48 protein-coding genes, 5 tRNA genes and 2 other RNA genes (1 of these 55 running past the window's edge) are annotated in these 57,671 nt (G+C 54.3%); 42 read left to right on the forward strand and 13 right to left on the reverse strand.

Annotated features, from left to right (window positions below; genetic code table 11):
* The first annotated feature begins 50 nt into the window (after positions 1–50).
* Positions 51–126: transfer RNA gene (locus tag GEAM_RS18930), tRNA-Trp, on the forward strand.
* Positions 127–576: 450 nt separating this feature from the next.
* Here the strand turns inward: GEAM_RS18930 and hdfR are convergent.
* A complete protein-coding gene (gene hdfR, locus GEAM_RS18935) occupies positions 577–1,404 on the reverse strand; it encodes an HTH-type transcriptional regulator HdfR (protein ID WP_034794703.1) in 828 nt (275 codons plus the stop codon).
* A 118-nt stretch (positions 1,405–1,522) separates the two neighbouring features.
* Here hdfR and GEAM_RS18940 point away from each other — a divergent pair, with 118 nt between their 5' ends.
* Complete coding sequence (locus GEAM_RS18940) at positions 1,523–1,861, forward strand: MaoP family protein (protein ID WP_034794706.1); 339 nt, start codon at positions 1,523–1,525, stop codon at positions 1,859–1,861.
* A 25-nt stretch (positions 1,862–1,886) separates the two neighbouring features.
* On the opposite strand, the gene GEAM_RS18945 is transcribed toward GEAM_RS18940, so the two are convergent.
* Complete coding sequence (locus GEAM_RS18945; protein ID WP_034794708.1) at positions 1,887–3,428, reverse strand: YifB family Mg chelatase-like AAA ATPase; 1,542 nt, start codon at positions 3,426–3,428, stop codon at positions 1,887–1,889.
* A 365-nt stretch (positions 3,429–3,793) separates the two neighbouring features.
* On the opposite strand from GEAM_RS18945, the gene GEAM_RS18950 reads away from it, so the two are divergent.
* The 7 genes from GEAM_RS18950 (at position 3,794) to ilvA (ending at position 11,774) form a co-directional block, all read left to right on the forward strand.
* Positions 3,794–5,032: an MFS transporter gene (locus GEAM_RS18950; protein WP_034794710.1), complete on the forward strand. Its 1,239-nt coding sequence runs from the start codon at positions 3,794–3,796 to the stop codon at positions 5,030–5,032.
* 131 nt (positions 5,033–5,163) lie between these two features.
* The gene (gene ilvL, locus GEAM_RS22860) at positions 5,164–5,265 is read left to right on the forward strand and encodes an ilv operon leader peptide (protein ID WP_015699153.1); all 102 of its coding nucleotides are present in this window, start codon (positions 5,164–5,166) and stop codon (positions 5,263–5,265) included.
* A 137-nt stretch (positions 5,266–5,402) separates the two neighbouring features.
* Positions 5,403–7,049, forward strand: a complete 1,647-nt coding sequence (gene ilvG / locus GEAM_RS18955) for an acetolactate synthase 2 catalytic subunit (RefSeq protein ID WP_034794712.1) — start codon at positions 5,403–5,405, stop codon at positions 7,047–7,049.
* Positions 7,046–7,309 (forward strand): acetolactate synthase 2 small subunit, encoded by a 264-nt coding sequence (ilvM, locus tag GEAM_RS18960; protein WP_034794713.1) that lies wholly within the window; start codon positions 7,046–7,048, stop codon positions 7,307–7,309. The genes ilvG and ilvM overlap by 4 nt, the downstream gene beginning before the upstream one ends.
* Positions 7,310–7,325: 16 nt before the next feature.
* Positions 7,326–8,255 (forward strand): branched-chain amino acid transaminase, encoded by a 930-nt coding sequence (locus GEAM_RS18965; protein ID WP_034794715.1) that lies wholly within the window; start codon positions 7,326–7,328, stop codon positions 8,253–8,255.
* 118 nt (positions 8,256–8,373) lie between these two features.
* A complete protein-coding gene (gene ilvD, locus GEAM_RS18970; RefSeq protein ID WP_034794717.1) occupies positions 8,374–10,224 on the forward strand; it encodes a dihydroxy-acid dehydratase in 1,851 nt (616 codons plus the stop codon).
* A 5-nt stretch (positions 10,225–10,229) separates the two neighbouring features.
* Positions 10,230–11,774 carry a threonine ammonia-lyase, biosynthetic gene (gene ilvA / locus GEAM_RS18975; protein ID WP_034794720.1) on the forward strand — a complete coding sequence of 515 codons (1,545 nt, stop codon included), beginning with the start codon at positions 10,230–10,232 and terminating at the stop codon, positions 11,772–11,774.
* Between the two features lie 59 nt (positions 11,775–11,833).
* Here the strand turns inward: ilvA and ilvY are convergent, their stop codons facing one another.
* A complete protein-coding gene (gene ilvY, locus GEAM_RS18980) occupies positions 11,834–12,715 on the reverse strand; it encodes an HTH-type transcriptional activator IlvY (RefSeq protein WP_034794964.1) in 882 nt (293 codons plus the stop codon).
* 172 nt (positions 12,716–12,887) lie between these two features.
* Between ilvY and ilvC the strand changes: the two genes are divergently transcribed.
* On the forward strand, positions 12,888–14,363 hold the full coding sequence (ilvC, locus tag GEAM_RS18985) for a ketol-acid reductoisomerase (RefSeq protein ID WP_034794722.1): 1,476 nt from the start codon (positions 12,888–12,890) through the stop codon (positions 14,361–14,363).
* Positions 14,364–14,603: 240 nt separating this feature from the next.
* Here ilvC and ppiC read toward each other — a convergent pair whose 3' ends face one another.
* Positions 14,604–14,885, reverse strand: coding sequence for a peptidylprolyl isomerase PpiC (gene ppiC, locus GEAM_RS18990; RefSeq protein WP_034794724.1), 282 nt, complete (start codon positions 14,883–14,885; stop codon positions 14,604–14,606).
* 174 nt (positions 14,886–15,059) lie between these two features.
* Here ppiC and rep point away from each other — a divergent pair, with 174 nt between their 5' ends.
* Positions 15,060–17,078 (forward strand): DNA helicase Rep, encoded by a 2,019-nt coding sequence (gene rep / locus GEAM_RS18995; RefSeq protein WP_034794727.1) that lies wholly within the window; start codon positions 15,060–15,062, stop codon positions 17,076–17,078.
* A gap of 73 nt (positions 17,079–17,151) precedes the next feature.
* On the opposite strand, the gene gppA is transcribed toward rep, so the two are convergent.
* Together gppA and rhlB are read right to left on the reverse strand one after the other, a co-directional pair.
* The gene (gene gppA, locus GEAM_RS19000) at positions 17,152–18,657 is read right to left on the reverse strand and encodes a guanosine-5'-triphosphate,3'-diphosphate diphosphatase (RefSeq protein WP_034794730.1); all 1,506 of its coding nucleotides are present in this window, start codon (positions 18,655–18,657) and stop codon (positions 17,152–17,154) included.
* A gap of 6 nt (positions 18,658–18,663) precedes the next feature.
* Positions 18,664–19,962, reverse strand: a complete 1,299-nt coding sequence (gene rhlB, locus GEAM_RS19005) for an ATP-dependent RNA helicase RhlB (protein WP_034794733.1) — start codon at positions 19,960–19,962, stop codon at positions 18,664–18,666.
* 118 nt (positions 19,963–20,080) lie between these two features.
* Between rhlB and trxA the strand changes: the two genes are divergently transcribed.
* The 19 genes from trxA to GEAM_RS22870 all read left to right on the forward strand — a co-directional run bounded on the left by trxA (position 20,081) and on the right by GEAM_RS22870 (position 35,904).
* Positions 20,081–20,407 carry a thioredoxin TrxA gene (gene trxA, locus GEAM_RS19010; RefSeq protein WP_034794736.1) on the forward strand — a complete coding sequence of 109 codons (327 nt, stop codon included), beginning with the start codon at positions 20,081–20,083 and terminating at the stop codon, positions 20,405–20,407.
* Positions 20,408–20,824: 417 nt separating this feature from the next.
* A complete protein-coding gene (rho, locus tag GEAM_RS19015; RefSeq protein ID WP_034794739.1) occupies positions 20,825–22,084 on the forward strand; it encodes a transcription termination factor Rho in 1,260 nt (419 codons plus the stop codon).
* Positions 22,085–22,365: 281 nt separating this feature from the next.
* Positions 22,366–23,445, forward strand: coding sequence for a UDP-N-acetylglucosamine--undecaprenyl-phosphate N-acetylglucosaminephosphotransferase (gene wecA / locus GEAM_RS19020; protein WP_100935205.1), 1,080 nt, complete (start codon positions 22,366–22,368; stop codon positions 23,443–23,445).
* Positions 23,446–23,485: 40 nt separating this feature from the next.
* The gene (wzzE, locus tag GEAM_RS19025) at positions 23,486–24,544 is read left to right on the forward strand and encodes an ECA polysaccharide chain length modulation protein (RefSeq protein ID WP_128124604.1); all 1,059 of its coding nucleotides are present in this window, start codon (positions 23,486–23,488) and stop codon (positions 24,542–24,544) included.
* Between the two features lie 75 nt (positions 24,545–24,619).
* The gene (wecB, locus tag GEAM_RS19030; protein WP_034794749.1) at positions 24,620–25,750 is read left to right on the forward strand and encodes a non-hydrolyzing UDP-N-acetylglucosamine 2-epimerase; all 1,131 of its coding nucleotides are present in this window, start codon (positions 24,620–24,622) and stop codon (positions 25,748–25,750) included.
* Positions 25,747–27,009 carry a UDP-N-acetyl-D-mannosamine dehydrogenase gene (gene wecC / locus GEAM_RS19035; protein ID WP_034794752.1) on the forward strand — a complete coding sequence of 421 codons (1,263 nt, stop codon included), beginning with the start codon at positions 25,747–25,749 and terminating at the stop codon, positions 27,007–27,009. Before wecB ends, wecC begins: the two co-directional genes overlap by 4 nt.
* Positions 27,010–27,030: 21 nt before the next feature.
* Positions 27,031–27,729, forward strand: coding sequence for a dTDP-4-amino-4,6-dideoxy-D-galactose acyltransferase (rffC, locus tag GEAM_RS19040; RefSeq protein ID WP_034794755.1), 699 nt, complete (start codon positions 27,031–27,033; stop codon positions 27,727–27,729).
* A 4-nt stretch (positions 27,730–27,733) separates the two neighbouring features.
* The gene (rffA, locus tag GEAM_RS19045) at positions 27,734–28,864 is read left to right on the forward strand and encodes a dTDP-4-amino-4,6-dideoxygalactose transaminase (RefSeq protein WP_034794758.1); all 1,131 of its coding nucleotides are present in this window, start codon (positions 27,734–27,736) and stop codon (positions 28,862–28,864) included.
* A gap of 1 nt (position 28,865) precedes the next feature.
* The gene (gene wzxE, locus GEAM_RS19050) at positions 28,866–30,116 is read left to right on the forward strand and encodes a lipid III flippase WzxE (protein ID WP_034794760.1); all 1,251 of its coding nucleotides are present in this window, start codon (positions 28,866–28,868) and stop codon (positions 30,114–30,116) included.
* Positions 30,113–31,201 (forward strand): TDP-N-acetylfucosamine:lipid II N-acetylfucosaminyltransferase, encoded by a 1,089-nt coding sequence (locus GEAM_RS19055; protein WP_034794763.1) that lies wholly within the window; start codon positions 30,113–30,115, stop codon positions 31,199–31,201. Before wzxE ends, GEAM_RS19055 begins: the two co-directional genes overlap by 4 nt.
* Entirely contained in the window at positions 31,198–32,580 is a 1,383-nt protein-coding gene (wzyE, locus tag GEAM_RS19060; RefSeq protein WP_034794765.1) for an ECA oligosaccharide polymerase, read from the forward strand. The genes GEAM_RS19055 and wzyE overlap by 4 nt, the downstream gene beginning before the upstream one ends.
* Positions 32,577–33,317, forward strand: a complete 741-nt coding sequence (wecG, locus tag GEAM_RS19065) for a lipopolysaccharide N-acetylmannosaminouronosyltransferase (RefSeq protein WP_034794768.1) — start codon at positions 32,577–32,579, stop codon at positions 33,315–33,317. Before wzyE ends, wecG begins: the two co-directional genes overlap by 4 nt.
* A gap of 247 nt (positions 33,318–33,564) precedes the next feature.
* Complete coding sequence (gene thrP / locus GEAM_RS19070) at positions 33,565–34,959, forward strand: bifunctional threonine/serine APC transporter ThrP (protein WP_034794770.1); 1,395 nt, start codon at positions 33,565–33,567, stop codon at positions 34,957–34,959.
* Between the two features lie 143 nt (positions 34,960–35,102).
* A tRNA-Arg gene (locus tag GEAM_RS19075) sits at positions 35,103–35,179 on the forward strand.
* 71 nt (positions 35,180–35,250) lie between these two features.
* A tRNA-His gene (locus GEAM_RS19080) sits at positions 35,251–35,326 on the forward strand.
* Positions 35,327–35,357: 31 nt separating this feature from the next.
* A tRNA-Leu gene (locus GEAM_RS19085) sits at positions 35,358–35,443 on the forward strand.
* 59 nt (positions 35,444–35,502) lie between these two features.
* Positions 35,503–35,579: transfer RNA gene (locus tag GEAM_RS19090), tRNA-Pro, on the forward strand.
* A 33-nt stretch (positions 35,580–35,612) separates the two neighbouring features.
* Positions 35,613–35,741: non-coding RNA, RtT sRNA (locus tag GEAM_RS22865), on the forward strand.
* A gap of 34 nt (positions 35,742–35,775) precedes the next feature.
* Positions 35,776–35,904: non-coding RNA, RtT sRNA (locus GEAM_RS22870), on the forward strand.
* 722 nt (positions 35,905–36,626) lie between these two features.
* Here the strand turns inward: GEAM_RS22870 and hemY are convergent.
* The 4 genes from hemY to hemC are packed head-to-tail and all read right to left on the reverse strand — an operon-like array spanning position 36,627 to position 40,709.
* Positions 36,627–37,823: a protoheme IX biogenesis protein HemY gene (gene hemY / locus GEAM_RS19095; RefSeq protein WP_034794773.1), complete on the reverse strand. Its 1,197-nt coding sequence runs from the start codon at positions 37,821–37,823 to the stop codon at positions 36,627–36,629.
* Between the two features lie 3 nt (positions 37,824–37,826).
* Positions 37,827–39,008, reverse strand: coding sequence for a uroporphyrinogen-III C-methyltransferase (gene hemX / locus GEAM_RS19100; protein WP_034794775.1), 1,182 nt, complete (start codon positions 39,006–39,008; stop codon positions 37,827–37,829).
* A gap of 22 nt (positions 39,009–39,030) precedes the next feature.
* The gene (hemD, locus tag GEAM_RS19105) at positions 39,031–39,771 is read right to left on the reverse strand and encodes a uroporphyrinogen-III synthase (RefSeq protein WP_034794778.1); all 741 of its coding nucleotides are present in this window, start codon (positions 39,769–39,771) and stop codon (positions 39,031–39,033) included.
* Complete coding sequence (gene hemC, locus GEAM_RS19110) at positions 39,768–40,709, reverse strand: hydroxymethylbilane synthase (RefSeq protein WP_034794781.1); 942 nt, start codon at positions 40,707–40,709, stop codon at positions 39,768–39,770. The genes hemD and hemC overlap by 4 nt, the downstream gene beginning before the upstream one ends.
* A 374-nt stretch (positions 40,710–41,083) precedes the next feature.
* On the opposite strand from hemC, the gene GEAM_RS19115 reads away from it, so the two are divergent.
* From GEAM_RS19115 to uvrD, 7 genes are all read left to right on the forward strand, one after another.
* The gene (locus GEAM_RS19115; RefSeq protein ID WP_034794784.1) at positions 41,084–43,642 is read left to right on the forward strand and encodes a class I adenylate cyclase; all 2,559 of its coding nucleotides are present in this window, start codon (positions 41,084–41,086) and stop codon (positions 43,640–43,642) included.
* Between the two features lie 136 nt (positions 43,643–43,778).
* Positions 43,779–43,982 carry an LPS translocon maturation chaperone LptM gene (gene lptM, locus GEAM_RS19120; protein WP_034794786.1) on the forward strand — a complete coding sequence of 68 codons (204 nt, stop codon included), beginning with the start codon at positions 43,779–43,781 and terminating at the stop codon, positions 43,980–43,982.
* 102 nt (positions 43,983–44,084) lie between these two features.
* Positions 44,085–44,909, forward strand: coding sequence for a diaminopimelate epimerase (gene dapF / locus GEAM_RS19125; RefSeq protein WP_034794790.1), 825 nt, complete (start codon positions 44,085–44,087; stop codon positions 44,907–44,909).
* Entirely contained in the window at positions 44,906–45,610 is a 705-nt protein-coding gene (locus GEAM_RS19130; protein ID WP_034794793.1) for a DUF484 domain-containing protein, read from the forward strand. Before dapF ends, GEAM_RS19130 begins: the two co-directional genes overlap by 4 nt.
* On the forward strand, positions 45,607–46,521 hold the full coding sequence (gene xerC / locus GEAM_RS19135) for a tyrosine recombinase XerC (RefSeq protein WP_034794797.1): 915 nt from the start codon (positions 45,607–45,609) through the stop codon (positions 46,519–46,521). Before GEAM_RS19130 ends, xerC begins: the two co-directional genes overlap by 4 nt.
* The gene (gene yigB / locus GEAM_RS19140) at positions 46,521–47,237 is read left to right on the forward strand and encodes a 5-amino-6-(5-phospho-D-ribitylamino)uracil phosphatase YigB (RefSeq protein ID WP_034794800.1); all 717 of its coding nucleotides are present in this window, start codon (positions 46,521–46,523) and stop codon (positions 47,235–47,237) included. Before xerC ends, yigB begins: the two co-directional genes overlap by 1 nt.
* A gap of 79 nt (positions 47,238–47,316) precedes the next feature.
* Positions 47,317–49,479: a DNA helicase II gene (uvrD, locus tag GEAM_RS19145; protein WP_034794802.1), complete on the forward strand. Its 2,163-nt coding sequence runs from the start codon at positions 47,317–47,319 to the stop codon at positions 49,477–49,479.
* A gap of 200 nt (positions 49,480–49,679) precedes the next feature.
* Here uvrD and GEAM_RS19150 read toward each other — a convergent pair whose 3' ends face one another.
* The gene (locus tag GEAM_RS19150; protein ID WP_034794804.1) at positions 49,680–50,156 is read right to left on the reverse strand and encodes a WbuC family cupin fold metalloprotein; all 477 of its coding nucleotides are present in this window, start codon (positions 50,154–50,156) and stop codon (positions 49,680–49,682) included.
* Between the two features lie 429 nt (positions 50,157–50,585).
* On the opposite strand from GEAM_RS19150, the gene corA reads away from it, so the two are divergent.
* Both corA and GEAM_RS19160 read left to right on the forward strand, forming a co-directional pair.
* Positions 50,586–51,542, forward strand: a complete 957-nt coding sequence (gene corA, locus GEAM_RS19155) for a magnesium/cobalt transporter CorA (RefSeq protein ID WP_034794805.1) — start codon at positions 50,586–50,588, stop codon at positions 51,540–51,542.
* 144 nt (positions 51,543–51,686) lie between these two features.
* Entirely contained in the window at positions 51,687–52,748 is a 1,062-nt protein-coding gene (locus tag GEAM_RS19160) for an AbrB family transcriptional regulator (RefSeq protein ID WP_034794966.1), read from the forward strand.
* On the opposite strand, the gene rarD is transcribed toward GEAM_RS19160, so the two are convergent.
* Both rarD and GEAM_RS19170 read right to left on the reverse strand, forming a co-directional pair.
* Positions 52,737–53,624 carry an EamA family transporter RarD gene (gene rarD, locus GEAM_RS19165; protein ID WP_034794807.1) on the reverse strand — a complete coding sequence of 296 codons (888 nt, stop codon included), beginning with the start codon at positions 53,622–53,624 and terminating at the stop codon, positions 52,737–52,739. The two genes, GEAM_RS19160 and rarD, sit on opposite strands and share 12 nt — an antisense overlap.
* 81 nt (positions 53,625–53,705) lie before the next feature.
* Positions 53,706–54,185: a thioesterase family protein gene (locus tag GEAM_RS19170; RefSeq protein ID WP_034794809.1), complete on the reverse strand. Its 480-nt coding sequence runs from the start codon at positions 54,183–54,185 to the stop codon at positions 53,706–53,708.
* 247 nt (positions 54,186–54,432) lie between these two features.
* Here GEAM_RS19170 and pldA point away from each other — a divergent pair, with 247 nt between their 5' ends.
* The 3 genes from pldA to rhtC all read left to right on the forward strand — a co-directional run.
* Complete coding sequence (gene pldA / locus GEAM_RS19175) at positions 54,433–55,311, forward strand: phospholipase A (RefSeq protein ID WP_034794811.1); 879 nt, start codon at positions 54,433–54,435, stop codon at positions 55,309–55,311.
* Between the two features lie 128 nt (positions 55,312–55,439).
* A complete protein-coding gene (recQ, locus tag GEAM_RS19180; RefSeq protein WP_034794813.1) occupies positions 55,440–57,272 on the forward strand; it encodes an ATP-dependent DNA helicase RecQ in 1,833 nt (610 codons plus the stop codon).
* 37 nt (positions 57,273–57,309) lie between these two features.
* Positions 57,310–57,671, forward strand: partial view of a threonine export protein RhtC gene (gene rhtC, locus GEAM_RS19185; protein WP_034794816.1) — the 5' portion only. Its footprint extends 268 nt past the window's final position; 362 of the gene's 630 nt are visible here — the first part of the coding sequence; its start codon is at positions 57,310–57,312; its stop codon lies off the right edge, out of view.

Below are 57,671 nucleotides of genomic sequence, written 5' to 3' on the forward strand. Positions count from 1 at the left end.
ATTTAAATTATGCCTGCTAACTTTAGCAGGCATAATGTTAAGCAGAATCTAGGGGCGTAGCTCAGTTGGTAGAGCACCGGTCTCCAAAACCGGGTGTCGCGAGTTCGAGTCTCTCCGCCCCTGCCATATAAAGGCCCTTTGCGAAAGCGAAGGGCTTTTTTTTGCTTTAAAATCCTGCCACACCTGCCACACCTGCCACACCTGCCACACCTGCCACACCTGCCACACCTGCCACACCTGCCACACCTGCCACACCTGCCGCTATCCACTTGTAATCACTTCAAATGCTGCTCGTAAAATAGCCACAACACATCGGCGAAAAGAGCTTTTTCATCATTTATCTTTCAGTTTATGGTACGAATGTCGGCATTTTTTGGATAGAAAACCCTCAGATAGGATCAATTTCTGGATCTTCCGAGCGGGATATTTGAGCGATTTTGAAGGGATAGAAGAGTTGCGGAGCGAAGGAGTTAAAGGCGCGTTATTGCTTTCTATTGCGCCAATTATGCTGGATAAAGTGACTAAAATGCATGCATGAAAGGTTCTTTTGAGATCTTTAGCTGTGGCGTTAGCCCATTACAAATAAGTCACCAGAGGCGTTTTAAGTAACTGACGAATCAGCACCTGCTGATCGCTGCTCTGGAGCCACACGGCGTACAGAGGGCGAATAACAGGAGGAATTTCATGGTAAGGCGACAGCTGAGGATACTCTTTTGCCCAGTGTGTCGGCAGATAGGCGCAGCCTCCGGTCGTTTCCAATAGCTGGCGAGTCAGATGTGCTGAGGTGGTTGTCAGAACAGGTTCCTGCTCATTGGTCTGCATTTTGCTTTCTTGCTGGGTGAAATCTGCACCCCACTCCAAACGGACATACGGCGCATGTTCGGCCTTATCATGCTTGGCTGAAGCGAAAAGACGTAACGAGAAATTACCTAGCAGCTGGCTGGAAAGCTCATCCATCTTGGGGGGTTCTGTTGTGATGAGGAGATCTAGCTGTCTTTCATGCAGTTGCTTAACCAGCGAGTGTCGAAGTGCCACGCGCGCTTCGAGGCGCAATGCTTCACGCTGAGTGTAAAGAGATTGCAACCAAGGGGTTAGATAGGCTTCCCAGAGCGAAGCCGTGGCCCCGATAGACAATTCTGTGTGCTGTAGAGAGCGTACAACCTCTTTTTTAGCCATTTGCCAGGTCGACATGAGGTTTTCAGCGTAGGGAAGCAAACGCTCGCCAGCGGGCGTTAAGCGAATGTTATTGCGGTGGCGGGTGAATAAATTTGCCCCAAGCTGGGTCTCCAGTTGGCGGATGCGAAAACTGACTGCTGATTGCGTCAAATAGAGTGATTCAGCGGCTCTACCAAAGTGGCGCGTTCTACTAACCTCCAAAAAGGTTTTCAGTAATTCCGTATCCAAAACTATCTCCAATATTTTTTGTCGTTAAGATTTAAATGTTTTGTTTTACACATTGTCAAGCCTATCTAATACTCCGCGCCATAACAGCACGACCATGAGAGAATTAGGAGCGTGTCAGATGGCGGAAAGCTTCATCACGACAAATCGTTTTTTTGACAATAAACACTACCCTCGCGGGTTCTCCCGGCATGGCGATTTCACCATTAAAGAAGCGCAAATGCTAGAACGTTACGGCTTTGCTTTCAATGAGCTGGACTTGGGGAAACGCGAACCTGCAACCGAGGAAGAAAAGCTCTTTCTTGAGGTCTGCCGCGGCAGCCGTGATCCGGCAACCGAAGCGGAAAAAGTGTGGAATAAATACATTACCCGCACACGTCGCCCGAAGAAATTCCACACGTTGTCTGGCGGTAAGCCGCAAGCTGACGCCGTGGAAGATTACACGGAAAGCGATGATTAATGAAACGGGGCCTAGCCCCGTTTTTTTATGCCAGGCTTTTGTGTAACTTCAGCAGCAATCTATCCATACATCTGTAGCTTAGCGCTTCAGAGATATGAGCTTTCTCAATCATAGACTGATTATTGAGATCGGCTATTGTTCTCGCAACTTTAAGAATGCGATGCCACGCTCGAACCGATAATCCCAGCTTGTGCAGCACCCCCTCCAGAAATTCAGCATCCTCCTTTTTAAGCTCGCAAAATTTTTCGACTTCACTGCTGCTCATATGCGCATTAATTTTCCCTGACCGGGCTAATTGGCGCTCGCGAGCCCTCATCACTCGCTCGCGTACCTGCGCACTGCTCTCTCTGGCGCGAGAGCCGAGCTTCTGGCTTTGCAAACTCAGCACGCCCGGTGGCAGGAGAGGCACTTCAATCGATAAATCAAAACGGTCGAGAAAGGGACCTGAGAGCCTGCTGAGATAGCGAAGGACCTGCTGGGGAGGAGTACGGTTGTGTACGCCTTGGTAATGTCCTGTAGGGCTGGGATTCATGGCGGCGATGAGTTGCGTTCTGGCGGGGTAGCGCACCTTGGCGCGGGCGCGTGAGATGGTGATTTCGCCTGACTCCATGGGCTGGCGCAAGGCATCGAGCACTTTGCGTTCGAACTCCGGCAGCTCGTCAAGAAACAGCACGCCGTTGTGTGCCAGAGAAATTTCGCCGGGACGTGGCAAAGAGCCGCCGCCGACTAAGGCGCTCATGGAGGTGCTGTGGTGAGGGGCGCGGAAAGGGCGGCTGCGTGAGAAATTTCCATTCTCTTCGGGGTTGTAGACCAGACTGGCTATCGCCGCCGTCTCAAGGGTTTCTTGATCGGTTAACGGAGGCAGCAACGCTGGCAGGCGGCTGGCAAGCATGGTTTTGCCGGTACCCGGGGGGCCAATCAGCAAGAGGTTATGCCCACCGGCGGCGGCCACTTCCAGCGCTCGTTTAGACTGCTCTTGCCCAATGATGTCAGCAATGTCGGGCTGGTTGGCGTAGATATCCGGCGGATCGACGCGTTCGACGTCATGTAAATCCTCTTCCCCCTGCAAAAAAGCACAGACTTGCAGAAGATGGTCGGCGACCTTGGCGATACCTGTCTCAAGCAGTGACATTTCTTGCCGATTGTCTTGCGGGAGGATTAAGCGTCGCCCCTCTTTTTGAGCTTCCAATGCCGCGGGAATAGCGCCATTTACGCCACGTAACGCGCCAGAAAGCCCTAACTCCCCTAGAAACTCGTAATCACCCAGCTTATCCCCAGAAAGCTGCTCAGAAGCCACCAGAATCGCTAGCGCGATGGACAAGTCGTAACGGCCACCCTCTTTGGGCAGGTCAGCGGGAGCCAGATTGACGGTGATGCGTTTGGCGGGAAAGGTGAAACCGCAGTTGAGTATGGCGCTACGTACCCGATCCCGTGCCTCTTTCACCGTGGTTTCTGGTAAGCCAACCAGCGCCAGAGCGGGCAAGCCATTGCTGATATGAACTTCGACAGCAACCCCCGGAGCCTGCACGCCAAGTGAGGCTCTGGTGTGAACAACCGCTAATGCCATCGGCATCTCCTTGCGACTACGCCCAATTTGAGGCCGCAGTATGTCGCAATCCGCAGTCAGAACATCCGTCTATTGGCGGCTATCCAGCACGTCTCGAAATCATAATTATGCAGTGACAATTTTTGCAGGGATGGGTGCGAGGGAAATCGCATATTGAGCAATAGCTGTTAACACTTTGCGGTATCTGGAAACAAATTAGCAAACTAATAATCTTGCTGCTTTTTGAATCAGAGTGTTTAATTTATTTGGATATTAACAATAAATAAACATTTTATTTTCTTGTTTAACATTGCTCCAGCCTCATTGGTTTGTTCCGGATACAGCAATGAGCGCACCCTACACTTTTCCGGGATAGGAAACACACCATGTTCGGTTGGACCTCCAGACAGCGTAATGTCGCTATTGCCAGCTTTTTAAGTTGGACGCTCGACGCGTTCGATTTCTTCATCCTCGTCTTCTTACTCAGCGACATTGCTACTGCCTTTAGCGTAGATATCAAGGAAGTGACGCTTGCCATCTTGCTGACCCTCGCGGTGAGGCCAATTGGGGCATTGCTGTTTGGGCGTGCTGCGGAGAAATATGGTCGTAAGCCGATATTGATGATCAATATCGCCTTCTTCTCGGTGTTTGAACTTTGCACAGCGGCGGCCCCTTCGCTGACCGTTTTCTTAGTATTAAGAGTGATTTACGGCGTGGCGATGGGCGGTGTGTGGGGCGTTGCTTCTTCACTGGCGATGGAAACTATTCCAGACCGTTCTCGCGGATTTATGTCCGGCGTGTTCCAGGCGGGTTATCCGTTTGGTTATCTGCTGGCCGCGGTGGTGTACGGGCTGTTCTCCAATATGGTTGGCTGGAGAGGCATGTTCGTGATTGGCGCAGTGCCGATTTTCCTGCTGCCATTCATCTGGTTCAAAGTTCAAGAATCACCGGTATGGCTGGCTGCCAGAGAGCGCAAAGAGAGCACCGCGCTGATGCCAGTGCTGAAATCTCACTGGAAGTTGTGCGTTTATCTGGTGGTGCTGATGGCGGCTTTCAACTTCTTCAGCCACGGTACTCAAGATCTCTATCCGTCCTTCCTGAAAATTCAGCACGGGTTTGATGCCCATACGGTCAGCTTGATTGCGATTGGCTACACCATCGCTTCTATCATCGGCGGCATCTTCTTTGGCTCACTTTCCGAAAAAATTGGACGTAAAAAAGCCATTATTATCGCGGCCTTACTGTCACTTCCGGTGATCCCGCTGTGGGCCTTCTCAAGTGGCGTATGGACCATTGGTTTAGGCGCTTTCTTGATGCAGTTGATGGTGCAGGGCGCGTGGGGCGTGGTGCCGAGCTACCTTACCGAACTGGTGCCTGCTAACACCCGTGCGGTCTTGCCGGGGTTTGTTTACCAGCTGGGTAACCTTTTGGCGTCGGTCAATGCCACCTTGCAAGCCTACATTGCCGAAAGCAACGATCATAATTACGGTTTAGCGATGGCCGTTGTGGCTGGAACCGTGGCAATTGTCATTGCGGTGTTGGTTTCCTTCGGGCGCGATACGCGCGGAAAAGTGCTCTCAGGTGAAATAAAATCATCTGGGGCGAAAGTTCATACGAATGCCTGATTTGATTAACTATTTTTGAGTTAATGGTAAGCAGGCTAAAGGTAATAACCTAAGAAAAGTGTTGTCATATCACACCTGACTGTGATAACTCTGTAGGCAATCGTTCGTAAGAAGAATTTAAGAAACCAAAAATGAAAGCCCTTCTCCTAGTAGTTAGCCTAGTCGTGATTAGCGTGGTGGTGATTATTATCCCACCGTGCGGGGCTGCACTTGGACGAAGAAAGGCTTATTAAACAAGCCTGAACCTGAAAAGAACCCCGCACCGAAAGGTCCGGGGTTTTTTTTTGGCCAGAGCAAAATTGAGGCGAGAATAGAAAATGAGCAACAGCATAAAATTCTGCGCAGAACCTAAAAAGGCAGGAGAATAACGATGACCGGAGCACAGTGGGTAGTACAAGCATTGCGCGCACAGGGGGTCGATATGGTTTTCGGCTACCCAGGCGGAGCAATTATGCCGGTATACGATGCATTGTATGACGGCGGCGTCGAACACCTACTGTGCCGACACGAGCAGGGCGCTGCGATGGCCGCCATTGGCTACGCACGTTCCACCGGGAAAGTCGGCGTGTGCATCGCCACTTCCGGGCCTGGCGCAACGAATTTAATCACCGGTCTGGCTGACGCGCTGATGGATTCCGTTCCTCTGGTGGCGATCACCGGTCAGGTTGGCTCTGCGTTAATCGGGACTGATGCTTTCCAAGAAATCGATGTTTTGGGTCTGTCTCTCGCCTGCACCAAACACAGCTTTTTAGTTGAATCGCTGGACGCTCTGCCGGAAATCATGGCTGACGCTTTTGCTATCGCAACCAGCGGCCGTCCGGGACCTGTACTGATTGATATTCCTAAGGATATTCAGCTGGCGATGGGCGAATTACCGCCGCACTTGATGCCGGTTGAAGAGCAGTTCGCACACCCCATTGCCGAACTGCAACAAGCCTACGACATGATTGCCACCGCGCAGAAGCCGATGATGTACGTTGGCGGCGGCGTGGGTATCGCTCAGGCCGTTCCGGCGCTGCGTGATTTCATCGCGACCACCGGCATACCCTCCGTCGCCACGCTGAAAGGCTTGGGCGCGCCAGATGCTAACGACCCGTGCTATCTGGGCATGTTAGGCATGCACGGCAGCAAAGCCGCGAACTTGGCAGTCCAAGAGTGTGACTTGCTGATCGCCGTCGGTGCTCGTTTCGACGACCGCGTGACCGGCAAATTAAACACCTTCGCGCCACACGCCGCCGTTATCCATATGGACATCGACCCAGCCGAAATGAACAAGCTGCGTCAGGCTCACGTGGCCTTGCAGGGGGATTTAAAAACCTTGCTGCCCGCGCTGAAGCAGCCGCTGTCTATCAATAACTGGCGTGACCACACAATGACGCTGAAAGCACAGAGCGAGCCTCGCTACGATCATCCGGGCGAAGCTATCTTTGCCCCGCTGTTGCTCAAGCAGATCTCCGAGCGCAAAGCGGCAGAAACCGTTGTCACCACCGACGTAGGCCAGCACCAGATGTGGGCCGCCCAGCACATGCAGTTCAGCCGTCCGGAAAACTTCATTACTTCCAGCGGTTTGGGCACCATGGGCTTTGGTATCCCAGCGGCGGTTGGCGCACAGGTTGCTCGCCCGGACGACATGGTTATCTGCGTTTCTGGCGACGGTTCCTTCATGATGAACGTTCAGGAGCTGGGCACCATCAAGCGAAAACAGCTGCCGTTAAAAATCCTGCTGTTGGATAACCAGCGTTTAGGCATGGTTCGACAGTGGCAGGAGCTGTTCTTTGATGGACGTTATAGCGAAACCAACCTCTCCGATAACCCCGATTTTATTACGCTGGCCAGCGCGTTCGATATCCCAGGCCAACGTATCAGCCGTAAAGATCAAGTCGACGCCGCCCTGGACGCTTTCTTCAACAGTGAAGGTCCTTATTTGCTTCAGGTTTCCATCGACGAAAGCCAGAACGTCTGGCCACTGGTGCCGCCAGGCGCAGGCAACGAAAATATGTTGGAGAAAATGTCATGATGCAGCATAACGTCTCAATTCAAGCTCGCTTCCGCCCTGAAATGTTAGAACGGGTTTTACGCGTTGTCCGCCACCGTGGTTTTCAGGTGTGCGCGATGAATATGACTCCTATGATAAATGCGGAAAACATAAATATTGAATTGACCGTTGCCAGCCAGCGGTCTGTAGATTTACTGTCTTCACAGTTACGCAAATTGATGGATGTCGCCTGCGTCGAGATCCAACAGCACACATCACAACAAATACGCGCCAACGCGTAAGTTAAGGAAAGAGAGAATGACGAAGAAAGCTGATTTCATTTGGTTCAATGGCGAGATGGTTCCTTGGGCGGAAGCGAAAGTACACGTAATGTCACACGCACTGCATTACGGCACTTCAGTCTTTGAGGGCGTTCGTTGCTACGACTCCCACAAAGGCCCAGTGGTGTTCCGTCACCGTGAACACATGCAGCGCCTGCGTGACTCAGCCAAAATCTATCGTATGCCAGTCAGCCAGAGCGTTGATGAGTTGATGGAAGCTTGCCGCGAAACCCTGCGCACCAACAAGCTGGTGAGCGCATACATCCGTCCGCTGGTGTTTATCGGCGATGTCGGTATGGGCGTTAACCCACCAGATGGTTACAAAACTGATGTGATCATCGCCGCGTTCCCTTGGGGCGCCTATCTGGGTGAAGAAGCGCTGGAGCAAGGTATCGATGCGATGGTTTCTTCATGGAACCGCGTAGCAGCTAACACCATCCCAACTGCCGCGAAAGCCGGCGGTAACTATCTTTCTTCCCTGCTGGTCGGTAGCGAAGCTCGCCGCCACGGCTATCAGGAAGGCATCGCGCTGGATGTTCACGGTTATGTTTCCGAAGGCGCGGGCGAAAACCTGTTTGAAGTTAAAGACGGCATTATCTTCACGCCACCATTCACCTCTTCTGCACTGCCGGGTATCACCCGCGACGCCATCATCAAACTGGCGAAAGACATGGGTCTGGAAGTGCGTGAACAAGTGCTGTCTCGTGAATCTCTGTATCTGGCTGACGAAGTCTTCATGTCAGGCACCGCGGCTGAAATCACCCCGGTTCGCAGCGTTGATGGTATCCAAGTGGGTATCGGCAAGCGTGGTCCAGTGACTAAAAAAATCCAGGATGCATTCTTCGGCCTGTTCACCGGCAAAACCGAAGACAAATGGGGCTGGTTGGATCCAATCAACCCACAATAATTTTACCCGCAATCGCGTTGCCACACTGATGCAACTCGAAGGATTTAGGGTAAATAAGAAATACGGCAGGTGGCGAACACGTCACCTGCACATTGACTTGATTTGGAGTGAATAGAGCATGCCTAAGTACCGTTCCGCTACCACCACTCATGGCCGTAACATGGCTGGCGCCCGCGCTTTATGGCGTGCCACCGGCATGACCGATGACGATTTCGGTAAGCCAATTATTGCCGTTGTAAACTCCTTTACCCAGTTCGTACCGGGCCACGTGCACCTGCGCGACTTGGGTAAACTGGTTGCCGAACAAATCGAAGCCTCCGGCGGTGTTGCTAAAGAGTTCAACACTATCGCCGTCGATGACGGTATTGCCATGGGTCATGGCGGCATGCTGTATTCACTGCCTTCGCGCGAGTTGATTGCCGACTCGGTGGAGTACATGGTTAACGCGCACTGCGCCGATGCTATGGTGTGTATTTCCAACTGCGACAAAATCACGCCGGGAATGCTGATGGCGTCTCTGCGCCTGAATATCCCAGTTATCTTTGTTTCCGGCGGCCCGATGGAAGCCGGTAAAACCAAACTGTCTGACAAAATCATCAAGCTCGACTTGGTTGACGCCATGATTCAGGGCGCGAACCCGAACGTCAGCGATGCCGACAGCGAGCAGATCGAACGTTCTGCCTGCCCGACCTGTGGTTCTTGCTCAGGTATGTTCACCGCCAACTCCATGAACTGCCTGACCGAAGCCTTGGGCCTGTCCCAGCCGGGTAACGGTTCACTGTTGGCGACCCACGCTGACCGCAAAGAGCTGTTCCTGACGGCCGGTCAACGCATCGTTGAGTTGACCAAACGTTATTACGAAAAAGACGATGCCACTGCCTTGCCGCGCAGCATCGCCAGCAAAGCCGCATTCGAAAACGCCATGACGCTGGACATCGCCATGGGCGGCTCGACCAACACCGTTCTGCACCTGTTGGCTGCGGCGCAGGAAGGCGAGATTGAGTTCGACATGACCGACATTGACCGCCTGTCCCGCAAAGTTCCACACCTTTGCAAAGTTGCCCCAAGCACCCAGAAATACCATATGGAAGACGTTCACCGCGCCGGTGGCGTGTTGGCTATTCTCGGCGAACTGGACCGCGCAGGTCTGTTGCATCGCGATGTTAAAAACATCCTCGGCCTGTCGCTGACTGAGACGTTGAATAAGTACGACATCATGCTGACCAAAGACGAAGCGGTGAAAAAAATGTTCCGCGCAGGCCCGGCCGGTATTCGTACCACGCAGGCGTTCTCGCAGGATTGCCGTTGGGACACGCTGGATGATGACCGCGCAGAAGGCTGTATCCGTTCTCTGGAACACGCGTTCAGCAAAGACGGCGGTCTGGCCGTGCTTTACGGCAACTTGGCCGAAGCGGGCAGTATCGTTAAGACGGCGGGCGTGGATAAATCCAACCTGACCTTCCGTGGCCCGGCAAAAGTATATGAAAGCCAAGACAGCGCGGTTGAAGCGATTCTCGGCGGCAAAGTGGTGTCCGGCGACGTGGTAGTTATTCGCTACGAAGGGCCGAAAGGCGGGCCGGGCATGCAAGAGATGCTCTACCCAACTACTTACCTGAAATCCATGGGGCTGGGTAAAGAGTGTGCGCTGATCACCGACGGCCGTTTCTCCGGCGGTACTTCAGGTCTGTCCATCGGCCACGTTTCTCCAGAAGCGGGCAGCGGCGGCCTGATTGCTTTGGTGAAAGATGGCGACATGATTGATATCGACATTCCAAATCGTAGCATGGTGCTGGATGTTCCAGCGGCCGAACTGGCTGCGCGCCATGAAGCTGAACTGGCCCGTGGCGATCAGGCGTGGACTCCTCACGGCCGTGAGCGCGTGGTCTCCTTCGCGCTGCGCGCTTATGCCAGCTTGGCAACCAGCGCCGACAAAGGCGCAGTGCGTGACAAGAGTAAGCTGGGAGGCTAACGGTCATGGCGGTATCACAACCCCTATCCGACCAGCCGGGAGGCGCGGAGTATCTCCGCGCCGTACTGCGCGCGCCGGTTTACGAAGTGGCGCAAGTTACGCCACTTCAGGCGATGGAGAAAATCTCTTCCCGCCTGAATAACACCATTTTAGTGAAACGCGAAGATCGCCAGCCCGTGCACAGTTTCAAGCTGCGCGGCGCCTATTCGATGATAGCGAGTCTGACTGAAGAGCAGGCCGCTCGCGGCGTGGTCACGGCATCGGCCGGTAACCACGCGCAGGGCGTGGCGCTTTCAGCCAGCAAAAAAGGCATTAAATCCCTCATCGTTATGCCAGTGGCGACCGCCGACATCAAAGTGGATGCCGTGCGTAATTTTGGCGGCGAAGTGCTGTTGCACGGGGCTAATTTTGATGAAGCGAAAGCCAAAGCTGTCGAGCTTTCCCAGCAGCAGGGCATGACTTTCGTCCCGCCATTCGACCATCCGGCAGTTATCGCCGGGCAAGGCACCTTGGCGATGGAGCTGCTCCAGCAAGATGCTCACCTCGATAGAGTTTTTGTGCCAGTCGGCGGTGGCGGTTTGGCCGCAGGCGTGGCGGTGCTGATTAAACAGCTGATGCCGCAAATTCAGGTGATTGGTGTCGAAGCCGAAGACTCTGCCTGCCTGCGCGCCGCGCTGGATGCGGGCGAGCCGGTGGACTTGGCACGCGTCGGGCTGTTTGCTGAGGGCGTGGCCGTTAAGCGCATCGGCAATGAAACCTTCCGCCTGTGTCGCGAGTACTTGGACGACGTGATCACTGTCGACAGCGACGCGATTTGCGCCGCGGTAAAAGACTTATTCGAAGACGTCCGCGCCATTGCCGAGCCTTCGGGCGCGCTGGCCTTGGCCGGGCTGAAGAAGTACGTCCAGCAACATAATATTCAGGGCGAGCGTCTGGCACACATCCTCTCTGGCGCCAACGTGAACTTCCACGGTTTGCGTTATGTTTCAGAGCGTTGTGAGCTTGGCGAGCAGCGTGAAGCCTTGTTGGCCGTGACCATTCCTGAGCAAAAGGGCAGCTTCCTAAAGTTCTGCCAACTGCTCGGCGGGCGCTCGGTCACCGAGTTCAACTATCGCTACGCCGACGACAAAGATGCCTGCATCTTTGTGGGTGTTCGCTTAACGCGCGGGAATGTCGAACGCAAAGAGATCATCGACGAGCTGCACCACGGCGGGTATCAGGTGGTGGATCTTTCCGATGATGAAATGGCGAAATTGCACGTCCGCTACATGGTTGGCGGCCGCCCAAGCAAGCCTCTGCGCGAAAGGCTCTACAGCTTCGAGTTCCCGGAATCGCCGGGCGCGTTGCTCAAGTTCCTGCAAACCTTAGGCACGCACTGGAATATTTCTCTGTTCCACTATCGCAGCCATGGCACTGATTTTGGTCGCGTTTTGGCGGCTTTCGAGCTGACCGAGCAAGAGCCGGAGTTTGAAAAAAATCTTTCCGCGCTGGGCTACGACTGCCACAACGAAAGTGAAAACCCAGCTTTCCGTTTCTTCTTGGCGGGCTAGAAAAATTCAAAGGGCCTGTTGGCCCTTTTTATTGGTCTTTTTTCTGTCATAAAACGGTTTTATAACAGTTGCCAGAAGGCGTCGATGAGCGGCTCCTTAAGACGTTTCTTCTGTACGCACACGCCCAGCTCTAAAGGTGAGCCAAGCGTCACGTTTTCAAGAACGGTAATACGATTTCGCACCGGTTCGGGGCTATTCTCCAGCACCACGTCAGGCAGCAGGGCAATGCCGCAGCCGAGAGCCACCATCGAGACGATGGCTTCGTGGCCGGACACCGTGGCGTAAATCTGTGGGTTAATCAGGCGATTGCGTTTAAACCAAATGTCGATTCGCTTACGCGCCGGGCCGTGCTCCGGCAGGATAAACGGAATTTGCGACCAGTCCGGATGAGGCTCGCTGGTTTGGCTTCGCACCGCGCAGGGGAGTGACGGGGCGATGAGGATCATCGGGATTTCGCCAATTTGGGTGAAATCGACGCTGGAAGGCAGGTTTTCTGGATGCCCAGCGATACCCAAATCGGCTTCGGCGGACTGAACTTTCTCGACTGCGTCTGCGGCGTCGCCGGTGGTGAGTTTGATTTCAACCAACGGATGCTGCGCGCGGAATCGGTCGAGGATCGGCGGCAAATGACTATATGCCGCGGTCACGGAACAAAACAGCCGTAACTCGCCACTCAACGAGGGCCCGTGTTGGCCGAGGGAGTGACGCAGCTGTTGGTACTGCAACAAGGTTTGCTGCGCAAAGTTGCGAAGCTGTTCTCCCGCGCTGGTCAATTGTACCGTGCGGTTATCGCGCTGAAACAGCGGCTGGCCAAGCTCTTCTTCCAGACGCTGAATCTGGCGGGAAAGGGTCGACGGGCTGACATGCATCGCCTTGGACGAGCGCCCAAAGTGGCGGCTTTCGGCCAGATGTAAAAAGAGTTTGAGATCGCGAAGATCCATGCGCGGTTTCCCCAATTTGAGTAGGAACAGCATGTTGCATTTTCTGCAACGTCATCTTCTCAATATATCAATTTAAGCAACACAATACATAACATATAGTAATTTCATCGCGTTCACCGAAACCGGTGAACCACACATAACAACATCCTCAGAGAGAGAACGGAGTATTACGATGGCTAACTATTTCAACACCTTGAACCTGCGCCAGCAGTTAGAACAATTGGGCAAATGCCGCTTCATGGGCCGCGACGAATTCGCTGACGAAGCGAGCTACCTGAAAGGTAAAAAAGTCGTGATTGTTGGTTGTGGCGCGCAGGGCCTTAACCAAGGTTTGAACATGCGTGACTCCGGTCTGGACGTTTCCTACACCTTGCGTGCAGAAGCTATCGCAGAAAAACGTGCATCATGGCGTAAAGCGACTGAAAACGGCTTCAAAGTAGGGACCTACGAAGAGCTGATCCCACAGGCTGATCTGGTTGTTAACCTGACGCCAGACAAACAGCACAGCGCTGTTGTTAAAGCCGTTCAGCCTCTGATGAAAGATGGCGCGACTCTGGGTTACTCCCACGGCTTCAACATCGTTGAAGTGGGTGAGCAAATTCGTAAAGACATCACCGTGGTGATGGTGGCTCCAAAATGCCCGGGTACCGAAGTGCGTGAAGAGTACAAACGCGGTTTCGGTGTTCCAACTCTGATCGCCGTTCACCCAGAAAACGACCCGAAAGGCGAGGGTATGGCTATCGCGAAAGCATGGGCTGCGGCAACTGGCGGTCACCGCGCGGGCGTTCTGCAATCTTCTTTCGTTGCAGAAGTTAAATCTGACCTGATGGGCGAACAAACCATCCTTTGCGGCATGTTGCAGGCGGGTTCTCTGCTGTGCTTCGACAAATTAGTCGCTGACGGCGTTGATGAAGCTTACGCAGAAAAACTGCTGCAATTCGGCTGGGAAACTGTGACCGAAGCCCTGAAGCAAGGCGGTATTACGCTGATGATGGACCGTCTGTCCAACCCGGCTAAACTGCGTGCTTACGCGCTGTCTGAGCAGCTGAAAGGCATCATGGCTCCACTGTTCCAGAAACATATGGATGACATCATCTCCGGCGAATTCTCTAGCGGCATGATGGCTGACTGGGCTAACGACGATAAGAAATTACTGACTTGGCGCGAAGAGACTGGCGCAACTGCATTCGAAAACGCACCACAGTTCGAAGGCAAAATCGCTGAGCAAGAGTACTTCGACAACGGCGTTCTGATGATCGCGATGGTTAAAGCAGGCGTTGAACTGGCATTCGAAACCATGGTTGCTGCTGGTATCATCGAAGAGTCTGCTTACTACGAATCTCTGCACGAGCTGCCGCTGATTGCTAACACCATCGCGCGTAAACGTCTGTATGAAATGAACGTGGTTATCTCTGACACCGCAGAATACGGCAACTACCTGTTCGCTAACGCTGCAGTGCCATTGCTGAAAGAGTTCATGACGACGCTGCAAGCTGGCGATCTGGGTAAATCTGTTGCAGGCACCAACGTTGATAACGCGCAGCTGCGTGATGTTAACGAAGCCATTCGCAACCACCCGATCGAGTCTGTAGGCCATAAGCTGCGTGGGTATATGACGGATATGAAGCGTATCGCCGTCGCAAGCTAATCCCCTTCGTACTTCGAACTACAGATGCGTTGGCTGCACTTGGTCACCCGAATCACTTACTTGAGTAAGCTCATCGGGATTCCCTCACTTGCCGCCTTCCTGTAGCTCGAATTACTCGGGTCTTCAGGCTGCCCAAAACTCGAATGATTTTGGATATCCCAGCATTAGAGTGGGTACTGCATTAAAAAAGGGCACTGCATGGAAATGCGGTGCCCTTTCTTTTGGTACGTTATCGCCGACTTAGTTGCGATAAAGCACTTTAATGATGTGGTAGCCGAACTGGGTGTGCAGCGGGCCTTGTGGCTCGATCAGCGGGGCAGAAAACACCACTTTATCGAAAGCTGGGACCATTGCGCCCTGTTTGAACTCGCCTAAGTGGCCGCCTTTTTTGCCTGACGGGCAAGTAGAGTGTTTCTTAGCCAGCTTCTCGAAATCGCCACCGTTTTTCAACTGGGCCAGGATTTCTTGTGCTTGAGCTTCTTCCTTCACGAGGATATGCATTGCTGCGGCAGTTTTCGCCATGATAAGACCTTTTTACGAGAGAGTTTCCAGAGGCGTAATGTAACACCTGCAAGCGCCCAAGTGGAATCCAGCCTGTGTTCCATAGATGTAAATTGGGCGCTAAAGCCAGTCAATCTCAGCTTCCCTTTCTGCTACAATCGCCCTCCTTGTCCATCAAGTGAGCAAAAACAGGTCATGCGATTAAACCCTAGTCAACAAAACGCCGTCGAATTCGTAACCGGACCTTGCTTGGTTCTGGCCGGCGCTGGTTCCGGTAAAACCAGGGTGATCACCAATAAAATCGCACACTTGATCCGTCAATGTGGGTATCAGGCTCGTCACATTGCCGCCGTGACATTTACCAATAAAGCCGCGCGTGAGATGAAAGAGCGTGTGGCGCAAACGCTGGGTCGTAAAGAAGCACGCGGGCTGATGATTTCAACCTTCCACACCTTGGGTCTGGAGATCATCAAAAAGGAGTATGCCGCGCTGGGCATGAAGTCCAATTTCTCGCTGTTCGATGATCAGGACCAGCTGGCGCTGCTCAAAGAGCTGAGTGAGAAGTGGCTTGAGCAAGACAAAACGCTGCTGCAACAGCTGATCTCGACGATCTCCAACTGGAAGAACGATCTGGTTGATCCGGCGCGCGCCGCCGATCTGGCACGATCGGAGCGCGATAAGATCTTCGCGCTCTGCTACAGCCTTTATCATGACCACATGCGCGCCTGTAACATTCTCGATTTTGATGATTTGATTTTGCTGCCGACCCTGCTGCTGCAACGCAATGAAGAGGTACGCGAACGCTGGCAGAACAAGCTGCGCTACCTGCTGGTGGATGAATATCAGGACACCAACACCAGCCAGTACATGATGGTGAAATTGCTGGTGGGCAGCCGTGCTCGATTCACCGTGGTAGGGGACGACGACCAGTCGATTTACTCTTGGCGCGGTGCGCGTCCGCAGAATCTGGTGCTGCTCAAAGAGGATTTCCCGGCGCTGCAAGTCATTAAGCTGGAGCAAAACTATCGCTCGTCGCAGCGCATTCTGAAAGCCGCCAACATCCTGATTGCCAATAACCCGCACGTTTTCGAGAAGCGTCTGTTCTCCGAGCTGGGCTATGGCGAAGCGCTGAAAGTCATTACTGCCAATAACGAAGATCACGAGGCGGAAAGAGTGGTGGGGGAGCTGATTGCTCATCACTTCATGAACAAGACTGACTATGGTGACTACGCCATTTTGTACCGTGGTAACCACCAGTCGCGGCTGTTTGAAAAGATGCTGATGCAAAACCGCATTCCTTATCGCATCTCCGGCGGCACGTCGTTCTTCTCGCGTCCTGAAATTAAAGACCTGCTGGCTTATTTACGGGTGCTGACCAACCCTGACGACGACAGCGCCTTCTTGCGCATTGTAAATACGCCGCGCCGTGAGATTGGTGCTGCGACATTGCAGAAGCTGGGTGAGTGGGCAAATCAGCGCAACAAGGGCCTGTTTAAAGCCAGCTTCGACATGGGGCTGAGCCAGTATCTTACTGGCCGCGGGCTGGAATCATTGCAACGTTTCACCCATTGGATGGGGACCATCGCCGAACGCGTTGAGAGAGAGCCGGTGGCCGCCGTGCGCGACTTAATCCACGGCGTGGATTATGAAAGCTGGTTGTTTGAAACCTCGCCTAGCCCGAAGGCCGCCGAAATGCGCATGAAAAACGTTAACCAGCTGTTTAGCTGGATGACGGAAATGCTCGAAGGCACCGATCTCGACGAACCTATGACCCTGACTCAGGTGGTGACGCGCTTTACCTTGCGAGACATGATGGAGCGTGGCGAAAGTGATGAAGAGCTGGATCAGGTTCAACTGATGACCCTGCATGCTTCGAAAGGTCTGGAATTCCCCTACGTCTTTTTAGTTGGGATGGAAGAAGGGCTGCTGCCTCACCAGAGCAGCATCGATGAAGACAACGTGGATGAAGAGCGCCGCCTTGCTTATGTGGGGATCACCCGTGCGCAGAAAGAGCTGATCTTCACTTTGTGCCGCGAACGCCGTCAGTACGGCGAGCTGATCCGCCCCGAGCCGAGCCGTTTCCTGTTGGAGCTTCCACAGGATGATCTTGAGTGGGAAACCGAGCGTAAAGTGGTCAGCGCGCAGGAGCGGATGGTCAAAGGACAGAGCCATCTGGAGAAAATTCGCGCTCAGTTGGCAAACGCCAAGAAATAGCCGCGCGCAGCCAATGCAGCAACAAAAAAGGCGACCTAGGGTCGCCTTTACTACTTAAGTCACTTAAAGCCAATCAAACCGCGGGTTTACCGCTCTCTTCGATGAACAACGGCCAATGGGCGTAGCTCTGCCAATGGCTCTCCTGCTCTAACTCTTCTGCCCGCAGTGGATGCTGCTCCAGCCAACCGTGAGGGACAATGACGTTCAAATCGTCCTCGTTGGCGCGCAGGCGCACGGCGGGAAGGGTGTCATCACGACGGCGGCTGGCAAAGATGATCGCCAGTCGCAAGATGCGGCATAAACGCTGGGCCTGACGCGGTGGCACGGCGTTTTGCTGGCTGAGCAGAGGCAAATCTAACGCCTGACTCTGGTTCTGCAACAGGGTTGCCAGCAGCTTTTTCTGGGCCGGAGTAAAGCCCGGTAAATCCAAATGGCGAATCAAATACGCGGCATGATGCGGAGCTTGCCTGAAGTCGACGCTGAGGCCAATTTCATGGATCAGGCAGGCGCTGTTCAGCAGCTCTCGTGCGCGGGCATCAAGCTGCCAGCCACTGGCGACTTGCAGCGAGAAGTTTTCGGCCAGCTGCGCCACGCGGTTAGCCTGTTCGCTGTCTAGCAGATAGCGACGCTGGAGGTTGCGTAGGGTGCGCTGGCGAATATCTTGCTCGATAGGCAAGTGCAGCATGCCATAAACCAAACCTTCGCGCAGCGCGCCGCCAGCGAGGGTCATGGTTTCGATATTTAGGGCTTTGAAGATGGCGATAAGAATCGACAGGCCGCTTGGGAAGACCAGAGCACGTTCCAGCGTTAAGCCTTCAATCTCGAGTTCTTCAAGCTTGCCGCAGTGAATCGCGCGCTGTTTCAGCTGTTGCAGCTTGGCGAGGGTGATGCGCTCATCCATGCCCTGAGCCACCATGATTTCCTGCAACGCCTGAACGGTGCCTGACGCGCCAACACAAATCTGCCAGCCGTTGGCCAAGAGCCGAGGTGCAACCGGGGTTATCATGTCGAGCGCGGCTTGTTCCGCTTTCTCGAAATTCTCTTTACCCAGGTTACGGTCGCCGAAGTAGCGTTCAAGCCAAGTGACGCAGCCCATCGATAAGCTGATGAGTGCCGTGGCCTGTGCGCCCGTTCCGGTGACTAATTCCGTGCTGCCGCCGCCGATATCAACCACTAAACGCTGGTCGGGACCGCCGGTAGTGTGTGCTACGCCGTGATAAATCAGGCGTGCTTCTTCTTCACCTGCAATAACCTGTACCGGGCAACCGAGAATTTCCTGCGCTTTTTGCAGGAACTCATCCGCGTTGCTCGCCAAACGCAAGGTCGCCGTGGCAACCACGCGAATCTGATCGCGTGGGATATCCTGAAGGCGTTCTGAAAACAGCTTCAGGCATTGCCAGCCGCGCTGCATCGCTTCTTGAGACAGCAGATTGTCTTTATCAAGACCGGCGGCCAGACGGACTTTGCGTTTTATCTTCGCCAGCGTCTGAATGCTGCCTGCCACCTCACGGACAACCAGCATGTGAAAGCTGTTCGAGCCTAAATCGATTGCGGCATATAATGAGGTGGAGCTCAGCATAGTAAATCAGCCCGTGCGTTTACGGTTATTATTGCGAGGCGCGCTGCTGCGGCGTGATGAAGAGTTGCTGTTGCGACGCTGACCGTTGTTTCCAGTACGGGAACGGGCCAAACGTTTTGGTGCAGGCAAGTCAGTCAACAGGGCATCGCTATTGTATTTGCTGACCGGAATACTGTGTCCGGTGTAAGTTTCAATCGCGGTCAGGTTCAGCGCATATTCTTCGCACGCCAGACTGATGGAGTGACCACTTAAGCCAGCACGGCCGGTACGGCCAATACGGTGAACGTAGTCTTCGCAGTCGTCAGGCAAGTCGTAGTTGAATACGTGCGTAACCGCTGGGATGTGCAAACCGCGCGCAGCAACGTCGGTGGCGACCAGAATATCCAGCGTACCCGCTGTGAAATCTTCCAATACGCGCAGGCGTTTCTTCTGCGGCACATCACCTGTCAACAAACCTACGCGATGACCATCGGCAGCCAGATGGCCCCAGACGTCTTCACAGCGATGCTTGGTGTTGGCGAAGATGATGCAGCGATCTGGCCATTCTTCTTCAATCAGCGTCTGCAGCAGGCGCATTTTTTCTTCATTTGAAGGGTAGAACAGCTCTTCTTGAATACGGTGACCCGTCTTCTGCTCCGGTTCGATTTCAATCGACTCGGCGTTATTCATATTTTCGAACGCCAGCTCTTTCACACGATAGGAAAGGGTTGCTGAGAACAGCATGTTAAGGCGTTGGTTAGCCGGCGGCATGCGGCGGAACAACCAGCGAATGTCTTTGATAAAGCCCAGATCGAACATACGGTCAGCTTCATCGAGAACTACCACCTGAATGGCGCTTAAGTCGATGTAGTTTTGCTTGGCGTAATCAATCAAGCGGCCGGTGGTGCCGATGAGGATATCAACGCCACTTTCCAATACTTTTAATTGTTTGTCGTAACCGTCGCCGCCATAGGCTAGCCCCAGTTTCAAACCGGTGGACTCGGAAAGCGCTTCGGCGTCCGAGTGAATTTGCACTGCTAATTCGCGGGTCGGTGCCATGATTAAGGCACGTGGCTGATTGGTCTGACGACCTTCAGCAGCCGGGTTAGAAAGCAGATAATGGAAAGTAGACGCTAGAAAAGCCAGCGTCTTGCCGGTACCGGTTTGCGCCTGACCTGCAACATCACGCCCAGCGAGCGTGATTGGCAATGCCAATGCCTGAATAGGAGTACAGTAATGAAAGCCTTTCTTTTCAAGGGCTTCAACTGCAAGCGGGTGCAGGGCGAAGTCGGAAAACTTCTGTTCGGTCAAGTGTGTTTTGCTCATAGTGTGGTAGAATATCAGCTAACTATTGCTTTACGAAAGCGTATCCGGTGAAATAAAGTCAACCTAATGTTGGTTAATGCTACATCAACAAGGTAAAGATAATCCTTTGGAGTAGAACATGAGCGATAAAATTATTCACCTGACCGATGACAGTTTCGACAATGATGTATTGAAGGCCGCGGCGCCGGTTCTGGTCGACTTCTGGGCTGAATGGTGTGGTCCTTGTAAAATGATCGCTCCGATTCTGGATGAGATTGCCACTGAGTTCGAAGGCAAACTGACCATCGCGAAGCTGAATATCGATGAAAACCCAGGTACAGCACCTAAATACGGCATCCGTGGTATTCCTACGCTGCTGTTATTTAAAGACGGTGAAGTCGCTGCAACTAAGGTTGGCGCACTGTCTAAAAGTCAGTTGAAAGAATTCCTGACTGCAAATCTGTAATCGGTCGGGATGACCCACTCCAGGTGTTTAGCGGGCTGACGTGTTTTTCATATTGTCCGCTAGACGCCTGTCAATAAGCGTGTTAAGTTTACTCTCACTGCAAATAGAGCTTACCTGTAGTTTGATTCTAACGTTTTACTCTGTGTCAAAAACATCTGCCTAGACCTATAAAGTCGCTTTGATAAAAATAACTTTAATCGGCACTGTGCTTTGACAATCTAACGGTTTTGACAAAATCGGCTTTAAGACACCTTCAAATATCAGTCTGCCCATCTAGAATAGCCCGCGTGCGACTGCCTGTGGCCTATATTCAGAAACTGCTAATTGAGTGTCCTACACAAACAGGCATGGATGACCCTGCCATACCCATTCACGACAGATGTTCGAGACATACCCCGAGTTTAAGAACCCACCATTATGAATCTTACCGAATTAAAGAACACGCCGGTCTCTGACCTGATTGCACTCGGCGAAAATATGGGGCTGGAAAACCAAGCCCGTATGCGCAAGCAAGACATTATATTTTCAATCCTGAAGCAACATGCGAAAAGCGGAGAAGACATCTTCGGTGATGGCGTACTGGAGATATTGCAGGATGGATTTGGTTTCCTCCGCTCTGGAGACAGTTCCTACCTCGCCGGTCCCGACGACATCTACGTTTCTCCTAGCCAAATTCGCCGCTTCAACCTCCGTACTGGAGACACTATTTCCGGTAAAATTCGTCCCCCTAAAGAAGGCGAACGTTATTTTGCCCTGTTGAAAGTTAACGAAGTTAACTACGACAAACCAGAAAATGCCCGCAGTAAAATTCTTTTCGAAAACTTAACCCCGTTACATGCAAACTCCCGTTTGCGTATGGAACGCGGCAACGGCTCCACCGAAGATTTAACCGCTCGCGTACTCGACTTAGCTTCCCCAATTGGCCGTGGCCAGCGTGGCCTGATCGTTGCACCGCCGAAAGCCGGTAAAACGATGTTGCTGCAAAATATCGCCACCAGCATTGCTTACAACCATCCTGATTGCGTACTGATGGTGCTGCTGATTGACGAACGTCCGGAAGAAGTCACAGAGATGCAGCGTCTGGTTAAAGGCGAAGTGATCGCTTCAACCTTCGATGAGCCAGCATCTCGCCACGTGCAAGTGGCAGAAATGGTAATCGAGAAGGCTAAGCGTCTGGTTGAGCACAAGAAAGACGTTATCATCTTGCTCGACTCCATCACGCGTTTGGCTCGTGCCTACAACACCGTGGTTCCAGCTTCAGGTAAAGTGCTGACCGGTGGTGTGGACGCCAACGCCTTGCACCGTCCAAAACGCTTCTTCGGTGCAGCGCGTAACGTGGAAGAGGGCGGCAGCCTGACCATCATCGCTACCGCGTTGGTTGATACCGGTTCTAAGATGGATGAAGTTATCTACGAAGAATTTAAAGGTACCGGCAACATGGAACTGCATCTCGCGCGTAAAATCGCTGAGAAACGCGTCTTCCCGGCTATCGATTACAACCGTTCTGGTACCCGTAAAGAAGAGTTACTTACCTCTTCTGAAGAGCTGCAAAAAATGTGGATCCTGCGCAAAATCATCCATCCAATGGGTGAAATCGATGCAATGGAGTTCCTCATCAACAAGCTTGCGATGACCAAAACCAATGATGATTTCTTCGACATGATGAAACGTTCATAAACTGACGTCAGTTTGTTGTAAAAGTCGCCTAACGCCACGCTAATCCGTGGCGTTTTTTGTTTATGGCGGCTACGATATGGCAACTTGTAAGAAAGGAAACATTTAGGATAAGCGCCGATAGGCTTTCCGCGGCTCTTTCTCTATCCTGCCTGACGATTAGGAAAAGACATATTTATCGGTTTTTACACCATAACTGTCACCATAGGATATGACCCTAAGGCTATGAGGTTTTATGACGTTGGCCATGAGCAGCCTTATCTTTTTGCAGAGATCTGTTTACTGTGAACATACTCAATATGAGTACTGAACTCTTCATTATCTTCTTATTTTCTTTTGCCTTTTTATTTGTGGCTCGCAAAGTTGCCAAGAAAGTCGGCTTAGTTGATAAACCTAATTACCGTAAACAACACCAAGGGTTAGTTCCTCTGGTGGGCGGGATCTCTGTATTTGCTGGGATCTGTTTCACTTTCCTGATCACTGATTACCCCATTGCTCATAGCTCGCTCTATCTTGGATGCGCGGGATTGCTGGTATTTGTCGGTGCATTGGATGACCGCTTTGATATCAGTATTAAAATTCGGGCGTTAGTTCAGGCATTGGTCGCGATAGTGATGATGTACTTCGCTGGGCTGATCCTGAAAGATTTAGGCCATATCATTGGGCCTTGGGCGATGGTTCTGGGGCCGTTTGGCTACCCTATTACGCTATTTGCGGTCTGGGCGGCGATCAACGCATTCAACATGGTCGATGGCATTGACGGGCTGCTCGGCGGGCTATCGAGCGTCACCTTCGGCGCGATGGGCATAGTCATGTACATGAGCGGCCATATGGAGCTGGCTCTGTGGTGCTTCTCCATGATTGCTGCAACATTGCCCTATATATTGCTTAATCTCGGTGTGTTTGGCCCAAGATATAAAGTATTTATGGGCGATGCAGGCAGCACCTTGATTGGCTTTACCGCCATTTGGATTTTGCTGCAAAGCACTCAGGGCGTTGCTGCGCCAATGACTCCGGTGACGGCGCTGTGGATTATCGCAATCCCATTAATGGATATGATTGCCATCATGTATCGCCGCCTGCGCAAAGGCATGAGCCCTTTCTCCCCAGACAGGCAGCATATTCACCACCTTATAATGCGCGCAGGATTTAGCCCTCGGCAGGCATTTGTTTTAATCACTCTGGCAGCAGCAGTGTTGGCGGCGATAGGCGTCATTGGCGAGCACCTTGGGTTTGTACCTGAATGGTTAATGTTGATACTGTTCCTGCTGGCATTTTTATTCTACGGCTACTGCATTAAACGCGCGTGGCGCGTAGCTCGCCTGTTGAAGCGGATGAAAAGACGTCTTCGCCACGCACAGTGATGCCATCCATTAGTCATTATTTAGAGGTTTGAAAGCTTTGATGAAAGCAGAGACGAAGGTTACCGAGGTTCAATCCATCGATAATGAGCTGGATATTCGCGGCTTATGTTGTGCGCTTTGGGGCGGAAAGTTTTGGATCTTAGGTATTGCGCTGCTGTTTGCACTCATTGCGTTGGGTTCCTCCTATTTAATGAAACAGGAGTGGAGCTCGACGGCGATCACTGACCGCCCAACGGTGAATAACCTCTCTTCTTATTTCTCTCAGGCGCAGTTTTTACGCAATCTCGACACGCGCAATGCCGTTGCGCCTTTGGGTACCCAGCCTTCGATTTCTGACGATGCTTACAGCGAGTTCGTCATGCAGTTGGCTTCTTACGACACCCGCCGCGATTTCTGGCTGCACAGCCCTTATTATCAGCAGCGTAAAGAGGGCGATGCCCACGCCGATGCCGCCCTGCTAGATGACATGATCAATGACATCCAGTTCACGGCAAGAGATGCAGTGAAAGTGCCAAACGACAGTGTGAAGCTGACCGCTGAAACCTCAGCTGATGCCAATAAGCTGCTGCGTGAATATGTTAATTTCGCCAGCAAGCGCGCGGCGCAACATCTGTTTGACGAGCTGCAAGGCGCATGGGCGGCCCGCACTCAATCGATGAAAGCACAGGTTAAGCGTCAGGAAGCCGTCGCGCAGTCTATTTTCCAGCGCCAAACCAATAATGCCGAGCAAGCACTGAAGATAGCCCAGCAACAGAACATTAATAGCAGTCGTACAGATACTCCGGCCGAGCAGTTGCCGAATTCCGACATGTTCCTGTTAGGCGTGCCAACGCTCAAGGCGCGCGCTGAATTATTGCAAGCCTCGGGACCAAGCTATGACCTCGACTATGACCAGAACCGAGCCATGCTTGCGACCTTAAATGTTGGGCCTACTTTGACTGCCCATTTCCAGACTTACCGCTACCTGCGTACCCCTGAAGAGCCGGTGAAACGCGACAGTCCGCGTCGAGCTTTCCTGATGATCATGTGGGGTGCCGTTGGGGCATTGGTAGGTGCTGGCATTGCACTGGCGAAACGCCGGAGCCGCACAGCCGCGTAACTCATTTAATAAAGACGATATTTGCGTCTGGCCGGTAGGAACGCACACGGCCTAACCGAAAAAGAGAGACTCATTGTGAAAGTGTTGACCATCTTCGGCACACGACCAGAGGCCATCAAAATGGCCCCTTTACTGCACGCATTGGCTCAGGATGATGCCTTTGAGTCAAAAGTCTGCGTTACGGCGCAGCATCGCGAAATGCTCGATCAAGTGTTGCACTTGTTCGGCATCGTGCCTGATTACGATCTCAATATAATGCAGCCAGGCCAAGACCTGACGGAAATCACCAGTCGCATTCTTAAAGGCTTAAAGCCCGTTCTGCAAGACTTTAAGCCGGATATCGTCTTGGTTCATGGCGATACCACTACCACGTTCTCGGCCAGTCTGGCCGCGTTTTACCAGCAGATCCCGGTGGGTCATGTGGAAGCCGGTCTGCGCACCGGAGACCTCTCTTCACCGTGGCCAGAAGAGGCGAATCGCCGTCTGACGGCCCATCTGGCGAAGTGGCATTTCGCCCCGACGGAGACCTCCCGCGCTAATCTGCTGCGTGAATCTATTGATGCTGACGACATCTTCGTCACCGGCAATACGGTTATCGACGCTTTGCTGTGGGTACGTGACCGCGTGCAGGGCGACGCGGCGCTGATTGAGCAACTGGCGGCCCGCTACCCGTTTATTGATGAGAATAAGAAGCTTATCTTAGTCACCGGCCATCGCCGGGAGAGCTTTGGCGGCGGCTTTGAGCGGATTTGCAACGCATTGGCCGACATCGCGCTGAAGCACCCTGAGGTGCAGATTGTCTATCCGGTACACCTCAATCCGAATGTGAGTGAGCCGGTTAATCGCATCCTGCATGACATCGATAATGTCATCCTGATTGAGCCTCAAGACTACCTGCCGTTCGTCTATTTGATGGATAAGTCCTACCTGATCCTCACCGATTCTGGCGGTATTCAGGAAGAGGCGCCGTCGCTGGGCAAACCCGTGTTAGTCATGCGCGAAACCACTGAACGGCCGGAGGCCGTCAGCGCCGGCACGGTCAAACTCGTCGGTACCGAGACGGAAAAAGTGATCGAAGAGGTGACCCGCCTGCTCAACGACGAAAATGCCTACCAAAGCATGAGCCGGGCACACAATCCTTACGGCGACGGCGAGGCTTGCCGTCGTATTCTTGACGCACTGAAGAATCATCGAGTATCACCATGAGCTTCCATACGATTTCTGTCATTGGGCTGGGTTACATCGGCCTGCCGACCGCCGCGGCCTTCGCTTCGCGCCAGAAAAAAGTCATTGGCGTAGACATCAACCAGCACGCCGTCGATACCATTAATCGTGGTGGCATCCACATCGTCGAGCCTGACCTCGACGCGTTGGTTAAGCAAGCCGTTGACGAGGGCTTCCTTGAAGCATCGATCCGCCCTTATCCTGCCGACGCATTTTTGATTGCCGTGCCAACGCCGTTTAAAGGCGAGCATCAGCCGGATTTGAAATATGTTGAAGCCGCCGCACGCTCCATTGCGCCAGTGCTGAAAAAGGGTGATTTGGTTATCCTCGAGTCAACATCTCCGGTGGGCACCACCGAGCAGATGGCCGAGTGGCTGGCAGAGTGCCGCCCTGATTTGACTTTCCCACAGCAAGAGAGCGATCGCGCGGATATCAATATCGCCTACTGCCCAGAGCGTGTTCTGCCCGGTCAGGTGATGGTTGAGCTCATTAAAAACGACCGCGTTATCGGCGGAATGACAGCCGTTTGCTCCCAGCGCGCCTGCGATTTGTACAATATTTTCCTGCAGGGCGAGTGCGTGGTGACTAATTCGCGCACCGCTGAGATGTGCAAGCTGACTGAAAACAGCTTCCGTGACGTCAATATCGCTTTCGCCAATGAGCTGTCGCTGATTTGCGATGCGCAGGGCATTAACGTTTGGGAGCTTATCGCGCTGGCCAATCGCCATCCGCGCGTCAATATTTTGCAGCCCGGTCCGGGCGTCGGCGGCCACTGTATCGCGGTTGACCCGTGGTTTATCGTGGCGCAGAACCCCGAGCAGTCGAAGCTTATCCGCACCGCGCGCGAAGTTAACGACGGCAAACCGCACTGGGTGGTCGACCGAGTAAAATCCCAGTTTGCCGACTGCCTGACCGCCACTGGCAAACGGGCGTCTGAAATCAAAATTGCCTGCTTCGGTTTGGCCTTCAAACCTAACATTGATGACCTGCGCGAAAGCCCGGCGGTGGAAGTCAGCAAGCTGATTGCCGACTGGCACTCGGGTGAGACCTGGGCCGTCGAGCCTCACGTGCATCAGCTTCCCGCGTCGCTTAGCGACAAAGTCACGCTGCACTCGCTGGAAGATGCGCTGGAGCATGCCGATCTGCTGGTGATGCTGGTGGATCATAAAATCTTTAAAGCGATCCCCGCCGATCAGGTTAAACAGTCATGGATTGTTGATACCAAAGGCGTTTGGCGCTGATCTTTATGGCTGGAGGTATGCATGAGTCTTTGTGGAACGCTCGAATTTCTTGAATGGGAAAGTGAGTTTTTCCATCTGCGAACGGCAAAGTTTCACGCTGACTCTGGCTCGCCTCCTGTTGAGGCTACTGATTTAGCTGGCTTTCAGCTGGTGCAGGCCAAGGTCGACGCGCAGGACGTGGTTCTGCTGAGCGCGCTTCAGGCCGCCGGTTTCCAGTTTGCCGAAGGGGAGATTAACGTGCGCATCTCACTCAGCAGCAAACTCGCCTTGGTCGGCGCTGCCAGCCCCGCTGGTGAATCCGACATCCCGCACGTCGCCGCCGCCGCCTCGGCCGCTTTCGCGCTCAGCCGTTTCCGCGCCCCTTGGTATCAAGCTGGGGATAGCGCGCGTTTCTACGCTCTGTGGGCTGAGAAAGCCGTGCGAGGCACTTTTGATGATCAGTGTTTGCTGATTAAAAACGCGCAGGGTGACTTACAAGGCTTTGTCTCACTGCGTGAACTCGGGCCGGGCGAGGCGCGAATTGGCCTGCTGGCGGTGCTGCCCGAGTGGCAATCCTGCGGCATTGGCAAGCAGTTGATGGCCGCCGCCAAGCAGTGGTGTGTGGCGAAGGGTTTGTCGCATTTGCATGTCGCGACTCAAACGGGCAACGTCGCGGCCCTTAATCTCTATCTCGCCAGCGGGGGGAAAATCACTCGCTCGGCATATTGGCTTTACAGGTGAAAATATGATCCCTTTTAACGCACCTCCGGTATTCGGTACCGAGATGGATCACATGCGCGCAGCGATGAGCAGCGGGAAAATGTGTGGCGACGGCGGCTTTGGCCTGCGCTGCCAGCAGTGGTTTGAGCAGCGTTTTGGCAGCGCCAAAGTCCTGCTGACCCCGTCATGTACCGCGTCGCTTGAGATGGCGGCGCTGCTGCTGGATATCAAAGAAGGCGACGAAGTGATCATGCCGAGCTTCACCTTCGTCTCCACGGCCAATGCCTTTGTGCTGCGCGGCGCGAAAATCGTCTTTGTGGATGTGCGCCCAGACACCATGAACATTGATGAAACGCTGATTGAAGCCGCGATCACCGAGAAGACCCGCGTCATCGTGCCGGTGCATTACGCGGGCGTGGCCTGCGAGATGGACACCATCATGCAGCTGGCCGAGAAATATAACCTGTTCGTGGTGGAAGATGCCGCGCAGGGCGTGATGTCGACCTATAAAGGCAAGGCGCTGGGCGCTATCGGCCATATTGGCTGTTTCAGTTTCCATGAAACCAAAAACTACACGGCGGGCGGCGAGGGCGGCGCGACCCTGATCAATGATAAAGCGCTGATTGAACGCGCTGAGATAATCCGCGAGAAAGGCACCAACCGCAGCCAGTTCTTCCGTGGCCAAGTGGACAAATACACTTGGCGCGATATCGGCTCCAGCTATCTGATGTCTGACCTACAGGCCGCATACCTGTGGGCACAGTTGGAAGCCGCCGAGCCGATTAACCAGCGCCGTCTGGCCCTGTGGGATAACTACCACCGCGCCTTGCAGCCGCTGGCGCAGGCTGGGCGCATTACGCTTCCGACTATCCCTGAGGGCTGTGTGCACAATGCCCACATGTTCTATCTGCGCCTGAACGATATCACCGACCGCGACGCCTTTATCGCCCACATGAAAGCGGCCGATATTTTGACCGTGTTCCACTACATCCCGCTGCACACCAGCCCTGCCGGGCTGAGCTTCGGCCGATTCAGTGACGAAGATCGTTTTACGACGCCAGAAAGCGAGCGTCTGGTGCGTCTGCCGTTGTTCTATAACATGACCGACGAAACGCAGCAGACCGTGATCGCCGCCATGCTGAAATACTTCGCCTGATATGTCTCTGGCAAAAGCATCGGTGTGGACGGCTGGCTCGACGCTGATAAAAATCGCGGCGGGCCTGCTGGTGGTCAAGCTGCTGGCAGTGGCCTTTGGCCCGAGCGGCGTGGGGCAGGCGGGGAATTTCCGCCAGATGGTGACGGTGCTCGGCGTGCTGTCCGGGGCCGGGATTTTCAACGGCGTCACCAAGTATGTCGCAGAGCATCATCATGACCCCGCACGCTTAAAGGCAGTGCTGGGCACGGCGTCCAGCCTGATCCTGTTTTTCTCCACCGCGCTGGCATTAGTGTTCCTGCTGGCCGCCGGGCCGATAAGTATTGGGCTTTTTGGTCACGACAGGTATCAGTCGGTAGTGCGCGCCGTGGCCTTTATTCAGATGGGCATCGCCTATGCCAACTATTTTCAAGCCATCCTCAAAGGTTACCGGGACGCGCGGGGCAATGCGCTGGCGGTGATTGGCGGCAGTCTGATTGGCCTGCTGGCCTATTTACTCTGTTTCAAGCTCGGCGGCTATGAAGGTGCGTTGGCCGGGTTGGCGTTGGTGCCGGCTCTGGTGGTACTGCCTGCTGGCGCAATGCTCTGGCGGCGTAAGCCTTTTCCTCTGCACTTCCTGCGTCTGGGTTTTGATCGCGCGATAGCCAGCCATCTGGGCAAATTCACCCTGATGGCCCTCATCACCTCGGTGACCCTGCCGGTGGCTTATGTGATGATGCGAAACCTGCTGGCGAAGTATTACAGCTGGGACGCCGTGGGGATCTGGCAGGGCGTGAGCAGCATTTCTGATGCCTATTTGCAGTTCATCACCGCCTCTTTTAGCGTCTACTTGTTGCCGACGCTGTCGCGGTTGACCGATAAACAGGCCATTTCACGCGAGATAGTGAAGTCGCTGAAGTTTGTGATTCCCGCCGTGGCCTGCGCCAGCTTTGTGGTTTGGCTGCTGCGTGACTTCGCGATTTGGCTGCTGTTCTCGCACCAGTTCACCGCCATGCGCGACCTGTTTGCCTGGCAGTTGGTCGGCGATGTGCTCAAAGTCGGCTCCTATGTGTTTGGCTATCTGGTGATTGCCAAAGCCTCTTTGCGCTTTTATATATTGACCGAGATTAGCCAGTTCGCGCTATTGACGGCTTTCTCCCACTGGCTTATCCCGTTGAAGGGTTCTCTTGGCGCTGCGCAGGCCTACATGGCGACTTACATCGTCTATTTCACCCTGTGTAGCATCGTTTTTGTTATTTATCGTAGACGAGCATGACGACGCTGATTCACGTTTTGGGATCTGATATCCCGCACCATAATCTTACCGTTTTGCGCTTCTTCAATGATGTGCTGGCGGAGCAATTGCCGCCGGAGCAGGTCCGCCGTTTTATGGTGGCAGCTGCCGATAAGTCAGCTTTTAGCGCATTTACCCGGCTGAATATTGAAGTCTATCAAGACAAGAAAACGCTGGCGCAGGCGGTTATTGCGCAGGCTCAGGCCAATCGCCAGCAGAAGTTCTTCCTGCACGGGCAGTTCAACCCGACCCTGTGGCTCGCATTGCTCAGTGGCAAGATTAAAGCGCGTCAGGCGTGCTGGCATATCTGGGGCGCGGATTTGTACGAAGCCTCGGGCAGCCTGAAATTCCGCCTGTTCTACCTGCTGCGCCGTCTGGCTCAGGGGCGGATTGGCCACGTGTTTGGCACTCGCGGCGACCTGAATCACTATCACCAGCGGCATCCGCGCGTGGCGTCATCTCTGCTCTATTTCCCGACGCGCATGGACCCCGCGCTGACCCAGTCAGCCGAACAGCCAGCCCCCGCCGGGCCAATGGCCGTGCTGGTGGGCAACTCTGGGGATCGCAGTAATCGCCACATTGAAGCACTGAATTCGCTGCACCAGCAGTTTGGCGCAGAAATTAAGGTGATTATCCCCATGGGCTATCCGGCGGATAATCAGCAGTACATTGAACAGGTTAGAGCCGCCGCGCTGGGCTTATTCCCGGCAGAGAATGTCGAATTGCTGACAGATGCCATGCCCTTTGATGCCTATCTCAATCTGCTGCGTCGCTGCTCGCTGGGTTATTTCATTTTCGACCGCCAGCAGGCGATTGGTACTCTTTGCCTGCTGATTCAGTTCGGCGTGCCTTTTGTAGTCAGCCGCAAAAACCCGTTCTGGCAGGATCTGGCGGAGCAACACCTGCCGGTACTGTTTTACGGCGATGCCTTGGATAGCGCCACGGTGGCCGAAGCTCGCCGCCAGTTACTCAGCGCCGACCTGCAGAATATCGACTTCTTCAACCCGAACTACATTGCGGGCTGGCAGCAGGCGATTGAGCTGGTGACCGGCGGAGCAGCATCATGACGCTGACCCAGTTTGGCGGCCTGAGTCTGGTCTACGCGCTCTCTCTGATTTTTATTCTGACGCTGACTTATAAAGAGTTTCGCCGCGTCAGATTTAACTTCAACGTCTTCTTTTCCATGCTCTATTTGCTGACATTCTATTTCGGCTTCCCGCTGACCTGCCTGTTGGTGTTCCGATTTGATGTCAAAGTGGTGCCGGTCGAAAATCTGCTGCAAGCCATGCTGGCGGCGACCTGCTTCTACGGCATTTACTACGTGTGCTACAAAACGCGCCTCAGGGCGAAGTCTGACAAGCCCCGCGTGCCAATTTTCACCATGAATCGGGTGGAAACCCACCTGACGTGGATGTTGCTGGCGCTGGTGGCTATCGTAACGGTGTCTATCTTCTTCCTGCACAACGGTTTTCTGCTGTTTAAGCTCAAGTCTTACAGCCAGATTTTCTCCAGCGAAGTGTCGGGCGTGGCGTTGAAACGCTTCTTCTACTTCTTTATTCCCGCCATGCTGGTGGTCTATTTCCTGCGCCAAAACAGCCGCAGTTGGCTGTTCTTCTTGGTCAGCACCGTGGCCTTTGGGCTGCTCACCTATGTGATTGTTGGCGGCACGCGTGCCAATATTATTATTGCCTTCGCCTTATTCTTGTTTATCGGCATTGTGCGCGGCTGGATCTCTCTGTGGATGCTGGCAACGGCGGGCGTGATGGCGGTGGTCGGCATGTTCTGGCTGGCGCTAAAGCGTTATGGCATGAATGTGAATGGCCCCGAGGCGTTTTACACCTTCCTCTATCTGACCCGCGACACCTTCTCTCCGTGGGAAAACCTCGGGCTGCTGCTGCAAAACTACGACAAAATTAGTTTTCAGGGGTTAGCGCCTATTGTGCGCGACTTTTACGTGTTCATCCCAAGCTGGCTGTGGCCCGAGCGTCCGGCAGTGGTGCTTAACTCGGCCAACTACTTCACTTGGGACGTGCTGAACAACCACTCTGGCTTGGCGATTTCACCGACCTTAATTGGTTCGCTGGTGGTGATGGGCGGCGTGTGGTTTATCCCGCTCGGCGCGGTGGTGGTGGGCTTAATTATCAAATGGTTTGACTGGCTCTATGAGCTGGGCAAAGCCGAGGCCAACCCCTATAAAGCCGCCATTTTGCAAAGCTTTTGTTTCGGTGCGGTATTCAATATGATCGTGCTGGCGCGCGAAGGGGTCGACTCCTTCTTCTCCCGCGTGGTGTTTTTCTGCCTAATTTTTGGCTTGTGTCTGGTGGTCGCAAAATTACTCTACTGGATGTTTGATGCCATCGGGCTTATTCGCCCGCGCCGCGTGCTCGACCACGTTTCAACCAAAGGGAACCCCACGACGCCCGCGTCGTCGCAGGAATATCAATGATTTCAAATAACAACATCCCCACGTATTCCATTCGCGGCATAAATTTATGCGGCTTTAACGATATGGACCACTTTATCAATTACCTGTTTGAGGGCCCGCAGCTTAAAACTGGCTCTCTGGTGGCGATTAATGCCGAAAAAGTGCTGACCATGGAAAGCCAGCCCGCCATTGCCGAGCTGATTGGTCAGGCGAAATACAAATATGCCGACGGCATCAGCATTGTGCGTTCCATTCGCCGTAAATACCCCGAAGCCAAGGTTTCGCGCATCGCGGGGGCCGATCTGTGGGAAGGGCTGATGCAGCGCGCAGGGCAGGAGGGGACGCCGGTATTTTTGATTGGCGGTAAACCCGAGATACTGGAGCAGACCAAGGCAAAACTGCGGGCGCAGTGGAACGTCAACATTGTTGGCAGTCAGGATGGCTACTTCACGCCGCAGCAGCGCGACTCGCTGTTTGAGCAGGTAAAAGCGTCGCAGGCGGCGATTGTTACCGTGGCGATGGGGTCGCCAAAGCAAGAGATCTTGATGCGCGACTGCCAGTTGGTTCACCCTCAGGCGCTATATATGGGGATTGGCGGCACTTACGATGTGTTCACCGGGCATGTGAAGCGCGCGCCAAAAATCTGGCAAAAGCTTGGCCTCGAGTGGCTTTATCGCCTGATTCGCCAGCCAAGTCGACTGGGCCGCCAGCTCAAACTGCTGAAATATTTGCGTTACCACTACACCAACCAGCTCTAATTTCCGCTTTGCGTCGCGAGGTTTTCACCTTCGCGGCGCGCCATCTCTCGTTTTTCGTGCCTATTTGCTGCTTATTGCAGCGCCTGCTGTCAACCGGGGCGCAGCTTCTCTATTCGTGGTTTGCAACTGATCACAAAATGCGAAACCATACTGCCCGTTTTAACTCCCGAGCGGGAAAACCAGACTATAAAAATAACATTCCGGAGAATCCGGAAGGCAAACACAATAACGATAACATTGAGGATTTATGGCAAGTAACGAGGAAAAAGGTGGTCTACACCGAGGGCTAGAAGCCCGTCATATAGAGCTGATTGCCTTGGGCGGGACAATCGGCGTGGGTCTGTTCATGGGGGCGGCAAGTACGCTGAAATGGGCCGGGCCTTCGGTTTTACTGGCTTATATTCTGGCCGGGGTGTTCGTGTTCTTCATCATGCGCGCCATGGGCGAAATGCTGCATCTCGAGCCGGTCGCCGGTTCCTTTGCGGTTTATGCGCATAAGTATCTCGGGCCTTACTATGGCTACCTGACCGCGTGGAGCTACTGGTTCATGTGGATAGCCGTGGGTATCTCGGAGATCACGGCGATTGGTGTCTATGCGCAATACTGGTTCCCGGACTTGCCTCAGTGGATACCAGCGATTGCTGCCGTGGCTATTGTTGCTGCGGCCAATCTAGCGGCGGTGAAGCTTTACGGCGAGTTTGAGTTCTGGTTCGCGCTGATCAAAATCACCACCATCATTGTGATGATCGTGGTGGGGCTGGCGGTGATTTTCTTTGGCTTCGGCAACCACGGTCAGCCTATTGGCTTTGGCAACCTGACGGCGCACGGCGGCTTCTTTGCCGGTGGCTGGAAAGGCTTCCTGTTCGCCCTCTGTATCGTGGTGGCGTCCTATCAGGGCGTCGAGTTGGTGGGTATCACCGCCGGTGAAGCCAAGAACCCGCAGGTGACGCTAAAGCGCGCTATCAATAACATCCTGTGGCGTATCCTGATTTTCTACGTCGGCGCGATCTTCGTCATCATCACTATCTTCCCGTGGAATGAGATGGGCACTCACGGCAGCCCGTTCGTGCTGACCTTCGCCAAAATCGGTATCACGGCGGCGGCGGGGATTATTAACTTTGTGGTGCTGACGGCGGCGCTGTCGGGCTGTAACAGCGGCATGTACAGCTGCGGTCGCATGCTCTACGCGCTGTCGCAGAATCGCCAAGTCCCGGCATTCTTAGGCAAAGTGTCGAAAAGCGGCGTGCCGGTGTACGGCATCACCGTGTCTATCGCGGTATTGGTGGTGGGTTCATGCCTGAACTACGTCATCCCGAACCCGGAGAAGGTGTTCGTGTATGTCTACAGCGCCAGCGTGCTGCCGGGCATGGTGCCGTGGTTTGTGGTGTTGGTCAGCCAGCTGCGTTTTCGCGAGGCGCATAAAGAGAAGCTGAAAGACCATCCGTTTAAATCGGTGCTGTTCCCTTACGTCAACTATCTGACGCTGGCATTCTTGGCCTGCGTGCTGGTCGGAATGGCGATAAACCCTGATACGCGCGTATCTTTGCTGGTAGGCGGTATTTTCATCGCGGCGATCAGCTTGATATACTTTGGGCTGGGGATGCACAAGCGGGCATCTCTGACCACTGAAAGCGTAAAATAACGTCGTAAGTCATGGGTGGGGAAGGTAAGACGCCTACTTTTAATGCGTATTGGACAAAGAGCAATCAAACGCAACTTTTCCAATAAAAAGCACTAGACAGGGTGGCATTAAAACCGTAGTATCCCCACCCGCAACGGCGCTAAGCGCCCGTAGCTCAGCTGGATAGAGCGCTGCCCTCCGGAGGCAGAGGTCTCAGGTTCGAATCCTGTCGGGCGCACCATTAAGTTTGCGCTAGAGTTGCGGTGGTACTGTTTGAGGTTAAACAGTTCACGTGTGGAAGAGTTTGAAATGGTGGCTATAGCTCAGTTGGTAGAGCCCTGGATTGTGATTCCAGTTGTCGTGGGTTCGAGTCCCATTAGCCACCCCAAATTTTTTAAATGATTTTGTGAATGTGACATGCGATGGTGGCGGAATTGGTAGACGCGCTAGCTTCAGGTGTTAGTGTCCTTAGGATGTGAGGGTTCGAGTCCCTCCCTTCGCACCACACACAAAATGCATTTAAATGATGCTGTTAGCATTAAAAAGTAGTAAGATGCACGACATCGGCGAGTAGCGCAGCTTGGTAGCGCAACTGGTTTGGGACCAGTGGGTCGGAGGTTCGAATCCTCTCTCGCCGACCAATTTAAGAAACCTGCTTTTAAAGCAGGTTTTTTTTCGTCTGAAGTTTATGAGGATAAGAACCTCCGAAGGAGGTTTGAGCCGAGCGAAGCGAGACCACGTTGCTTTAGCAACGGCCCGCAGGGCAAGCATCGAAGATGCGCGTAATCCTCTCTCGCCGACCAATTTAAGAAACCTGCTTTCAAAAGCAGGTTTTTTTTCGTCTGAAGTTTATGAGGATGAGAACCTCCGAAGGAGGTTTGAGCCGAGCGCAGCGAGACCACGTTGCTTTAGCAACGGCCCGCAGGGCAAGCATCGCAGATGCGCGTAATCCTCTCTCGCCGACCAATTTAAGAAACCTGCTTTTTAAAGCAGGTTTTTTTTCGTCTGGAGTTTATGTATTTGCCTCTTTGCCCCTCTTTCTAACCCCTGTCGCCGCTAGACAACATCACCCTTTCTCTCTGTCGCTATCCGGTGACACTTAATCTATTGAAATACTTTAATTTATATCCCGACTGAGAAGGGTGTCGTTTGCCAGCAACACTTATTTCATTTAAGTCGGGGATTGGCTTAGGGGGAAGTTCAGCGCGCAAAGGCGTGAGAAAATTCATCTCTTATAAATTCATTTAAAATCAAAAAGATAAATATATATTGAGTCAATTGGAGATGATTTTTAGAATTGTGGCACGCTATCTGCAATAATTACTGCGTAGATGCTCATTCCACCTCCTATGTTTGCCTTAGGGCTTCATAAAACTGGGAATGACGCAGAGCCACTTTATAGTGCCTATTGTCTATCTGACCGATAAGCGCCTCTCATCAGGCATTTATCAACCAGCAGGCAAATCGTTGAGTGAGGCACTCCCCTGTTGTCTTAGACCTGATTGTTTTATGCACTTGCCACTCGGCAAGTGTTTTTTTTTGCCTAAATCCCCGTCATCCTTCAAGCCGCAGATGCGTTGGCTGCATTCCCTTACCCGAATCACTGGTAACTTATATCTTGTTGATAGCAACAAAAAAGGCCCCCGAAGGAGCCTTTTTGAGATACGTATTTCTAGCAGATTGAAGCTTTACTGCTCTTGCGAGTTGTTCAGTGTCAGCATCAAGCCTTTGTGGCGCATTTCTGCGGCCTCTGCTGGTTTGTGGAGCTTATCCAGAGCATCCGCCAGCCATGCGTAGTCGTAGGCGTCCGGGCGCTGTTTGAGTGCTTCACGGAAGGATTCCGCAGCCTGCGCCCACTCGCCGTGTTTCATCAATAATTGCCCCAGCGTGCTGCTCAGCAGCGCGGTAGAGCCATTTTGCTTGATGATTTGGCGCAGCGCCTTCTCCAACTGCTCCGGATTGCCTGAACGCAGTTTCGGCATCATGGCGACCAGACGTTCATCATATTGGCGCTTGATGCCATCCAGAATCACTTCCTGCGCGAGGTCCTGATCGTTGCATTCAATCAGATGCGCAGCCATGGCGACCTGCAAAGCAACTTCGTGGCGAGTTTTACGATTCTGGTCTTTCCACCAGCGTTTCAGCCCGTCACTGCCTTCTTCAGCCATGATTTGATTCATCAAGCCGATATAGGCCTGCTCTTGCAGCACGCGCAGCTCTTCGTCGTCATGCACGCCCGCTTTTGCCATCGACGGCAAAATCTCCAGCAATGAGGCGTAGGCCCCGGTGCGCAGATAGGCTTGCTCGGCCAGACGCAGAATCTCCGGGTGGCGCGGTGACTGGCCAATCAGGCGATCAACACCGTGGCGCGCCGCGTGGATCTCTCCCTGCGCCAGTTGAATGCGCACGCGGGTGATGTCCACCGGCATCTGGTCGATATCGGCGATTTCAGCCGCGCGTTCCAGATACTGATTAGTGCGAATGTCATCGCCACGCTGCTGCGCTGCTTCTGCCGCCAGCAGGTAGTTCACCACCGGCTGATCGGCATGGTCCGCATTGCGCGCCAGCAGTTTCTCCATCTGACGATGGTCGCCTTCCGCCAGTTTTAACATGGCAGCCTGCGTCTGCTTACGCGCCTTAGAGCTTTTACGCCCGGCGAACCAGCCGCGGGTGCGCGCGCCGGTGCGGAACACGCGGCGCAGGATCCATTCAATGAAGAACAGAACCAGCATCAGCACCACGAACATGATAACCAAGCCGGTAACGCTGGTTTCAACGTTGTAGTTGTCAGTCTGGATCAGCACATAACCCTGATGCCCTGCGAGCATCGGGCCGACCACAATCCCGGCGATGATAATGAGGAATAACACTAAGACCTTTAGCATGCGTTATCCCCCCTGAGTAGAGGCTGCGGGCTGCTGAAGCAGATTACGCACCCGAGTTTGCATCAGTTTTTCCAGCATCGGCTGGCTTTTCAGCTGCTCCGGGACATCCATCGAAATAGACTGCTGGCTCAGGTTATCCACATCTTCAAGGAAAGCTTTGGTCGCTGGGTCGCTGGTATCGAAGTAGGCACGAACCCAGGTGGAAACAGATTCAAGAGACTGTTTGTAGATCTCATCCTGATGGCGCGGCACGGCCTGTGCGGCAATCAGCAGCTTGGAGCGAATGTTCTCACGCAGATAGACATCTTGATTCGGCGCCAGCAGAGGCTCTGCACTGCTATCGCGACGGCGAATAGTGATGAAATCTGACATGAAGTTATGCCAGCTCTTGGTGAGGTTTTGACGCCATTCGCTGAGGGAGCTGGACAGGCTGGTGCCGTCGTCGTCCATCGGCGCTTCGTCACTGTCGTTATCGGCCAGACGCAGGTTATCTACCTGATTAGTCAGCTGATTAGTCTTCAGAATGATGCCGTCGAAGTCGACCTGAGTCACCGCCGACAGGCTCGACACATCCTCATTCAGTGCGCGACGCACCTCAATCAGGCTTGGGTCGTTCATGTCGGCCAGACTGGCGTCGGCGCTTTTCAGCAGCGCGGCCGCGGTAGTGACGTCTTGGTCGCTCCACAGCTTGCGACCGGCCAGTTTCACCAAGAAGTCGGCCTGGGCCAGCAGCCAAGTTTTGGCATCGCTACCGGAAATGCTGGCGACTTTGTCCTGCAATTCATTAAGCTGGCGGCTGAAAGAGGCTTCCTGACGCTCGCTGGTCTGCTGCGATTTGTCTTGTTGGCTGAGCAGGTCGGCAATTTGCTGCTTGTCCTGCTGCTGGGTTTTCTGCAAGGCAATAAGTTGGTCTTGTAACTCATCAACTGCCGCCGTTTGCTTCAGTCCCTGAGTGTGTCCGTGATAGTAAAGACCCGCCCCTAAGGCAATCACCAATACGATGGCGATAGCACCCAGAACTGGCGCAGTGCGTTGTTTTTTACGCAAAGCATTCAGCTGCTCATTTTGCTGATCTAACTGAATATCTTGTGGTTTTTCACGGCGATCAACATCTGGCTGTTGGGGGCTCTCAGCCGCAGGGGTGATCATGTCATCCTGTGCGGAAGGATTTTTTTGTTCCGTCATCTTGGCACATCCCTTAGTCAGGTTATTTTAATGCACGAATTAGCGCATCATTATCTGCGTTTTCGGCGACCCGAATATCCTGCCAGCCAAATTGGCGGGCGAGGGTCGCCAAGCGTTCACTGACCACTATCAGGCTACAGCGCAGTAACCAAGATTGGCGATAGTAATCAGGAACTAACGTATAAAGTTGTTCTAACATTTCTCCACTGGTGACCACCAGCGTATTGATACCGGCGCGCTGCCAGCTCGAGCTTTGCTCGCTGCCATCATAATGAATCTGGCTACGCTGGTAGCACTCACAGTATGTCACTTCGACGCCGCGTTCCCGCAGCGTTTCAGCCAACAGTTCACGCCCACCATTACCGCGCAAAATCAGCGCTTTTTTGCCTGCCAGATGTTGTAAGTCGGGCAGGTTGAGCAGCACTTCGCTGGTTTCGCCATCGTGAGGATAGATAACCGGCAGGCTACTCACGCGATGGAAAAGCAGGCCGGTGGTGCGGCCAATGGCGTAATAATTGACGTGCTCAGGCCATGACTGATTTGCCTGCTGCAAAGCACGTTCCGCGTACTTAACAACATGCTGGGAAAGCACAAACACCAAGTCATGCTGGTTTAAAGAGGATAGCAGGTTCGGCAGAACCGCGAGCTCCCTTCCCGGCGCAAATTCAATCAAAGGGGAGTGATAGGCAACCCGACCAAGCGTTCTTAGTCTACTGACCAACAGTTCTCCCGAGGGAGAGGGGCGGGTTACCAATATACTCATTTTGGTGGGTTACCTTGGTAGACTTCTTGCAGGATCTCACGGGCACCCTTGGCCAGCAGCTCTTCGGCCAAGTCAACGCCCATACGCTCGGCATCTGCCGTGTTTCCACGGCGTTCGCCACGCACCATTTGGCTGCCATCGGGTGCGCCAACCAAGGCGCGAAGCCAGATTTGGTCGCCGTCGATTTCAGCATAGCTGCCAATCGGCACCTGACACCCACCTTCAAGGCGCGTATTCATGGCGCGTTCGGCCAGCACGCGCAGTGTGGTTTCGCGGTGTGCCAGCGGAGCAAGCAGGGCGCGGGTTTCGCTGTCATCAAGACGGCATTCGATCCCCACAGCCCCTTGGCCCACGGCCGGCAAGCACTCTTCCGGCGTCAGCGCGGTGCGCACACGGTCTTGCAAATTGAGGCGATTCAGGCCAGCGACGGCGAGAATAATCGCGTCGTAGTCGCCGTTATCGAGCTTCGCCAGACGGGTGCCGACGTTGCCGCGTAAATCGCGAATCACTAGATCAGGGCGCTGTTCGCGCAGCTGGCACTGACGGCGCAGGCTCGAAGTACCCACGACGCTGCCTTCTGGCAGGTCGGCGAGGCTGGCGTAATGGTTGGAGACGAAGGCGTCACGCGGGTCATCGCGCTCGCAAATCGTCACCAGACCTAAGCCTTCCGGGAATTCCACCGGAACGTCTTTCATTGAGTGAACCGCGATATCCGCGCGGCCGTCGAGCATGGCTAATTCCAGCTCTTTGACGAACAGACCTTTACCGCCCACCTTGGCCAGCGGGGTGTCTAAAATGATGTCGCCTTTGGTGACCATCGGAACCAGTTCGACCTGCAAACCGGGATGACAAGCCATTAATTGCTTCTGAACGTACTGTGCCTGCCACAGAGCCAGCGGGCTCTGTCGGGTGGCAATTCGAATGATTTTGTCTAACATGCTTGTTACCGTTTTACTATTTCGCTGACCATCCTACCACCGACAGAGGAAAGCTGTCAGCGTAAGAAGCCATCGCGAGCATCCATCGCTTTGTGACGATAATTTGCAAACGGGCAGTAAATTGCATGATTTTGTTAAAAGGTAATAAAGGAAAGAAAGCAGCACAAAAGGGAATTGTTACGCAGGTGTTAAAGAAGTAAAATGCATAGTAGCAGAAGAATAATTGTGGTGCGTTACTTCCTTTACGGTCAATCGGCAAGGTGTTAAATTGATCACGTTTCCAGCATTTATCCGTCAACTAATTCTGCTTTTCGACAAATGACGGCTTTGGAACGGGGTTATTTCGAGACACTGGAAAATCAGGCGAAAAAGTCTTGTACTTGTATATCGAGACATTGAAGCAGAGATTGGATGCGATCAACCAACTTCGCGTAGATCGCGCCTTAGCGGCCATGGGGCCGGCTTTCCAACAGGTCTACAGTCTTCTGCCAGTTTTACTACATCACCATCATCCTTTGATGCCGGGATACCTTGAGGGCAAGGTTCCTCACGGCGTCTGCATCTTCACGCCTGATGATACCCAAAACGACTACCTTGCCGATCTTCAAGAGAAATGGGGCAGCCCGCTTGATGAGATGGCCAAAGGTGAACTGCCGATCACCGGCGTTTACTCCATGGGTAGCACCTCTTCTATTGGTCAAAGCCACAACTCGGACTTAGATATCTGGGTGTGCCACCAATCCTGGCTCGACAACGAAGAACGCAACCGCCTGCAGGAAAAATGCAGCCTGCTGGAGAAATGGGCCGCGTCGCTGGGCGTGGAGCTGAGCTTCTTCCTGATCGACGAAAACCGCTTCCGCCACAATGAAAGTGGCAGCCTTGGCGGCGAAGACTGTGGTTCGACCCAGCACATTTTACTGCTCGATGAATTCTACCGTACTGCCGTGCGTCTGGCCGGGAAACGTATTCTGTGGAATATGGTGCCGGGCGAGGAAGAGGGGCATTACGACGAGTACGTCCTGTCGCTGTATGCGCAGGGCGCGCTGACACCAAACGAATGGCTGGATCTCGGCGGTCTGAGCACGCTGTCTGCCGAAGAGTATTTCGGTGCCAGCCTGTGGCAGCTGTATAAGAGTATCGACTCGCCTTACAAAGCGGTGCTGAAAACCCTGCTGCTGGAAGCCTATTCGTGGGAGTACCCGAATACCCAGCTGTTGGCGATGGACATCAAACAGCGCCTGCATCAGGGCGAAATCGTCTGTTTCGGCCTCGACTCTTACTGCATGATGCTCGACCGCGTAACCCGCTACCTCACTCAGATTGAAGACACCACTCGCCTCGATTTAGTCCGCCGCTGCTTCTACTTAAAAGTGTGCGAAAAGCTGTCGCGCTCCCGCGCTTCGGTGGGCTGGCGTCGCGAAATCCTGACCCAACTGGTCAGCGAGTGGGGCTGGAGCGAAGAGCGTCTAGCGATTCTGGATAACCGGGCGAACTGGAAAATCGAGCGCGTCCGCGAGGCGCACAACGAGTTGCTGGACGCCATGATGCAGAGCTACCGTAACCTGATTCGTTTCGCGCGCCGCAACAACTTAAGCGTCAGTGCCAGCCCGCAGGATATCGGCGTGCTGACCCGTAAGTTGTACGCCGCGTTTGAAGCCCTGCCGGGCAAGGTGACGCTGGTTAACCCGCAGATCTCCCCTGACTTATCAGAAAGCGACCTGACCTTCATCCACGTGCCGATTGGCCGGGCGAACCGCGCGGGTTGGTATCTGTATAACCAGTCGCCGTCGATGGAGTCCATCGTCAGCCATCAGCCGCTGGAATATAACCGCTATCTGAACAAGCTGGTGGCTTGGGCCTACTTCAACGGCCTGCTGACACCAACCACGCGCCTGCATATCAAGAGTGGCAACCTGTGCGATATCGCCAAGCTGCGTGAACTGGTGGCCGACGTGGCGCACCATTTCCCGCTGCGTTTGCCGGCTCCGACGCCAAAAGCGCTCTATAGCCCGTGTGAAATCCGCCATCTGGCGATTATCGTGAATCTCGAGCATGACCCGACCGCGGCCTTCCGCAATCAGGTGGTGCATTTCGACTTCCGCAAGCTGGACGTCTTCAGCTTCGGCCAGCAACAGCAGTGTCTGGTGGGCAGTATTGACCTGCTTTACCGTAACTCGTGGAACGAAGTGCGTACTCTGCATTTCAGCGGCGAGCAGGCTGTGTTGGAAGCGCTGAAAACTATTCTGGGCAAAATGCATCAGGACGCCGCGCCGCCGGAATCGGTGGAAGTGTTCTGCTACAGCCAGCATCTGCGCGGTTTGATTCGCACCCGTATTCAGCAGCTGGTGTCCGAGTGCATCGAGCTGCGCCTGTCGAGCAAACGCCTCGAGCCGGGCCGCTTCAAAGCCGTGCGCGTGGCCGGGCAGACGTGGGGATTATTCTTCGAACGCCTGAGCGTGTCGGTGCAGAAGCTGGAAAATGCCATTGAGTTCTACGGCGCAATTTCCAACAACAAACTGCACGGCCTGTCAGTCAAAGTGCAGACCGACCAAGCGCATCTTCCGGCGGTGATTGATGGCTATGCCAGCGAAGGCATCATCCAGTTCTTCTTTGAAGAGGGGAATGATGAGGTGGGTTTCAACATCTATATACTGGATGAAGCCAACCGCGTTGAGGTTTACCACCACTGTGAAGGCAGTAAAGAGGATTTGGTGCGTGACGTGAGCCGCTTCTACTCGTCATCCCACGACCGCTTTACCTATGGTTCGAGCTTTATCAATTTCAACTTGCCGCAGTTCTACCAGATTGTTTCGCTTGATGACCGCACGCAGGTGATCCCGTTCCGCAGCAACCCGCTGTCCCATCTTTGCGCCACCGTGGGCGACAACGCGCCTGAATCGGCAAAAGTACCGCAGCGCTTCCAGCTTCATTAATCTCTCCCATTGGAGATAGGCTTTCTTCGCACCAAACGACTAAAACCTGCGGCCTGAAATCGTCATTCCTATTGCTTTTCATGATCCACCTGCGATTATAGAGAGCTTGGTCGCATGAATTACAGGCATTCATAAAATGAAAAACGCTTTACGCTGGTCTTTGGCCGCGACATTACTCTTTTCGCTCTCTGGCTGTGGACTCAAAGGTCCACTCTATTTCCCGCCAGCCGATGGCTCGACGACCAATAAAAATGGTCAGGTTAAAGGCACGCCGGGCGATGGTTCTTCGCAAGAAAATGGCGTTTCACCAGAAAAGCTCGGTACCAAAACGCGCGACTAACTGAGTGAACATATTGCGCTTCCGGTAAGATTTTTACCGGAAAACACAGTAGATTAAGGGATCATTGCGACTGGATTTGACCAGCGGTAAGCGGAGTAAAATATGCAGTTCTCCAAAATGCACGGCCTGGGCAACGACTTTATGGTCGTCGATGCCGTCACTCAAAATGTTTATTTCTCTCCAGAATTGATCCGTCGTCTGTCCGATCGTTTTCGCGGCGTTGGTTTTGACCAACTGCTGGTGGTTGAGCCACCTTACGATCCCGAGTTAGATTTCCATTACCGTATTTTCAATGCGGATGGCAGCGAAGTTGCCCAGTGTGGCAACGGCGCGCGTTGCTTTGCCCGCTTTGTTCGCATTAAAGGCTTAACCAATAAACGTGATATTCGCGTCAGTACGCAAACCGGTCGCATGGTATTAACCGTCACCGAGGACGAACTGGTACAAGTGAATATGGGCGAGCCGATTTTTGAGCCTCAGCAAGTGCCGTTCCGCGCGCCGAAGCAGGAAAAGACCTATATTCTTCGTGCTGAAGAACATACGGTGTTCTGCGGCGTAGTCTCGATGGGTAACCCGCACTGTGTGTTGCAGGTCGAAGATGTCACCACGGCAAGCGTTGAACTGCTGGGTCCGCTGCTGGAAAGCCACGAGCGTTTCCCTGAGCGCGTTAACGTCGGCTTTATGCAAGTAGTTGATCGTAACTCGGTCAAACTGCGCGTGTATGAGCGCGGCGCTGGCGAAACGCAGGCTTGTGGTAGCGGTGCCTGTGCGGCGGTTGCCGTCGGCATTCAACAGGGCATACTTGCGGAAGAAGTTCAGGTGGAACTGCCGGGAGGCAGCCTCGAAATTCGCTGGAAAGGGCCGGGTCATCCGCTTTATATGACCGGGCCAGCCACCCACGTATACGACGGATTTATTCATCTATGAACAATCTTGACGACCAGTTAGACGCCGCCATCGAGCTAGACGATGAAAGCGTGATGCAGTATTTGCTACAAAACCCCGACTTCTTTATCCGTAACGCGCGCAGCGTCGAGCAGATGCACGTGCCACATCCGGTTAAAGGCAGCGTTTCCTTAGTGGAATGGCAGTTGGGGCGTCAGCGTCATCACATCAGCCAACTGGAAGAAGAGATCACCTTATTAATGGAACAGGCTTCGGTGAACGAAGCCTTGTTCGGGCGTTTAATCGAGCTTCAGGCCACCCTCGCGGCGGCCACCAGTCTGCAAGATATGCTCAACCGGCTGCAACGCTGGGCGCGCGGGCTGGGCCTCGCCGGTGCGAACGTGCGCCTGTTTAGCGAAAGCTGGCGCATTGGCGCGCCGTCTGACTTCACCCATTTAGCGCTCAGCCGCAGCGCGTTTGAATCTCTGCGTATTCAACGCCTTGGCGACACCCACCACTTCCTCGGTAGCCTGAATGGCCCCGAGCTGCTGCTGGTACTGCCGCAGGCGAAAGCCGTGGGCTCGGTTGCGCTCTCTCTGATGGGCGAGCAGGGCGAGTTGGGTATGCTGATTTTCAGCAGCCGCGACCCGCAACATTATCAGTCGGGGATGGGCACCGTGATGCTCAACCAGTTAGCGCGAATGCTGCCGGGCTTGCTGGAACGCTGGATAGAACGGGCATGAGCCAGCAAACTGACTCGCCGCTGAATACCGCAGTCGAGGCTTTTTTGCGTTATCTGCGGGTTGAGCGCCAGCTCAGTCCCCTCACTTCAACCAGCTACGGACGCCAGCTCGAAACGCTGGTGGCCATGGCCTCTGAAATCAATATCGCCAACTGGCAGCAGTTGGACGCCCCTAAAGTCCGCATGTTATTGGCCCGCAGTAAACGCGCCGGGCTTGGCGCCGCCAGTTTGGCTCTGCGCATGTCGGCGCTGCGCAGCTTCCTCGACTGGTTAGTGTTTCAAGGCGTGTTGCCTGCCAACCCGGCGAAAGGCATTGCCACGCCGCGCGCGCCTAAGCACCTGCCAAAAAACATCGATGTCGATGAAGTGAACAAACTGCTGGATATCGACCTCAACGACCCGCTGTCGGTGCGTGACCGCGCCATGCTGGAAGTGATGTACGGCGCGGGGCTGCGTCTGTCTGAAATGGTGGGCATCAATACGCGCCATCTGGATTTGGCCTCGGGCGAAGTGTGGGTGGTGGGTAAAGGCAGCAAAGAGCGCAAAGTGCCGATGGGCCGCACGGCGGTGACTTGGCTGGAGCACTGGCTGGAGCTGCGCGACCTGTTTGGGCCGGAAGACGACGCCTTATTCCTGTCGAGCCAAGGCAAGCGTATCTCGGCGCGCAACGTGCAAAAGCGTTTTGCCGAGTGGGGCGTCAAGCAGGGGGTGAACAGCCATATTCACCCGCACAAGCTGCGCCACTCCTTTGCGACCCACGTTCTGGAGTCGAGTGGGGATCTGCGCGCCGTGCAGGAGCTGCTGGGCCACGCGAATCTATCGACTACCCAAATCTATACCCATCTCGACTTTCAACATCTGGCGTCGGTGTACGATGCCGCACATCCACGCGCTAAACGAGGAAAAACCTGATGAAGTTTTACCGTCCGCTTAACCGGATTGAGGCGATCAGCTTCGATTTAGACGATACGCTTTATGACAACTATCCGGTTATCCGTCGCACCGATGTCGAAACATTGAAATTTATTCAGGGCTACCATCCGGCGCTGGCCAATCTTCAAGGCGAGTTTATCCGCGAAGTGCGCGCCGAGCTGCTGGAGCAAGACGCCGAGATTTATCACGACGTCACCGAGTGGCGGCGTCAGGCGGTATTTCACGTCATGCAGCGTTCTGGTTTGACGGAAAACGAGGCCAGCGAAGGTTCTTTCGCAGCGATGAAAAACTTCGCCCACTGGCGCAGCAAGATAACCGTTCCGCAGGAAAACCACGACGCGCTGGCGGCGTTAGCCAAACGCTGGCCGCTGGTGGCCATCACCAATGGCAATGCCGACCCGGAAGCCTGTGGCCTGTCGCAGTATTTCCAATTTACCCTGCGCGGTGGCCCGGACGGGCGTGCCAAGCCTTACGTCGACATGTATCAGACGGCGTCTGATAAGCTCGGCATCCCCCTCGAGCAGTTCCTGCACGTCGGCGATGATCTGACCACCGATGTCGCCGGTTCAGTCAGCTGCGGCATGCAAGCTTGCTGGATAAACCTGCGCGAAGGCAATCTGATGCACGTCAAAGATGCCCGTCTATTACCTCACATTGAGATTTCGCAGTTGGCATCGCTGACAGCATTGCTATAATCCCCGTCATTCTCTGTATAAATTCACAGTAGAAAAGCGTCCTTCGTGGATGCTTTTCTCTTCCAGACCTACGGTGCCTATGGACGTTTCTGACCTGCTCGACAGCTTAAATGAAAAACAACGTGAAGCCGTGGCCGCGCCGCGCAGCAATCTGTTGGTGCTGGCGGGAGCGGGCAGCGGCAAGACGCGCGTGCTGGTACACCGCATTGCTTGGCTTCTGTCGGTAGAGAACTGCTCGCCTTACTCCATTATGGCGGTGACCTTTACTAACAAAGCGGCGGCGGAGATGCGCCATCGTATCGATCAGCTGATCGGCACCAGTCAGGGCGGCATGTGGATCGGCACTTTCCACGGGTTGGCGCACCGCCTGCTGCGCGCTCACCATCTGGACGCCAATCTGCCGCAGGACTTCCAGATCCTCGACAGCGATGACCAGCTGCGTTTGCTGAAACGCATCGTTAAAGCATTGAATATCGACGACAAACAGTGGCCGCCGCGTCAGGCGATGTGGTACATCAACGCCAAAAAAGACGAAGGTCTGCGCCCGCAGCACGTCGAGACTTACAACAATCCGGTGGAAGCCACTTGGTTGCGTATCTATCAGGCGTATCAAGAAGCCTGTGACCGCGCCGGGCTGGTGGACTTCGCCGAGCTGCTGCTGCGCGCCCACGAGCTGTGGCTCAACAAGCCGCACATTCTTCAGCACTACCGCGAACGCTTTACCAACCTGATGGTGGACGAGTTTCAGGACACCAACGGCATTCAATATGCCTGGATCCGCCTGCTGGCGGGCAATAACAACAATGTGATGATCGTTGGCGATGATGACCAGTCAATCTACGGCTGGCGCGGCGCGCAGGTCGAAAACATTCAGCGTTTCCTGAAAGATTTCCCTAACGCGCACACCATCCGCCTTGAGCAGAACTATCGCTCCACCAGCAACATTTTGACCGCGGCCAACACCCTGATTGCCAACAACAGCGGGCGAATGGGTAAAAACCTGTGGACCGAAGACCCAGAAGGCGAGCCGATTTCTCTCTACTGCGCCTTTAACGAGCTGGATGAAGCGCGTTTCGTGGTCAACCGTATCAAGACGTGGCAGGACAATGGCGGCGCGCTGAAAGATTGCGCCATCCTCTATCGCAGCAACGCCCAGTCGCGCGTGCTGGAAGAAGCTTTACTGCAAATGGCGATGCCTTACCGCATCTACGGCGGGCAGCGATTCTTCGAGCGTCAGGAAATCAAAGACGCCTTGGCCTATCTGCGCCTGATGGCCAACCGCAATGACGACGCCGCCTTCGAGCGCGTGGTCAACACGCCGACGCGCGGCATTGGCGATCGCACGCTGGACGTGGTGCGCCAGACCGCCCGTGACCGTCAGCTGACCATGTGGCAATCCACCCGCGTGCTGCTGCAAGAGAAAGTGTTGGCGGGTCGCGCCGCTGCGTCATTACAGCGTTTCTGCGAGCTGGTTGACGCGCTGGCGCATGAGACCGCCGACATGCCGCTGCACGTGCAGACTGACCGCGTGATTAAGGATTCCGGCCTGTTCATGATGTATGAGCAGGAGAAGGGCGAGAAAGGTCAGGCGCGCATCGAAAACCTTGAGGAACTGGTGACGGCGACGCGCCAGTTCAGCTATCAGGATGAAGATCAGGACTTGATGCCGCTGCAGGCATTCCTCTCCCACGCCGCGCTGGAAGCCGGTGAAGGGCAGGCGGATGCCAATCAGGACGCCGCGCAGCTGATGACGCTGCACTCGGCGAAAGGGCTGGAGTTCCCGCAGGTGTTTATCGTCGGCATGGAAGAGGGCATGTTCCCGAGCCAGATGTCGCTCGACGAGGGCGGCCGTCTGGAAGAAGAGCGCCGTCTGGCCTATGTCGGCGTAACCCGCGCTATGCAAAAGCTGACGCTGACTTATGCCGAAACGCGCCGTCTGTACGGCAAAGAGGTGTTCCACCGGCCTTCGCGCTTTGTGGGTGAACTGCCAGAAAACTGCGTCGAGGAAGTCCGCCTGCGCGCCAGCGTGTCGCGCCCGGTCAGCCATAAACGCATGGGAACCCCAGTCAGCACCAGCGATACCGGCTTCAAACTCGGCCAGCGCGTGATGCATCCGAAATTCGGTGAAGGCACCATCGTCAACATGGAAGGTAGCGGCGAGCACAGCCGTTTGCAGGTCGCGTTCCCCGGAGAAGGGATCAAGTGGCTGGTTGCGGCCTACGCGAGACTAGAAGCAGTTTGATTTTTTGCTCGGCAAAACCCCACACCCCATCCCAGCCTTCCCCTCCTGAAAGGGGAAGGAGCAAAACCACCCTATGTTAGATAGGTTTTGGGTTTATCCCTCCCCTTTCAGGAGGGGAGGTTAGGAGGGGTGTGGGGTTAAATTAAAACACCCAACCGAACTCAACCTTGCTGCGCCGTTAACGCTTACTCTGTCGCAGACTAGACAGCAAACACATCACCAATTTCGGCATTCGCATACCACTCCAGCGTGGCTTTGACGCGCTCGTCGCCTTCTGGCGCGGAGCCCGGCAGGTAATCTTCTTCGGTGACCGGCTGATAGGCGCCGTGCTTCACTTCAAAAATCACGCCGCCTTCATCCAGAGACAGGACGCTGTGCCACGTGTTGGCGGGGATCTCCAGCAGGCGAGTGTCGCCGCCGAGCCACAGGCGGTCGGTGACTTTGCCTGATTGGTCATAGGTCAACACCAAGAAACGGCCACGCAGCGGGGTCAACAGCTCCCACGTGTGCGGGTGGCGGTGGACGCGCACGTAAGTGCCCGGCTCCATGGCGATAGCCAGACGCTGAACATCGTCTTCCGGTGCAGGATGAATGTTAAGGTTCTGACGCAGGCGCGGCGAGTTGGTCGCCTTGGTGATCAAGTCACACATCGTGTCTTGGCTAATCTGTTTAATCATCGGAATTCCTGTACCGCGAGTGGCGGTGAAGCACAAAAAAGAGTTGCCTGAGTGTAGCCAAAAAGCGGGCGGCGTATAAGCCTGTGAAGGAGGTTAGGGCGCTGAGAATATTATGCCTAAATGTTGCAAAATTCGTTTTGTTCTTTGTTGACACTGTTTTTCTTCTCGGCGTAACATGCGCGCACTAATATCAATGAGGAACTGCGCCTTGGACACACCCAGTAGATACTGGCTCGATAACCTGTTCTTAAGGTACCACTTCTAAGGCTATCCTCAATGCTGATAGCCTTAGTGGTTGTCGGCGACCCCCGTCTGTCGCTGTGAGTCGGATCTGAATTTGGTCTGAAACGTACTGGTGACTTTCTACCCCCGTATTTTTCTGTGCTTCAACGCGTTGTCCACACCTGTCACCTTAGGGAGAACGGACACATGCTGAGTGCTTTTAAGTTAGAAAACAGCCGCTTATCCCGTTTGGAACTGGAAGAGGGCGAACCAGACGACCTGAAAACGTCGTTGTGGGTTGACCTGATTGAACCCGATGAGCAAGAGCGTGAGCGCGTTCAATGTGAGCTAGGCCAAAGCCTGGCGACTCGTCCAGAGCTGGACGATATCGAAGCATCGGCCCGTTTCTTCGAAGATGAAGACGGCCTGCATATTCACTCCTTTTTCTATTTCGAAGATGCTGAAGACCACGCGGGCAACAGCACCGTGGCGTTTACCATCCGCGAAGGGCGTCTCTACACCCTGCGTGAGCGTGAACTGCCCGCGTTTCGCCTGTACCGCATGCGCGCCAGAAACCAAAAGCTGGGCGACGGCAATGCCTATGAGCTGCTGCTGGACCTGTTCGAAACCAAAATCGAACAGCTGGCGGATGAAATCGAAAATATCTACAGCGATCTGGAAAAGCTCAGTCGCGTCATCATGGAAGGGCATCAGGGCGACGAATACGACGCCGCGCTCTCTACCTTGGCGGAGCTGGAAGACGTTGGCTGGAAGGTTCGCCTCTGTCTGATGGATACCCAGCGCGCCCTGAACTTCTTGGTGCGCAAGGCCCGTCTGCCAGCAGGTCAGCTGGAGCAGGCGCGTGAAGTGTTACGTGATATCGAATCCCTGCTGCCGCATAACGAATCCCTGTTCCAGAAGGTGAACTTCCTGATGCAGGCGGCGATGGGCTTTATCAACATTGAGCAGAACCGCATCATCAAAATCTTCTCGGTGGTATCGGTGGTGTTCCTGCCGCCAACGCTGGTGGCATCAAGCTACGGGATGAACTTCGAGTTCATGCCGGAGTTGAAGTGGAGCTTCGGCTATCCGGGGGCCATCAGCTTGATGATTCTGGCCGGGCTCGCGCCTTACCTGTACTTCAAACGTAAAAACTGGCTCTAAGTTTTTATCAGCCAGCCTCTCGGGGCTGGCGGTTTACTTCCTCGCGTTAAATCCCCGCTTTCCCACAGATGTTCTAATTCTGTTAACAGTTTTTATGCTAAAACTATGCCTCCGCTTTCGCAGATGTAGATTCAAACCATGTTGATGGAAAAGATTGCTCCTTGGGGCCAGTGGACATTGCTGGTGGTCTCCTCGCTGATCCTTGGCTTTATTTTTCAGGCTTTCCACGTGCCTGCCGCCCTACTGCTCGGGCCGATGATTATCGGCGTTCTGATGGGCTTGCTGGGGGCTACGGTGCGAATTGCGCCGATCTTCTTCAAAATCGCGCAAGGCATTCTGGGCTGTATGATTGCCCAAAGCCTCTCTCCTTCGATTCTTCCTCCGCTACTTAATGACTGGCCGATGGTGCTGCTGGTGCTGATCTCCACACTGATGGCTAGCGGGCTGTCGGGCTGGCTGCTGGTGAAATTCAGCAATCTGCCGGGGCCGACGGGGGCGTGGGGCTCATCGCCGGGCGGGGCCAGCGCGATGGTTGCCATGGCGGGAGATTTCGGCGCAGACGTGCGTCTAGTGGCTTTCATGCAATATCTGCGCGTGCTGTTTGTCGCCACCGCTGCGGCCTTTGTGGCGCGCATGAGTTTGGGTGATAGCGCCTCTGCCGCGGCCGCCGTGGTGTGGTTCCCGCCGATTGACTGGCGCTTTGGCGTGACGCTGCTGCTGGCGCTGGCGGGTGTCTGGCTGGGGCCGCGCTTGCGTATTCCCTCCGGCGCGCTGTTGCTCCCAGCCTTCGTCGGCGCGGTCTTGCACTCAACCGACACCATGACCTTGCAAGTGCCTGAATGGCTGCTGGCGATTGCTTACACGCTGATTGGCTGGAGCGTCGGTCTGCGCTTCACCCGTCCGATTTTCAAACTGGCGTTACGCACGCTGCCGCAGATGATTGCTTCGATTATTGGCTTGATGGTGCTCTGCGGCGCGATGGCGTGGCTGCTGACCAAAGTGCTGCACGTGGATATGCTGACGGCCTATCTGGCAACCAGCCCCGGCGGGCTGGACACCGTGGCGATTATCGCGGCGGGGAGTAATGTGAACTTAGGCTTTGTGATGGCCATGCAGACCTTGCGCCTGCTGACCATCATTGTGACCGGCCCGGCGATGGCGAGGTTTATCTCGCGCAGCGCCAAGCCTGCTTCCTCAGCGTCTTAACTGACGCTGGGTGTAGAGGGCGTCGGCGATGAAACACGCCAGCCCGGCCCAGATAAAGCCGAAGGTGATCATCATCGAAGTGGTGACCTGCTCACCGTAGAAGATCGCCAGCAGGAACATCAACGTAGGGGCAAGGTATTGGAAAAAGCCCAGCGTTGAGAGCTTCAGGCGGGTGGTGGCCGCGGTGAAGAACAGCAGCGGAATGGTGGTAATGATGCCTGCGGAGATAAGCATCAGGTTCAGCGACCACGGGTTGGCCGTCAGGTGGCTGGTCGCGCTGTCTGCTAGCAGGAATAGGTAAACCGCCGCCACCGGCAGCAGCCAAAGCGTTTCAATCAGCATGCCGGTTTGCGCGTCCACGCCCATCTTCTTACGCAGCAGGCCGTAGAAGGCGAAAGTCATCGACAGCGCCAGACCAATCACCGGCACCGAGCCAAACACCCACACCTGAATCAGCACCCCAATCAGGGCCAGCAACACCGCCACCCACTGCATTCTTCGGAATCGCTCTCGCAAAAATAGCATGCCAAGCACCACATTCACCAAGGGGTTGATAAAGTAGCCGAGGCTCGCTTCCAGCAGGTGATTGTTGTTGATGGCCCAGATATAAATCAGCCAGTTACTGCCGATTAACACCGCGGTGGCCAGCAGCAGTAACAGGGTTTTCGGCTTCTTCGCCACGCGGCAGACGTCACCCCAGCTGCGGCTCAGAGAGAGCAGGGCCAGCATAAAGAAGAACGACCAGATAACCCGGTGAGTCAAGATCTCCGGCGGCGGGACTTGATGGATTAACTTGAAGTAGACCGGGGCGATCCCCCAGATGAAATAAGCGACGAAGGCGAAAATAATGCCCTGTCGGGTGCGCTGTGCGTCCATGTGCATGCTCGAAACGAAAGTGAGGCGACAAGTGTAACTGAATCTTGCCGCCGCAGGTTTAGGATATGTTCAGGCTGTGAGTTAGCCGACCAGATAGGTGGCGTTGGCGGTGGCGATGTGAACGCCGCTGTCGCTGTGCAAATCAACGCGCGCGACCGAGACTTTGTTGCCCGCGCGAATAAGCTTGGCGCTGGCGGTAAACACCTCGCCACGGCCCGGACGCAGGTAGTCGACGCGCAGGTCAATCGTGCCCATTTTGGACAGGCGCTGGCGCATTTCGCCTTCCAACAGCGGGTGGTCTGGCTTATCGCGGCGAATCAGGGAGCTGGTCACGCACACCAATCCGGCGGCCACGTCCAGCACCGAGGCAATCACGCCGCCGTGGAGGATTTTTTGCGCGGCGTTGCCGACTAAACGCGTCTGATTGGTGAAGGTCAGCTCGGCGCTGTCCCCGTCAAGATGTTTAAGCTCAAGGCCCAGCTCGCGGTTAAACGGCATATCGTAAACGAAAATTTCGCCAATAAGCTGGCGAGCAGCCTCGTGGCTGAGTGATGCGGACATGACAATTTCCTGAAGGGTGTCGCGGTGAATACCGGGGTAAATGTTAGCTGATTGTAGATTTTAGGTCTTGGTATCATTGATTTCCACGCCCTAAGTGCTAAATCTAATCAATCCTCAGCCATTGTAAATTTTTGTGTAGAATGGCTTCGCCTTCTGGGGCCGGGGTTTTTGTCATCCGGCGAGTCGGCGAGAAACAACTTATAAAATTAAAGCCGTTTACCGGCACCTACTTTTGAGTGGAGACATAATGCGTAAAAATTGGGCTGTTGGGGCAACCTTGATGGTGATGCCGGCTTTAGGCTATGCGGCAGAAGCGACGATTCAGGAAGTGCATGATAAACCTAGCGTTCGTGGCAGCGTTATCGCCAACTTACTGCAAGAGCATGACAACCCTTTTACGCTTTATCCTTACGACACCAACTATTTGGTTTACACCGACACCAGCAGCATCAATAAAGACGCCATTAAGTCTTATGACTGGGCAGACAATGCGCGCCATGACGAAGTCGAGTTCCAACTTAGCCTTGGTTTCCCGATTTGGCGCGGTATCGCCGGGGATAACTCCTTGCTCGGCGCGTCTTACACGCAGAAATCTTTCTGGCAGCTTTCCAACCGTGCTGAATCTTCACCTTTCCGCGAAACCAACTATGAGCCGCAAATCTTCATCGCCTGGGCGACGGATTATCAGTTTATGGGCTGGACCCTGCGCGAAGCCGAGTATGGTGTAAACCATGATTCCAACGGCCGCTCTGACCCGACTTCCCGCAGCTGGAACCGTGTTTATGCTCGCTGGATGGCGCAAAACGGCAACTGGCAGTTAGATCTCAAGCCTTGGTATCGCATTCCAGAAAGTGACAAAAACGATGACAACCCGGACATCACCAAATACATGGGTTATTACCGCCTGAAAGTGGGCTACGCGCTGGGCGAAAGCGTCATCAGCGTAGAGAGCCGCTATAACTGGAACACCGGCTACGGCGGCGCGGACGTGGGCGTGAGCTACCCAATCACCAAGCACATGCGCTTCTACACCAAAGTCTTCAGCGGCTACGGCGAGTCATTGATTGATTACAACTACAAGCAGACTCGCGTCGGTGTTGGTATTATGCTGAACGACATTATGTAATTTACCCGTCATACTTCAAGCTACAGGCGCGTTGGCTGCCCGTAACTCGAATTATTTAGGGTAGAAAATCAGTATATATTCTCGGCGCTTTTTTAAGCGCCGGGCGGTTTGAACAGTTGGGGAATTGAGTGTCTACGGCGGCAGTGATAAACAAAGAAGAGCTGGCACAGCAGGTATTACGCGATACCTTCGGTTATCAGCAATTCCGACCGGGTCAGCAGACCATCATCAATGCGGCTATCTCCGGACGAGACTGTCTGGTCGTGATGCCCACGGGTGGCGGTAAGTCACTGTGCTATCAAATCCCCGCGCTGGTGATGGACGGCCTGACGCTGGTGGTCTCTCCGCTCATCTCGCTGATGAAGGATCAGGTCGACCAATTGATGGCCGCCGGGGTAGAAGCCGGTTGCCTGAACTCGACGCAAACCCGCGAACAGCAGATGGAAGTGATGACCGGCTGCCGCACGGGCCGCATCAAAATGCTCTATATCGCCCCAGAGCGCCTAATGATGGGCGACTTTATGGAACAGCTCCAGCAGTGGAATCCGGCGATGCTCGCCGTGGACGAAGCACACTGTATCTCCCAATGGGGGCACGATTTCCGCCCGGAATATCGCGCGCTAGGCCAGCTTAAGCTGCGTTACCCGCAATTGCCGGTGATTGCGTTGACCGCCACCGCCGACGAAGCCACCCGCAGCGACATCGCGCGCCTGCTGGAACTCAACGACCCACTGATTCAGGTCAGCAGCTTCGACCGCCCAAATATTCGCTACACCTTGGTGGAGAAGTTTAAGCCGCTCGACCAGCTGCTGCGCTTCGTGCAAGACCAGCGCGGCAAAAGCGGCATTATTTACTGCAATAGCCGGGCGAAAGTCGAAGACACCGCCGCCCGCCTGCAAAGCCGTGGCTTGAGCGTCGGGGCCTATCACGCCGGTTTGGACAACGAAACCCGTGGCAATGTGCAGGAAGCCTTCCAGCGCGATGATTTGCAAATCGTGGTGGCGACCGTGGCCTTCGGCATGGGGATCAACAAACCCAACGTGCGTTTCGTGGTCCATTTCGACATCCCGCGCAATATCGAATCCTATTATCAAGAAACCGGCCGCGCAGGGCGTGATGGCCTGCCCGCAGAAGCCGTTTTACTCTATGACCCGGCCGACATGGCTTGGCTGCGCCGCTGCTTGGATGAAAAGCCAGCCGGGCCGCAGCAAGATGTCGAGCGCCATAAACTCAATGCGATGAATGCTTTCGCCGAAGCCCAGACCTGTCGGCGCTTGGTGCTACTCAACTATTTTGGTGAAGGCAAGCAGAACGCCTGCGGCAACTGCGATGTCTGCCTTGACCCGCCAAAACGCTATGACGGCCTGCTGGACGCGCAGAAGGCGCTGTCAGTGGTGGCGCGCGTCGGCCAACGTTTTGGCTTGGGCTATGTGGTTGAAGTGCTGCGCGGCGCGAATAACCAACGAATTCGCGAGTATGGTCATGACAAGCTGACGGTTTACGGCATCGGCAAAGAACAGAGCAACGAGCACTGGACCAGCGTGCTGCGCCAGCTGATCCACCTCGGCATGATCATGCAGAACATCGCCATGCACTCCGCCCTGCAACTGACCGAGGCCGCACGCCCGGTGCTGCGTGGGGAAATTCCTCTGCAACTGGCGGTGCCGCGAATTCAGACGCTGAAAATTAAAAGTAGCAGCAGCCAGAAGACCTACGGCGGGAATTACGACCGCAAGCTGTTCGCCAAATTGCGCAAGCTGCGTAAGACCTTGGCCGATGAGAATAACGTGCCGCCTTACGTGGTATTCAACGACACGACATTGCTGGAGATGGCCGAGCAGCTGCCGGTCAGCCCAAGCGAGCTGCTGGATATCACCGGCGTCGGCCAGCGCAAACTCGAAAAATTTGGTCGACCTTTTATGGCGATGATTCGCGATCACATTGATAATGGCGACGAGTGATCTGGGTTCTTTCTTTTTTCCACACTGAGTACGAGCTATGTTAATTCTGTTTTTGACCGTGGCGATGGTGCATCTGATTGCGTTGATGAGCCCAGGACCTGACTTCTTCTTCGTTTCCCAAACTGCCGCCAGCCGTTCTCGCAAAGAGGCGATGATGGGCGTGGTGGGGATTTCACTGGGTATCGTGGTGTGGGCCGGCGTGGCCTTGATGGGCCTGCATCTGATTTTGCAGAAAATGGCCTGGCTGCATGACGTCATCACCATCGGCGGCGGCATTTACCTGTGCTGGATGGGCTGGCAGCTGCTGAAGTCTGCTCGCGCCAAGAAGCAGGCTGGCGTGGAAGCTGAAGCTGAAAAGCCGGTGCAGCTTCCCGCGCGTGGCCGCACCTTTATGCGCGG

Source organism: Ewingella americana ATCC 33852 (assembly GCF_000735345.1).
GTDB lineage: Bacteria > Pseudomonadota > Gammaproteobacteria > Enterobacterales > Enterobacteriaceae > Ewingella > Ewingella americana.

Bases quoted from the DNA above. Each gene is read 5' to 3' on its own strand.
- ilvM (WP_034794713.1), top strand. From the start codon at position 7,046: ATGATGCAGCATAACGTCTCAATTCAAGCTCGCTTCCGCCCTGAAATG.
- hemX (WP_034794775.1), bottom strand. From the start codon at position 39,008: ATGACGGAACAAAAAAATCCTTCCGCACAGGATGACATGATCACCCCT.
- xerC (WP_034794797.1), top strand. From the start codon at position 45,607: ATGAGCCAGCAAACTGACTCGCCGCTGAATACCGCAGTCGAGGCTTTT.
- rffA (WP_034794758.1), top strand. From the start codon at position 27,734: ATGATCCCTTTTAACGCACCTCCGGTATTCGGTACCGAGATGGATCAC.
- GEAM_RS19130 (WP_034794793.1), top strand. From the start codon at position 44,906: ATGAACAATCTTGACGACCAGTTAGACGCCGCCATCGAGCTAGACGAT.
- GEAM_RS18965 (WP_034794715.1), top strand. From the start codon at position 7,326: ATGACGAAGAAAGCTGATTTCATTTGGTTCAATGGCGAGATGGTTCCT.
- dapF (WP_034794790.1), top strand. From the start codon at position 44,085: ATGCAGTTCTCCAAAATGCACGGCCTGGGCAACGACTTTATGGTCGTC.
- rarD (WP_034794807.1), bottom strand. From the start codon at position 53,624: ATGGACGCACAGCGCACCCGACAGGGCATTATTTTCGCCTTCGTCGCT.
- hemC (WP_034794781.1), bottom strand. From the start codon at position 40,709: ATGTTAGACAAAATCATTCGAATTGCCACCCGACAGAGCCCGCTGGCT.
- rhlB (WP_034794733.1), bottom strand. From the start codon at position 19,962: ATGAGCAAAACACACTTGACCGAACAGAAGTTTTCCGACTTCGCCCTG.
- gppA (WP_034794730.1), bottom strand. From the start codon at position 18,657: ATGCTGAGCTCCACCTCATTATATGCCGCAATCGATTTAGGCTCGAAC.
- hemD (WP_034794778.1), bottom strand. From the start codon at position 39,771: ATGAGTATATTGGTAACCCGCCCCTCTCCCTCGGGAGAACTGTTGGTC.
- thrP (WP_034794770.1), top strand. From the start codon at position 33,565: ATGGCAAGTAACGAGGAAAAAGGTGGTCTACACCGAGGGCTAGAAGCC.
- wzxE (WP_034794760.1), top strand. From the start codon at position 28,866: ATGTCTCTGGCAAAAGCATCGGTGTGGACGGCTGGCTCGACGCTGATA.
- hemY (WP_034794773.1), bottom strand. From the start codon at position 37,823: ATGCTAAAGGTCTTAGTGTTATTCCTCATTATCATCGCCGGGATTGTG.
- wzyE (WP_034794765.1), top strand. From the start codon at position 31,198: ATGACGCTGACCCAGTTTGGCGGCCTGAGTCTGGTCTACGCGCTCTCT.
- GEAM_RS18950 (WP_034794710.1), top strand. From the start codon at position 3,794: ATGTTCGGTTGGACCTCCAGACAGCGTAATGTCGCTATTGCCAGCTTT.
- uvrD (WP_034794802.1), top strand. From the start codon at position 47,317: ATGGACGTTTCTGACCTGCTCGACAGCTTAAATGAAAAACAACGTGAA.
- GEAM_RS19055 (WP_034794763.1), top strand. From the start codon at position 30,113: ATGACGACGCTGATTCACGTTTTGGGATCTGATATCCCGCACCATAAT.
- trxA (WP_034794736.1), top strand. From the start codon at position 20,081: ATGAGCGATAAAATTATTCACCTGACCGATGACAGTTTCGACAATGAT.
- ilvL (WP_015699153.1), top strand. From the start codon at position 5,164: ATGAAAGCCCTTCTCCTAGTAGTTAGCCTAGTCGTGATTAGCGTGGTG.
- wzzE (WP_128124604.1), top strand. From the start codon at position 23,486: ATGAAAGCAGAGACGAAGGTTACCGAGGTTCAATCCATCGATAATGAG.
- GEAM_RS19170 (WP_034794809.1), bottom strand. From the start codon at position 54,185: ATGTCCGCATCACTCAGCCACGAGGCTGCTCGCCAGCTTATTGGCGAA.
- wecC (WP_034794752.1), top strand. From the start codon at position 25,747: ATGAGCTTCCATACGATTTCTGTCATTGGGCTGGGTTACATCGGCCTG.
- ilvG (WP_034794712.1), top strand. From the start codon at position 5,403: ATGACCGGAGCACAGTGGGTAGTACAAGCATTGCGCGCACAGGGGGTC.
- ppiC (WP_034794724.1), bottom strand. From the start codon at position 14,885: ATGGCGAAAACTGCCGCAGCAATGCATATCCTCGTGAAGGAAGAAGCT.
- wecG (WP_034794768.1), top strand. From the start codon at position 32,577: ATGATTTCAAATAACAACATCCCCACGTATTCCATTCGCGGCATAAAT.
- ilvD (WP_034794717.1), top strand. From the start codon at position 8,374: ATGCCTAAGTACCGTTCCGCTACCACCACTCATGGCCGTAACATGGCT.
- GEAM_RS19160 (WP_034794966.1), top strand. From the start codon at position 51,687: ATGGAAAAGATTGCTCCTTGGGGCCAGTGGACATTGCTGGTGGTCTCC.
- rffC (WP_034794755.1), top strand. From the start codon at position 27,031: ATGAGTCTTTGTGGAACGCTCGAATTTCTTGAATGGGAAAGTGAGTTT.
- GEAM_RS19150 (WP_034794804.1), bottom strand. From the start codon at position 50,156: ATGATTAAACAGATTAGCCAAGACACGATGTGTGACTTGATCACCAAG.
- ilvY (WP_034794964.1), bottom strand. From the start codon at position 12,715: ATGGATCTTCGCGATCTCAAACTCTTTTTACATCTGGCCGAAAGCCGC.
- corA (WP_034794805.1), top strand. From the start codon at position 50,586: ATGCTGAGTGCTTTTAAGTTAGAAAACAGCCGCTTATCCCGTTTGGAA.
- rho (WP_034794739.1), top strand. From the start codon at position 20,825: ATGAATCTTACCGAATTAAAGAACACGCCGGTCTCTGACCTGATTGCA.
- yigB (WP_034794800.1), top strand. From the start codon at position 46,521: ATGAAGTTTTACCGTCCGCTTAACCGGATTGAGGCGATCAGCTTCGAT.
- ilvA (WP_034794720.1), top strand. From the start codon at position 10,230: ATGGCGGTATCACAACCCCTATCCGACCAGCCGGGAGGCGCGGAGTAT.
- GEAM_RS18940 (WP_034794706.1), top strand. From the start codon at position 1,523: ATGGCGGAAAGCTTCATCACGACAAATCGTTTTTTTGACAATAAACAC.
- lptM (WP_034794786.1), top strand. From the start codon at position 43,779: ATGAAAAACGCTTTACGCTGGTCTTTGGCCGCGACATTACTCTTTTCG.
- ilvC (WP_034794722.1), top strand. From the start codon at position 12,888: ATGGCTAACTATTTCAACACCTTGAACCTGCGCCAGCAGTTAGAACAA.
- rep (WP_034794727.1), top strand. From the start codon at position 15,060: ATGCGATTAAACCCTAGTCAACAAAACGCCGTCGAATTCGTAACCGGA.
- pldA (WP_034794811.1), top strand. From the start codon at position 54,433: ATGCGTAAAAATTGGGCTGTTGGGGCAACCTTGATGGTGATGCCGGCT.
- GEAM_RS18945 (WP_034794708.1), bottom strand. From the start codon at position 3,428: ATGGCATTAGCGGTTGTTCACACCAGAGCCTCACTTGGCGTGCAGGCT.